The sequence below is a fragment of the Halostagnicola alkaliphila genome (assembly GCF_055379965.1).
The window spans coordinates 227,952-285,622 of the sequence record NZ_AP043825.1 but is presented as its reverse complement, the minus strand read 5'-3'; the positions used below and the strand labels follow the sequence as shown (position 1 = coordinate 285,622).

General features: G+C 58.1%; 47 protein-coding genes and 1 pseudogene (2 of these 48 cut by a window edge). 31 read left to right on the top strand and 17 right to left on the bottom strand.

The window, feature by feature from the left end; all coding sequences use genetic code 11:
• A protein-coding gene (locus ACZ5C7_RS03510) for a tripartite tricarboxylate transporter permease (protein ID WP_464375220.1) crosses the window boundary here: on the top strand, positions 1-790 show its 3' portion. 686 nt of this gene lie to the left of the window's left edge; only the last 790 of its 1,476 coding nucleotides appear in the window; the start codon falls outside the window, past its left edge; it ends in the stop codon at positions 788-790.
• A 257-nt stretch (positions 791-1,047) separates the two neighbouring features.
• Here ACZ5C7_RS03510 and ACZ5C7_RS03505 read toward each other — a convergent pair whose 3' ends face one another.
• Complete coding sequence (locus tag ACZ5C7_RS03505; protein ID WP_464375219.1) at positions 1,048-2,388, bottom strand: MATE family efflux transporter; 1,341 nt, start codon at positions 2,386-2,388, stop codon at positions 1,048-1,050.
• Between the two features lie 549 nt (positions 2,389-2,937).
• Here ACZ5C7_RS03505 and ACZ5C7_RS03500 point away from each other — a divergent pair.
• Entirely contained in the window at positions 2,938-3,330 is a 393-nt protein-coding gene (locus tag ACZ5C7_RS03500) for a DUF7344 domain-containing protein (protein WP_464375218.1), read from the top strand.
• A gap of 161 nt (positions 3,331-3,491) precedes the next feature.
• Complete coding sequence (locus ACZ5C7_RS03495) at positions 3,492-4,811, top strand: methyl-accepting chemotaxis protein (RefSeq protein WP_464375217.1); 1,320 nt, start codon at positions 3,492-3,494, stop codon at positions 4,809-4,811.
• A gap of 144 nt (positions 4,812-4,955) precedes the next feature.
• Here ACZ5C7_RS03495 and ACZ5C7_RS03490 read toward each other — a convergent pair whose 3' ends face one another.
• Positions 4,956-5,405 (bottom strand): universal stress protein, encoded by a 450-nt coding sequence (locus tag ACZ5C7_RS03490; protein ID WP_464375216.1) that lies wholly within the window; start codon positions 5,403-5,405, stop codon positions 4,956-4,958.
• 180 nt (positions 5,406-5,585) lie between these two features.
• Between ACZ5C7_RS03490 and ACZ5C7_RS03485 the strand changes: the two genes are divergently transcribed.
• The gene (locus ACZ5C7_RS03485; RefSeq protein WP_464375215.1) at positions 5,586-6,761 is read left to right on the top strand and encodes an NAD(P)/FAD-dependent oxidoreductase; all 1,176 of its coding nucleotides are present in this window, start codon (positions 5,586-5,588) and stop codon (positions 6,759-6,761) included.
• 529 nt (positions 6,762-7,290) lie between these two features.
• Here ACZ5C7_RS03485 and ACZ5C7_RS03480 read toward each other — a convergent pair.
• Positions 7,291-7,542 (bottom strand): hypothetical protein, encoded by a 252-nt coding sequence (locus ACZ5C7_RS03480; RefSeq protein WP_464375214.1) that lies wholly within the window; start codon positions 7,540-7,542, stop codon positions 7,291-7,293.
• Between the two features lie 404 nt (positions 7,543-7,946).
• Here ACZ5C7_RS03480 and ACZ5C7_RS03475 point away from each other — a divergent pair, with 404 nt between their 5' ends.
• From ACZ5C7_RS03475 to ACZ5C7_RS03420, 12 genes and pseudogenes are all read left to right on the top strand, one after another.
• Entirely contained in the window at positions 7,947-8,465 is a 519-nt protein-coding gene (locus ACZ5C7_RS03475; protein WP_464375213.1) for a VOC family protein, read from the top strand.
• Between the two features lie 23 nt (positions 8,466-8,488).
• The gene (locus tag ACZ5C7_RS03470; protein ID WP_464375212.1) at positions 8,489-10,429 is read left to right on the top strand and encodes an ABC transporter substrate-binding protein; all 1,941 of its coding nucleotides are present in this window, start codon (positions 8,489-8,491) and stop codon (positions 10,427-10,429) included.
• Between the two features lie 40 nt (positions 10,430-10,469).
• Complete coding sequence (locus ACZ5C7_RS03465; RefSeq protein ID WP_464375211.1) at positions 10,470-11,411, top strand: ABC transporter permease; 942 nt, start codon at positions 10,470-10,472, stop codon at positions 11,409-11,411.
• Positions 11,408-12,430, top strand: coding sequence for an ABC transporter ATP-binding protein (locus ACZ5C7_RS03460; protein ID WP_464375210.1), 1,023 nt, complete (start codon positions 11,408-11,410; stop codon positions 12,428-12,430). Before ACZ5C7_RS03465 ends, ACZ5C7_RS03460 begins: the two co-directional genes overlap by 4 nt.
• The gene (locus ACZ5C7_RS03455) at positions 12,423-13,499 is read left to right on the top strand and encodes an ABC transporter ATP-binding protein (protein WP_464375209.1); all 1,077 of its coding nucleotides are present in this window, start codon (positions 12,423-12,425) and stop codon (positions 13,497-13,499) included. The genes ACZ5C7_RS03460 and ACZ5C7_RS03455 overlap by 8 nt, the downstream gene beginning before the upstream one ends.
• Positions 13,496-14,479 carry an ABC transporter permease gene (locus tag ACZ5C7_RS03450; RefSeq protein WP_464375208.1) on the top strand — a complete coding sequence of 328 codons (984 nt, stop codon included), beginning with the start codon at positions 13,496-13,498 and terminating at the stop codon, positions 14,477-14,479. Before ACZ5C7_RS03455 ends, ACZ5C7_RS03450 begins: the two co-directional genes overlap by 4 nt.
• Positions 14,480-14,715: 236 nt before the next feature.
• Positions 14,716-15,777: a zinc-dependent alcohol dehydrogenase gene (locus ACZ5C7_RS03445; RefSeq protein WP_464375207.1), complete on the top strand. Its 1,062-nt coding sequence runs from the start codon at positions 14,716-14,718 to the stop codon at positions 15,775-15,777.
• Between the two features lie 285 nt (positions 15,778-16,062).
• Positions 16,063-16,734, top strand: a complete 672-nt coding sequence (locus ACZ5C7_RS03440) for a hypothetical protein (protein ID WP_464375206.1) — start codon at positions 16,063-16,065, stop codon at positions 16,732-16,734.
• 425 nt (positions 16,735-17,159) lie between these two features.
• Positions 17,160-17,397 (top strand): annotated as a pseudogene (locus ACZ5C7_RS03435) (MATE family efflux transporter); the annotation flags it as partial.
• Positions 17,398-17,486: 89 nt separating this feature from the next.
• On the top strand, positions 17,487-18,125 hold the full coding sequence (locus ACZ5C7_RS03430; protein ID WP_464375247.1) for an NAD(P)-dependent oxidoreductase: 639 nt from the start codon (positions 17,487-17,489) through the stop codon (positions 18,123-18,125).
• Between the two features lie 275 nt (positions 18,126-18,400).
• Entirely contained in the window at positions 18,401-19,399 is a 999-nt protein-coding gene (locus tag ACZ5C7_RS03425; protein WP_464375205.1) for an IS110 family RNA-guided transposase, read from the top strand.
• Positions 19,400-19,963: 564 nt separating this feature from the next.
• Positions 19,964-20,995 (top strand): zinc-binding dehydrogenase, encoded by a 1,032-nt coding sequence (locus ACZ5C7_RS03420; protein WP_464375204.1) that lies wholly within the window; start codon positions 19,964-19,966, stop codon positions 20,993-20,995.
• Between the two features lie 287 nt (positions 20,996-21,282).
• Here the strand turns inward: ACZ5C7_RS03420 and ACZ5C7_RS03415 are convergent, their stop codons facing one another.
• From ACZ5C7_RS03415 to ACZ5C7_RS03405, 3 genes are all read right to left on the bottom strand, one after another.
• Positions 21,283-22,365 (bottom strand): hypothetical protein, encoded by a 1,083-nt coding sequence (locus tag ACZ5C7_RS03415; protein ID WP_464375203.1) that lies wholly within the window; start codon positions 22,363-22,365, stop codon positions 21,283-21,285.
• Between the two features lie 21 nt (positions 22,366-22,386).
• Positions 22,387-22,956 carry a UGSC family (seleno)protein gene (locus ACZ5C7_RS03410; RefSeq protein ID WP_464375202.1) on the bottom strand — a complete coding sequence of 190 codons (570 nt, stop codon included), beginning with the start codon at positions 22,954-22,956 and terminating at the stop codon, positions 22,387-22,389.
• Between the two features lie 90 nt (positions 22,957-23,046).
• On the bottom strand, positions 23,047-24,129 hold the full coding sequence (locus ACZ5C7_RS03405) for a hypothetical protein (RefSeq protein WP_464375201.1): 1,083 nt from the start codon (positions 24,127-24,129) through the stop codon (positions 23,047-23,049).
• Between the two features lie 215 nt (positions 24,130-24,344).
• On the opposite strand from ACZ5C7_RS03405, the gene ACZ5C7_RS03400 reads away from it, so the two are divergent.
• From ACZ5C7_RS03400 to ACZ5C7_RS03385, 4 genes are all read left to right on the top strand, one after another.
• A complete protein-coding gene (locus ACZ5C7_RS03400) occupies positions 24,345-25,886 on the top strand; it encodes a GMC family oxidoreductase (RefSeq protein WP_464375200.1) in 1,542 nt (513 codons plus the stop codon).
• A 188-nt stretch (positions 25,887-26,074) separates the two neighbouring features.
• Positions 26,075-28,057 carry a 3-hydroxyacyl-CoA dehydrogenase/enoyl-CoA hydratase family protein gene (locus ACZ5C7_RS03395; RefSeq protein WP_464375199.1) on the top strand — a complete coding sequence of 661 codons (1,983 nt, stop codon included), beginning with the start codon at positions 26,075-26,077 and terminating at the stop codon, positions 28,055-28,057.
• 111 nt (positions 28,058-28,168) lie between these two features.
• Positions 28,169-29,854, top strand: a complete 1,686-nt coding sequence (locus tag ACZ5C7_RS03390) for an acyl-CoA synthetase (RefSeq protein WP_464375198.1) — start codon at positions 28,169-28,171, stop codon at positions 29,852-29,854.
• A gap of 66 nt (positions 29,855-29,920) precedes the next feature.
• A complete protein-coding gene (locus ACZ5C7_RS03385) occupies positions 29,921-31,069 on the top strand; it encodes an acyl-CoA dehydrogenase family protein (RefSeq protein ID WP_464375197.1) in 1,149 nt (382 codons plus the stop codon).
• 24 nt (positions 31,070-31,093) lie between these two features.
• On the opposite strand, the gene ACZ5C7_RS03380 is transcribed toward ACZ5C7_RS03385, so the two are convergent.
• Positions 31,094-32,053: an MBL fold metallo-hydrolase gene (locus ACZ5C7_RS03380; protein WP_464375196.1), complete on the bottom strand. Its 960-nt coding sequence runs from the start codon at positions 32,051-32,053 to the stop codon at positions 31,094-31,096.
• A 173-nt stretch (positions 32,054-32,226) separates the two neighbouring features.
• Here ACZ5C7_RS03380 and ACZ5C7_RS03375 point away from each other — a divergent pair, with 173 nt between their 5' ends.
• Positions 32,227-33,672, top strand: coding sequence for an aldehyde dehydrogenase family protein (locus ACZ5C7_RS03375; protein ID WP_464375195.1), 1,446 nt, complete (start codon positions 32,227-32,229; stop codon positions 33,670-33,672).
• Positions 33,673-33,719: 47 nt separating this feature from the next.
• Here ACZ5C7_RS03375 and ACZ5C7_RS03370 read toward each other — a convergent pair whose 3' ends face one another.
• A complete protein-coding gene (locus ACZ5C7_RS03370) occupies positions 33,720-34,754 on the bottom strand; it encodes a 2,3-butanediol dehydrogenase (protein WP_464375194.1) in 1,035 nt (344 codons plus the stop codon).
• Positions 34,755-34,838: 84 nt separating this feature from the next.
• On the bottom strand, positions 34,839-36,365 hold the full coding sequence (locus ACZ5C7_RS03365) for a GMC family oxidoreductase (RefSeq protein ID WP_464375193.1): 1,527 nt from the start codon (positions 36,363-36,365) through the stop codon (positions 34,839-34,841).
• Positions 36,366-36,793: 428 nt separating this feature from the next.
• Here ACZ5C7_RS03365 and ACZ5C7_RS03360 point away from each other — a divergent pair, with 428 nt between their 5' ends.
• Positions 36,794-37,915, top strand: coding sequence for an amidohydrolase family protein (locus ACZ5C7_RS03360; protein ID WP_464375192.1), 1,122 nt, complete (start codon positions 36,794-36,796; stop codon positions 37,913-37,915).
• A gap of 13 nt (positions 37,916-37,928) precedes the next feature.
• On the opposite strand, the gene ACZ5C7_RS03355 is transcribed toward ACZ5C7_RS03360, so the two are convergent.
• The gene (locus ACZ5C7_RS03355) at positions 37,929-38,294 is read right to left on the bottom strand and encodes a Rieske (2Fe-2S) protein (protein ID WP_464375191.1); all 366 of its coding nucleotides are present in this window, start codon (positions 38,292-38,294) and stop codon (positions 37,929-37,931) included.
• 135 nt (positions 38,295-38,429) lie between these two features.
• Between ACZ5C7_RS03355 and ACZ5C7_RS03350 the strand changes: the two genes are divergently transcribed.
• The gene (locus tag ACZ5C7_RS03350) at positions 38,430-38,747 is read left to right on the top strand and encodes a hypothetical protein (protein ID WP_464375190.1); all 318 of its coding nucleotides are present in this window, start codon (positions 38,430-38,432) and stop codon (positions 38,745-38,747) included.
• A gap of 463 nt (positions 38,748-39,210) precedes the next feature.
• On the opposite strand, the gene ACZ5C7_RS03345 is transcribed toward ACZ5C7_RS03350, so the two are convergent.
• On the bottom strand, positions 39,211-39,996 hold the full coding sequence (locus tag ACZ5C7_RS03345) for an IclR family transcriptional regulator (protein WP_464375189.1): 786 nt from the start codon (positions 39,994-39,996) through the stop codon (positions 39,211-39,213).
• A gap of 280 nt (positions 39,997-40,276) precedes the next feature.
• Here ACZ5C7_RS03345 and ACZ5C7_RS03340 point away from each other — a divergent pair, with 280 nt between their 5' ends.
• Together ACZ5C7_RS03340 and ACZ5C7_RS03335 are read left to right on the top strand one after the other, a co-directional pair.
• Positions 40,277-41,608 (top strand): phenylacetate--CoA ligase family protein, encoded by a 1,332-nt coding sequence (locus tag ACZ5C7_RS03340; protein WP_464375188.1) that lies wholly within the window; start codon positions 40,277-40,279, stop codon positions 41,606-41,608.
• Positions 41,609-41,805: 197 nt separating this feature from the next.
• Positions 41,806-42,567 (top strand): SDR family NAD(P)-dependent oxidoreductase, encoded by a 762-nt coding sequence (locus ACZ5C7_RS03335; RefSeq protein ID WP_464375187.1) that lies wholly within the window; start codon positions 41,806-41,808, stop codon positions 42,565-42,567.
• Between the two features lie 213 nt (positions 42,568-42,780).
• Here ACZ5C7_RS03335 and ACZ5C7_RS03330 read toward each other — a convergent pair whose 3' ends face one another.
• The 3 genes from ACZ5C7_RS03330 to ACZ5C7_RS03320 form a co-directional block, all read right to left on the bottom strand.
• Entirely contained in the window at positions 42,781-43,269 is a 489-nt protein-coding gene (locus ACZ5C7_RS03330) for a Zn-ribbon domain-containing OB-fold protein (RefSeq protein ID WP_464375186.1), read from the bottom strand.
• Positions 43,266-44,459 (bottom strand): thiolase C-terminal domain-containing protein, encoded by a 1,194-nt coding sequence (locus tag ACZ5C7_RS03325; protein ID WP_464375185.1) that lies wholly within the window; start codon positions 44,457-44,459, stop codon positions 43,266-43,268. Before ACZ5C7_RS03325 ends, ACZ5C7_RS03330 begins: the two co-directional genes overlap by 4 nt.
• A 195-nt stretch (positions 44,460-44,654) precedes the next feature.
• A complete protein-coding gene (locus ACZ5C7_RS03320) occupies positions 44,655-46,424 on the bottom strand; it encodes a CocE/NonD family hydrolase (RefSeq protein ID WP_464375184.1) in 1,770 nt (589 codons plus the stop codon).
• Between the two features lie 182 nt (positions 46,425-46,606).
• Between ACZ5C7_RS03320 and ACZ5C7_RS03315 the strand changes: the two genes are divergently transcribed.
• Entirely contained in the window at positions 46,607-47,530 is a 924-nt protein-coding gene (locus ACZ5C7_RS03315; RefSeq protein ID WP_464375183.1) for an NAD(P)/FAD-dependent oxidoreductase, read from the top strand.
• A gap of 38 nt (positions 47,531-47,568) precedes the next feature.
• Here the strand turns inward: ACZ5C7_RS03315 and ACZ5C7_RS03310 are convergent, their stop codons facing one another.
• Positions 47,569-47,850 (bottom strand): MoaD/ThiS family protein, encoded by a 282-nt coding sequence (locus ACZ5C7_RS03310; RefSeq protein ID WP_464375182.1) that lies wholly within the window; start codon positions 47,848-47,850, stop codon positions 47,569-47,571.
• Between the two features lie 151 nt (positions 47,851-48,001).
• Positions 48,002-49,678 (bottom strand): aldehyde ferredoxin oxidoreductase C-terminal domain-containing protein, encoded by a 1,677-nt coding sequence (locus ACZ5C7_RS03305; RefSeq protein WP_464375181.1) that lies wholly within the window; start codon positions 49,676-49,678, stop codon positions 48,002-48,004.
• A gap of 1,233 nt (positions 49,679-50,911) precedes the next feature.
• Between ACZ5C7_RS03305 and ACZ5C7_RS03300 the strand changes: the two genes are divergently transcribed.
• From ACZ5C7_RS03300 to ACZ5C7_RS03280, 5 genes are all read left to right on the top strand, one after another.
• Positions 50,912-52,675, top strand: coding sequence for an ABC transporter substrate-binding protein (locus ACZ5C7_RS03300; RefSeq protein WP_464375180.1), 1,764 nt, complete (start codon positions 50,912-50,914; stop codon positions 52,673-52,675).
• Between the two features lie 369 nt (positions 52,676-53,044).
• The gene (locus tag ACZ5C7_RS03295; RefSeq protein WP_464375179.1) at positions 53,045-53,797 is read left to right on the top strand and encodes an ABC transporter permease; all 753 of its coding nucleotides are present in this window, start codon (positions 53,045-53,047) and stop codon (positions 53,795-53,797) included.
• 4 nt (positions 53,798-53,801) lie between these two features.
• Positions 53,802-54,860 (top strand): ABC transporter ATP-binding protein, encoded by a 1,059-nt coding sequence (locus tag ACZ5C7_RS03290; RefSeq protein ID WP_464375178.1) that lies wholly within the window; start codon positions 53,802-53,804, stop codon positions 54,858-54,860.
• Positions 54,850-55,917: an ABC transporter ATP-binding protein gene (locus ACZ5C7_RS03285; RefSeq protein WP_464375177.1), complete on the top strand. Its 1,068-nt coding sequence runs from the start codon at positions 54,850-54,852 to the stop codon at positions 55,915-55,917. Before ACZ5C7_RS03290 ends, ACZ5C7_RS03285 begins: the two co-directional genes overlap by 11 nt.
• Positions 55,914-56,897, top strand: a complete 984-nt coding sequence (locus ACZ5C7_RS03280; protein ID WP_464375176.1) for an ABC transporter permease — start codon at positions 55,914-55,916, stop codon at positions 56,895-56,897. Before ACZ5C7_RS03285 ends, ACZ5C7_RS03280 begins: the two co-directional genes overlap by 4 nt.
• Positions 56,898-57,400: 503 nt before the next feature.
• On the opposite strand, the gene ACZ5C7_RS03275 is transcribed toward ACZ5C7_RS03280, so the two are convergent.
• A protein-coding gene (locus ACZ5C7_RS03275) for an MATE family efflux transporter (RefSeq protein ID WP_464375175.1) crosses the window boundary here: on the bottom strand, positions 57,401-57,671 show its 3' portion. 1,220 nt of this gene lie beyond the right edge of the window; only the last 271 of its 1,491 coding nucleotides appear in the window; the start codon falls outside the window, past its right edge — the gene reads right to left on this strand; its stop codon occupies positions 57,401-57,403.

Genomic DNA, 57,671 nt, shown 5'->3' with positions numbered 1-57,671 from the left:
TTCGACGGCCGAGCTTGGCGGATCGATATCTGAAGGTGTCGGTAGAGTATTCCTCGAACCGATAACCACGATAAAATCGGGATTGATCGGTACGCTGATCGGTGCTATTCCCGGCGGCGGCGCTTCGATGGCTAATTTCATTTCGTATGCGGAGTCGATGCGTGTCAACAACGACTCGGACACGTTCGGTGATGGAGACGTGCGGGGGTTGATTGCCGCAGAATCCTCGAACAACAGCGCTGTTGTCGGATCGTTCATCCCAACGCTTTCACTTGGTGTTCCCGGAAGCGTGCTCTCGGCGATTCTACTGGGCGCGCTATTGATGCACGGAATTCAACCCGGACCCAACATGTTTAGCGGCGATTTAGATATCACGTTCAGCATCTACTTCTCATTACTTCTCGGAGCAGCCATAATTATCCCGCTAGTTGGATTATTATTCGTAACTCGACTGGGATTCATTACGAAGGTCGACACTGATTATATCGTGCCACCTATAGTTGTCTTAACCCTATTTGGGGTGTACGCAGTACGGTTTAATTGGATCGATATCTTCATCGCGATCCTCATGGGTATAGTCGGATACTTCATGGTAAAACACGGGTATTCGATAATAGCACTCCTACTCGGAATGATACTCGGTCCGATTGCAGAGGACAATCTCCACAGAACGCTCCAGCTATCGGATGGTTCGTTGTGGATCTTCGTCGAAAGTGCGACGGCGAAAGTGATGGTGATAGCGATTGTTTTCTTCTTGGCAAGTCCGCTTATAGATAAATATATGAGATAGCCTCCTTTTCAGATTTTATTTCGTGCGCCAGACGGGCAGAATCGGATGGGGAGCTGTAAGTTCTCTTTCCACCGGTAGTAGAGAACTCCACGGACGGCTTCCTTGCGAAACAGAGACATCTAGATCCTTCGGCACAGATGAACGAGTGGCAGCCAACTGATCGAGTCGATGGATATCGCCCCGAGATTCCTCTCCGACGGGACGTATCGAATACGGCCGATGGTGGTACCCGCCGATCAATCGGTGCGATATTGGAGTCACTCCATCGTTTTGCGGTCCTCTTCGGCTTTCGTTCGCTCGGCCATCATGGTAGCCGCTGCCTCCGCCCATCCGCCCCACAAAAATCCCGCCCCGACGATTATGGCCCACGATACGTAGGTGAGAACCATTCCAACGTACACGCCAGGAAGACCGTATTCGAGCGAGACGCCGAGGAAATACGAGAGTCCGAGCATGAACACGAACGCACCAACGAATCGAGCGTAAAAGGGAGTCCGAGTATCTCCCGCTCCCCGCAACGCCCCGGCGAGCGGGAAAAAGAACCCCATGAAGAACAACGAGACGGCAAATACACGAGTGAACGCGATCGCATATTCGACGGTCGTGGGGTCCTGCGTAAAGACGGCCACTAACGACCTTGCTCCGACGAATAGGACGACCCCGGCACAGCCCAGAGAGAGAATACTGAGGAGCAAAATTGCCGTAGCGGAGCGTCGGGCTTCGACGGGACGTCCCTCGCCTAACGTCTGGCCGATTATAATGCTCGAAACAGTGCCGAAGGACCGATATATCGGGCCCGTAAACTGCTGGTAGATTCGTCGAGCAATATGATACGCGGCGTTCGCTTCAGTTCCAAAAAGTAGTATGAGAGCGTTGAACGGGAAGTTCACGACGGAAGTGCTCATTCCTTCCGCGAAGTTTGGGGCGCTTATCGCGATGAGCTGGCGAGTAACCGTGATATCCTTCGGTCGAGCGAGCGACGGTCGTGTCCGGTCACTCGCGATTGCCCCCACGATCGCGAGCGCTTCGAACGTTCGACTGATCGCGGTGGCAATACCGACACCGACGATACCGAGAGATGGGGCAACCCACACGCCAAGGCCCAAACTAACCGTCAGAAAAATATTCAGGAAATTTGCGCACCCGTTTACGAGCATCGGAGTACGCGTGTCGCCGGTCCCCTGTAACGAGCGGGCCCCCACGAGTCCGACAATCCGCATCGGCGAAGCGGCGAAAATAATCATCAAATAGAGCCCACCTAACTGGACGACCGCTGATTCGGCTCCGAGAAGGTCGATCAATGCGTAACTGGAGAAAGAACCGACGATAACGAGCGGAATCCCGCATAAGGCACCAATCAGAAGCGCCTGCGTGATGGCTCGGTCACGGGTGCTGGTGGCGTCTCGGCCGGTATCCTGACTGGAGAGGGCAATCGCACCGGTACCGAGACCCATTCCGGTTCGGAGCGGGATCTGTGCGTAGAGATCTGCGAGTCCGATTGCAGCCACAGCGGCCGGAGAGAATAGTCCCGTAACGATGATATCGACCGTTCTCATGAGCGTGTTGAGCAACTGCTCGACCGCAACCGGCCACCCCAACGAAAAGGCTCGTCGCCAGATAGAAAACAGTCGGCTAGAAGAGATAGACACTACCTATTCGTACACAGACCAGCGATAACAAACTATTGGTATCGGAAACCTGGCGTGTCGTGAAGTCAGCGGATGACGGTGACACCGCTCGCGTTGGTGCGGTGAGTGGCCGGTCACGCTGATTTTCGCTGAGCTACTTGATAGGGGTCGTCACCGCGTGGAAACCACGACGCCATCCATCTCAACTCACTGCCGTCGATACAGACGGAATCGTTCGAAGAGTCAAACAGTATCAGAGAGCCGGGAAGCGTCGATCAGCGACCGATTACAACGGTCAACGTGCTTGGGAACCCGCTACGGTTTACCCGTCGACTCGCGGGGTTTGATACTCCGCACAATCGCTCGAATCGAGTTCGTCACGTGGTAAAATTCTTTGGTACCATCAAATTATCGTCTATTCCGGATTACCGCTGTGATAGGTTCAACACCGCGATTTACTCGACAACGAGTCCTTAACCCATACATAGGTTTATTAATATAACTAAAGAGAACACACACATGACGACAAACAACCACCGTGAAAACGCGGAAAGACGGATACCAAGCCTTCCGGTGTCCGACGGCGCTCAGCGTCTCAATTTGATTTTCACGGCTCTTTCCGACACGCGCCGCCGACGCGTTCTCCAGCACCTGACGGACACAAAGCGAGCGTCAGTAACCGAAATTGCCCGACGAATCGGTTCGTGGGAAAACGAGTGCCCGCGGAAAGCGATTCCCGAGACGTCCCTGACCGAGGTCGAGGCTTCATTGCACCATGTCCACCTCCCGGTGTTACGTGATGCAGCGCTCGTCGAATACGACGGACGTGCCGCAGTCGTTCCGAATCAATCGCTTCCTGCAATAGTTGAAATCTGTCTCGAGCACTGCACTCCGGTGAATACCGCCGATTAGCGTACCGAGTACGGCCCGTTAACTATTGCTCACGAGCACACGTTCCAATCCGCATACGCTACGGTACGTCGTTTCTGGATAACTGAACAGCGCGAACCCGACGGGCTCGGAATCACCCCGTGGCCGATAGATACTTACGAGTACTCTCTGAAAAAGCCATAATGACAAATAGAGATACATTGTTACAACCAACGAGCGGTGATCACGAGAAGGAAATAACGAAACTACGCAACGAACGCGACTTTTGGCGGAGCCTTTTCAACGAGTTCGTATCGGAGTTTCCCGAACCCGCCATGGTTATCGACGACGAGGGAACGATCACACACTGGAACGAGGCTCACGTCGAAATGACCGGAATCAGTACCGAAGAGGCGGTCGGAAACGAAGCGATGGACATCCTCGGAACTGACGACGTGGACGAAACGTTAGCGGAAGAAATCGCTCGGACCGGAGAACCCGTTCGAGAGGATCAAATTCGGTCGGCGAAGAACGACGGCGAAGAGTGGCACATCCGGGCGGCAGGGACGCCGCTTCGAACGCCCGATCAGACGTCCATCGGAGCCTTCGAGTACGTTTCGATCGTTACCGATATCATCGAACAACGAAAGGAGGTCGAACGAACCCAGGAAAAGATCAGCGAAACCGTCGATAAAGCCGCGAACGAACTGCTTTCGGCGGCCGAAACGAGCGCCGAAAGGAGCGACGAAGTCGATGAACTCGCCGGCGAACAGATCGAAGCTCTCGACGAGGTTCAAGGAGAAATGGAGGCGCTCTCGGCGACCGTCGAGGAGATATCAGCAAGCGCCGAAGAGGTTAGCACCCAGAGTAACACTGCGGCCGATTTGGCCGTCGAGTCCGAAGAGGCGACGCAAGAAATCGTCTCGATCATCGCCGAGGTGAGAGAGGCCACTGATACGCTACTAGAAAATAGCCGCGACCTCGAAAAGCGGATGGAAGAAATCGATACGGTCATCGACGTGATCGATAGAATCGCTGACGAGACCAACCTACTGGCCGTAAACGCGAACATTCAGGCGGCACAGGTGGATACGGGGGCGGCCGGATTTAGCGTCGTCGCCGACGAGGTCAAGGAACTCGCCGATCAATCGAAAGAAGAGGTAAACGAGATCGAAGAGATCGTCGACGAGATACGGACGAACACCTCCGAAACGATTCGCAACGTCGAGCTGACGAGCCAGCGGGTCAACGAGGCGAACGAGCGCGCTCACGCCGTCGACGAAAAACAATCCGAGATCAAGTCCGCTATCGAAGAAGCGAGCACGGGCATTGACCAGATTGCCGGCGCAACCGACGACCAAGCAGTCACGACGGAGGAAGTCGCGAGCATGCTTGGAACGTCGGTCGATCAGATCAAAAACGTCGCGACCAAAATCGAGTTACTCGCGGAAACAAACGAGGAGCAGATACAGAAGGTTCGTAAAGTCCAGGACGACGTCCACGGTCTCAAGTCGGACCTGTGATGTACTGGAACTCGAGGGTGTAACAGGCGGAGGGCACAACACATGAGACCGAATAGATCGATATTCTACTGTACCTTTCTTTCTCGAACCGACGGTGAAAATGGAGGAGAGCCTCTCACGATCCGCAGCTGTTTGGACTGCGTGTTACTCGATCATGGTCGTTACAACCGGCCACTCCGACTGGAGCAGAATATCTTGCGTGACGCTTCCGAAAACCGCCTTTCCGATCGGCGTGCGTTGCCGGCCGCCGATGACCAGATATCGAGGGTCGATCGATTCGGCTTCCGTGAGGATGGCCGTGGCCGGGTCGCCTACTCGCCCTGCCATCTTCACTCTCTCGTACTCGTACTCGTCCAGAACCTGCTCGACAATGCGCTGGCTGAAGCGAGCTGCACTTTCTTCTTCTTGGTTCAGCGAGAAGTCCTGAAAGCCGTGTGATTTCCGCTCGATCTCCGCTTTGTGTTCTTCGAAGTCCGCTTCGGGAATAACGTGGAGAACGACCAACTCCTCGTCGTGCTTCACCGCCAGATCGTATCCGATCGAGACGATTTGCGCTGATGAATGTTCTTCGCCGATTGCTGCGAGTACTGTCATACCACCAATTTTGGGCAATATTATAAGAAGTTTTCCCCGAGCATGTGAAGTTACGCGCCTATTTCGGTCTGACGGAAGGTCGCGTCGGGCGTACCGTCGAAGTCGTTTCGGCGTGTTTCGAGAAGTACGCGGGTTTGCAAAACGAAAAACGATATAGGTGTCGTTCGCGAACAGGTGTCTATGAGCGATCAGCGCCACGCCAACAGTGGTTCGAGACGGCTCAGTGATAACCGCACAGCCCGCGACACGATTAATCGCCGATCCGCTACTGGAGACACCCGATCAGAGACGACCGCGGTCACGGATGGCGGACAACCGCTCGAGAGCGAACACCGAAAGCTCATCATCGCCGGGACGGGAATCGCCGGGCTGACGGCCGCGATCTACGCCGGCCGCGGCGACAACGATCCGCTGGTCATCGAGGGCGACGAGCCCGGCGGTCAGTTGACCCTGACGACCGACGTCGCGAACTACCCGGGCTTCCCCGACGGCATCGGCGGCCCCGAGCTGGTCAACAACATGAAAGAGCAGGCCAGGCAGTTCGGCGCCGAACTGAAAAACGGCATTATCGCCGACGTCGACGCTTCGAGCCGTCCGTTCCGCGTCGAGTTGACCAACGGCGATGTCTACACGGCCGACGCCGTCATCGCCGCCTCCGGCGCGAGTGCGCGGACGTTGGGCGTTCCCGGCGAAGAGGAACTGATGGGCTACGGCCTCTCGACGTGTGCGACCTGCGACGGCGCGTTCTTCCGCGACGAGGACATGCTCGTCGTCGGCGGCGGCGACGCCGCCATGGAGGAAGCCTCGTTTCTCACGAAGTTCGCCGACACCGTCTACATCGCCCACCGCCGCGAGGAGTTCCGCGCCGAACAGTACTGGGTCGACCGCGTCCACGAGCAGGTCGAGGACGGCGACATCGAGATCATGAAAAACACCGAACTCCTCGAGATCCACGGCTCGCCCGAAGAAGGCGTCGACCACGTCACCCTCGCCCAACACGACGCCGGCCACCCCACCGACCGACTCGACGATCCCGAAACCGACCAGTTCGAGTTCGACGTCGGCGCCGTCTTCTTCGCCATCGGCCACACGCCGAACACGGAGTACCTCGAGGGCACCGGCGTCGAGATGGACGCCGACGGCTACCTCAAGACGAACGGCGGCGACGGGGCCGGCCAGACCGAAACCGATGTCTCCGGTATATTCGGTGCCGGCGACGTCGTCGACTACCACTACCAGCAGGCCGTCACCGCCGCCGGCATGGGGAGCAAAGCCGCACTCGACGTCGACGAATACCTCGAGGACCTCGACCGAGTTGCCGACCCGGGTACGCTCGAGGCCGCGACGAACGACTAACCACCGATCACGAATCTCCCTACTTCTAGCGAACCCGTCTCGAAGAAGACTGTTCACATCGTATTGAGCTACTTCTCCTCCAAGCGGTCTCCGGAACTAGATCCGAATAAATCGGACTTACACGATCCAGCACCGATTTCAGTTGAACCAGTTCTATAGGGGCTAAATGACTCTCGAGACCCATTTGTCTCCATCAAATGATTTGTGCTATTGTTTCCCATTCACATTTGGGTTAGAATACCATTGTATCAAGATATACGGCTTATTTTTACAGCTGTACTATTGTCATAATTTCCATCTGGAACTGGGGCAGTATAATATCTTTAAGTATTCTATATGAATTTTACTGCTATAGACTTTAACATATATTTAAAGAATATGTAAATAATTGACAATATCAAATGGCGATCCGAGATGCACAATCGGTAGTTCCCATCGAGTCAAGGGGTAGTCAGGACTGACAAGGTTACATTCTCAGAAAGCGCCCAGGTGGGTATTGTGCAGTTCATATGCCATCCAGACGCCGTTCTTACGGCCTCTTACTTGAAAGCTTAGCGCTTAATCTCCTCTCGGAGATTCCGATTCCCGGAGTCGAAACTGTGGCTTCGGCTCCGGGATCATCCGGCAGACGCCCCTCCAAGCCGCTGTCGATCAGAAATCTACCAAGGCTGATACTGACAGCACTCTCGGGACGTACTCCGACAACTACACGCTGGCTCAGCTTCATACCGTTCCTGCTGCTGAACTCGACCGCGTCGTTAACGACCTTTTCGTCTAGCATGCGGCGATGATCCTCGGGCCGGGATAGAGGATCATCTGCCTCGACTTCGTCGATCTCGATGTGCTATTGCTGCGGTCGTCACGGGATCCAAATCCACACCGACCGCGGTTACGTGAGCAGGTAAAGTCAGTCGAGTTCTGGTAACGAACTCGCCTGACGAGGCGGGCCGAACCGGCCCGACTGTATAGCGATGGTTCTGGAACGGCGGCGCACTCGCGCTCGTGAGTGCGCCGCCTTTGCCAAGAGACACGGCGGAGCGTTGCGTGGCGTTCTGGGCCAGCAGTCATCGCAGGACAAGCGCGCTCAGATTCGACGCAATCTCGGCACAATCCTGGTCTCAGACAGTCACTAAACTAGAATGGATGGGGTAAAGACCTAAGTCCCCTTCCACCAAAACAATAGTGATGGTTGGAGTGAAATACTCTCACGTCACAATCGTAGTTGACGACCTCGACGAGACCGCCGAATTCTATCAGGAGGTCTTCAACGTCGAGGAGTTACCGACGCCAGACTGGGACATCCCCGTTAGGTGGTTCGGCATCGGCGATGCCCAGTTACACCTCCTTAATGACTCCTCGTCTCCAGCAGAGGTCAGTCACTTCGCGCTGCACGTCGACGAGTTCGAGCCTGTCTATGAGGGAGTTCGCAACTATGACAGTGCTACTGTAGAACCGTTCACTGACCGGACTGGTGCCGAGATTGTCGACGGCCACCAACCAGTTTACTATCTCCCCACAGGGACCGTGCAGTGGTACATCCGCGATCCCTCGGGGAACTTGATCGAGATCAATCATCCCGGGGTGGACGAAATCGACGAGTCGGTTGTCCCCAACATCGTCGAGCGCCAAGACGTGGAACCGAACGACGGCCCCCATCCAGGTGACATATATGGGGAATTCGGCGTCCAACCCGGAGACGACTGAGGAGTGGGCACGCACGGCCGAGCGTGGTCCGATCTGGCGCAGTCTTGTCCTTTGAGATACTGTCTGACTCGAACCCAACAGTCGTGATCGTCGAGTATCGATTCAGCACATCTCGCAGTTTATCATATACAATCCAAATGTTTATTATTCATGAACTAATCGGTATGGCCATGGTAGAAGATACCACAACAGAGCAGAGTATTGATCGGCGAACCTGCTTAGCCTCATTGGCTAGCGCTGGTGCGGTCTCGGTTGGAGGCTGTGTTGGTGGCGACGATTATGACGGTGGAGAACGTGTCCCAGAACTCTTCATCGAATTCGCTGAAGGGCTCGGGAACTTTTCAGAGATACAACGAGATATGGCCGATATTACCGCGAATAATTTATCGGATCGGCTCGGAATTTCTGTTGAGCCCCGTGCGAAGGAATTCCTTACGCTTTACGAAGAACGGACCCATGACTCACGCAACGCACACCTGTACACGGATGCGAACAGTCCCAGCCCTGGTAACTTGGACCCGACCACTCTCGGGGACCAGTACCACATCCAGTATGCGGGTAACGTAGACGGATACAATCCGACTCAGTACCACAACTGTGAATACTCACAGCTCATGGAGGATGCGCGCTTCGCCGAGACCGAGGAGGAATTCGAAGAAGCGACGACGGAAGCTATGCAGATATTCTCCGAGGACATCGGCCAGTGGCTCACAACGGCGTTGATGGCGTATGAGGCGGTGAATACGGACCATATCGTCGCTGACGAGGAGCTGTTGGGCGAGCAGGGAATTAGCGGATACAACTACGATTTCAGGACCAATCTGGAGGCGGCGGGGGATGTCACCCCGTCAATAGAAGTCGATGGGATCACGTTGCGGACCAGAAACCACCCGATGATCGATTTTCCCAATCATTCGGATTGGGCGAACCTGATCTATTCGCCGTTATATAGGCGCGACCAGAACTACGATCTTCAACCTGTGCTCGCGGAGGACAGCGAAGTCACTGACGAATTCCGGACGGTCACGATCACCCTCAGGGACGCAACGTTTCACAACGGGGAACAGATCACTGCCGAGGACGTGAAGTACACGTGGGAACTCTACTACTCCCCGTACGATAACTATGTTGGGGCTGATACACTCTGGCCCATCGATTCGATCGAGGTGATAGACGAGCAAACGGTGGAGTGGAACTTCGCGGAATCGACGCCAACATTCATGGAACGGGGCGACATTACCGGCTTCGGCATTCTACCGAAGGATGTCTGGGAAGAAAAGTTGGATGGCGACTTCTCGAATCTCCCGAGTATATCGTTCGAGACGGACGAGGTAGTCGGATCGGGTCCGTATGAACTAGATACTTTTGAGGTAGAGCAGTTTGCGTTGCTGACGCCGTTTGAGGATCACTTCGAAACGCCGAATCAGGAACTTCGGTTACTCGGGTACACCGATGGACAGGCGGCTTACCGGGACTTCGAGCAGGGAGAACTCTCGGTATTCGCCGAACCAAGTGCGGGGCAGATTCGAGAGCTTGAAGAAATGGATCACGTGTATACCGGGTCGGGGGAGGCGATGTCCGCGTATCATATTTATCCGCAGATGAGTTTCCCACCGTTCCAATTCCGAGAGATGCGACTGGCGTGCTCCCAGGCACTCGATCGTGCGGAGATGAATGTGGTCGCACAGTACGGGGACTCCCATGCAATCCTCGAATCGAACATCTTCTCCGATACCAATCCGGAATACCCGGATGAAGGGATGACACAGATCGCGCCATCCCCGGAAGGTAGCGAGGAGATAGCTAGGGAGACGCTGAGTGACGCGGGGTATACATGGGACGGCGATGGGCGGCTGCGGTACCCCGAAGACAAGGATCTGACGCCTCGGTGGACACAGGGCGAATCGACGATGGACCACCCGGATGAGTGGCCATGTGTTGAGGAGATTCACGACGCATACTAGAATCGAATAATGTTCCGATACTCGCCACAACGTACATAATATGTCAAGTAAATCAGGAAATTTGATGCGGAGCCTGACGAATACAGTGAATGAGTGGTTTGAGAGCAATCTCATCTTGGATGGTCTGACGGACTTCGCTGGCGAAATACGTGGGAATCGACTCATGCAGGCGTCGCTCTTGTTTCTCCTGTTCGTTGGATTCCTAGCGGCATTCGGAGAGACATTGATGCCGTACGAGTACGATGTACGTCACTACAACGCTAACGACGAACTGCTCCGCCTAGAATCACCGTCCACCAGCCATCCCCTTGGAACCACCGAGGGGGGATACGATATCCTTTCAAGGCTCATGTATGGAGCCAGACCAACGTTATTGACTGGCATATTAGGCGGTCTCTTGATCGTCTCAATAGGATTGACGGCTGGGACCACCGCAGGTTACTATGGAGGATGGATAGACGAAACCATAATGAGGATCGTGGATATCCTCTACGGTATCCCGTTCATCCCCTTTGCGGTCGTGTTACTGGGCTTCCTCGGAATCGGATTCTGGACGACCATCTTCCTTATCGGTGCGTTGCTGTGGCGGGGAAACTCTCGTATCTTCCGCTCACAGGTATTACAGATCAAAGAGCGAAGTTACGTTAAGTCAGCTAAGGCAAGTGGCGCAAGCGACTTCCACATCATAGTAAACCACATCCTCCCTAACATGGTCGGGATGATCATTCTGTTTCTCGCGCTGGGGATGGGTATTTCCATCCTCCTCGCGGCAGGGCTCGCCTTTCTCGGGTTCCTTAATCCCTTTATCCCGTCGTGGGGCGTCATGATCAGGAACGCGTACAATTCGGGATTCCTGCTTGAAGCATGGTGGTGGTCCTTTCCACCAGGGATGATGATTTCGTGGACAATCCTAGCGACATATCTTCTCGGACGAGAGTACGAACGAATGCAAGAAGTTGAGACGGAGGCTGAGGCTCTATGACAGATCCAATACTCGAGATCGAAGACCTGACCATCCGGTACCACACTGAACAGAGGGACATTGCCGCCGTCACCGATGCCTCATTTGCGGTTGAAAAGGGGCAGTATCGCGGCTTAGTCGGCGAAAGCGGCTGTGGAAAAAGTACGCTTGCGAAGTCCATTATCGGTGCACTGGACTCCAACGGCGAGGTCACCGATGGAAAGATCAAGTTTCGCGGCAAGGAGATCCAAGACTTCAACGATAAGGAGTTCAACGACCAGATCCGATGGAAAAACATCTCCATGATTCCCCAAGCGTCGATGAACAGCCTCGACCCCGTGATGCGGATCAGCAAGCAGGCGATCGACCTCGGAAAGTACCATACTGACTGGTCCAAAGAGGAAACGCTCAATCGACTCGCGGAACTATTCGATATCGTCGGGTTACCCCCCGAACGGATGGATGAGTACCCTCACCAGTTCTCCGGAGGGATGCAACAGCGGGTCATCATCGCGCTCGCCTTGTTACTGGAACCCGACCTGATCATCGCTGACGAGCCGACCACTGCGCTCGACGTGATCATGCAGGACCAGATCATGGCCCACCTTCAGGAGATCAAAGCAGAAACGGACGTCGCCATCCTGATGATCACACACGATATCTCGCTCGTCTTCGAGGAATGTGATTCAATGGCCGTCATGCATGGTGGACAGATCGCCGAGACTGGGACGACCCACGATTTGTTCTACAATCCGAAACATCCCTACTCGATCCTCCTCCAAAAGACGTTCCCAGACATCCGATATCCGGATCAGGAACTCACCACCATCGAAGGGGATCCGCCGATCATGTCCGGCGATGTAACCCGATGTACATTCGCCGACCGGTGTCCCTGGGCGCAATCTGAGTGCCGAGTGAACACCCCGCCGCTGGAACCAACCCAGGGGGACCGAGAACACCAAAACTCCTGTTTCCGGAGCCACGAAATGGACGAACTCGCATCTGATCAGACACGACACGCCGAGGTGAACAATGACTGAAACTGACCCGATCCTCAGGACTGACAGACTGGAAAAATACTACAACCAGGAGACAACGCCGATCGAGGTACTGCAAAACAAACTGACCGGTAGTTCGACGCAACCCGTCAAGGCCGTAGACGGGGTAGACCTCACATTCCACCGCAACGAGATTACTGGCGTCATCGGCGAAAGTGGCTGCGGGAAAACCACGCTACTGGAGACGCTTATCGGCCTCCACGAACCAACGGGAGGTGAGATCTACTTCAACGGCAACCCGACGTCCGATTTCAGCAAGGAGGACTGGCACGAATACCGCAGGCGGGTGCGCATCATCTTCCAGAACCCCTACGAGGCGATGAACCCGAAATTCACCGTTCGACGCGCCCTCACGGAACCCCTTTCGATACACGGGATAGAAGAGGATGATGACCGCGTTCACGAGGTGCTGGAGCAAGTCAATTTGACCCCGCCATCGCAGTACCTCGATATGTACGAGGATCAGCTGTCAGGCGGAGAGAAACAGCGGGTAGCGATCGCCCGCGAGTTGATCGTCGATCCGGACGTAATCCTCGCGGACGAACCGGTGTCCATGCTGGACGTGTCGACGCAGGTCGCCATTCTGCGCTTGCTCAAGAGACTCGCCACCGAAAACGAGGTGTCCGTCATCTACATCTCCCACGACATCTCGACGGTGTCGTACGTGTGCCAGAATCTCAACGTAATGTACCTCGGGAAGGTCGTTGAAAGCGCACCAACGCGAGAACTCCTCAATGAGCCCGAGCACCCGTACACGCGGGAGCTTGTCCAAGCGGTCCCGGTCCCGAATCCCGACCACGACCGGACGCGGTCGAACGTTTCGGGTAATCCGCCCGACCCAGTGAATCTCTCAGCCGGATGTAATTTCAAGGATCGCTGTCCCGACCAGATGGACATCTGTGATGCCGACCCGGTTCTCTATCCCACAAGCGAAACCCACCAGGCAAAATGCCACTTACACTACGACCACGACCAATCCATCGATATGAATACTGATAGGCAACTACACGAACAGGACCTCAAAACAGCCGAGGAGGAGGAGTCACGATGAATTTTAAGTATCTCATCCAGCGAAGTTTCTTGACGGTCATACTGATCTTTTTGTCGGTTACGCTCATTTTCTTCTTCCTCAGACTGATGCCTGGCGACACGCTTACCCAACTGACTGCTTCCGGTGCCGATGAGGAAGCGGTCCAAGAAATCAGGGAACTGTGGGGGCTCGATCAGCCGCTATACATGCAGTACATCGACTTCATGGTCAATCTGGCACAAGGTGAGACCGGTATCTCTCACCAGTACGGACAGCCGGTCTACGACGTGGTAAGACCCCGGCTAATAAACTCGCTCATCCTGCTGCTGCCGGCGCTGCTGATCAACGTCATCGTGGGATCCAGCCTCGGTGCGGTCATTGGAACGCGAGTCGGGTCTAGTCTCGAGAAGTGGGGTATCGTTATTCCGACGATGTTCGGGACGGTTCCACAGTTCTTCATGGGCATCGTCCTCCTCACGCTGTTCGCCGGTGGCTTGTTCAACGTGTTCCCGACCGGCGGACTGGTCAGTCCCGAAACGTACGAGAGTGATCCCACGTCAATATTCCTCACCTGGGACTTCCTCTGGCATTACACGCTCCCGTTCCTGACGCTCACGCTCACTGGGGTCTACTATTCCACGCTGATAATGCGATCCAGCATTATCGAAGTGAGCGGCCAAGACTTCATGTTCTTTCATCGGGTCAAGGGCATCCCGCGGGGAAGGCGTCTCCTGCGATTGACGCGGCACGCGTCGCTCCCAATAGTCACGGTACTTCCAGTCCAATTCACGACGATCATCAGCGGAGCTGTTCTGGTCGAACTGATTTTCAACTGGCCGGGAATGGGACTGCTGATCATCGATGCGACCTTTGCTCGTGACTTCCCGGTGATTCAGGTTCTCTTCCCGATCCTCGCGGCCATGATCATCATCGGCAACTTCTTGGTCGATATCCTCTACAGCGTCTTGGATCCGCGGGTCTCGGTCGGGACCGACACCTAACTCTCCGTCTCGAGTTTCGTGCGGTGGTCGACGTCGTCAGGAATGGGTGCGTCTTTTCGGTGCTGAGCGAAGGATTCTCGCTATTGTTGAGTTCCGTATTTTGCGTCAGGATTGAAATGACTGGCTTCGAGAAGGACCAAGCTGACGTGGGTTAGAGATAGTATTCAACATCAACCAGCCCCACCTGCTATCCACCCCCAAAGAAGTAACTATGCTCCCACAAATTAGGTTCCACAATGGCGACTACGGGCAAGATGACGGTGCTGGAGAAGCGGGAGGCGACCGAAGGCATGAATCTCGCGGAACGACCGATCCCGGACCCAGGAGAGGGCGAAGTGCGGATCGCCGTGAGGTCCGTCGGCATCGACGGCGGCGTCGAAGCCCCGTTCTACCGATGGGAGGAGTCCTACCACCGTTACAAGCCACACCTCCCACAGGTGTTCGGCCACGAATTCGCGGGTGTGGTAGACGCCGTAGGACCGCGCGTCGAGGGCTGGGAGGGCGGTGAGCGCGTCGCAGTCGAGCCGCGGATCTCCTGTGGGCGGTGCCGGAACTGCCGGGAGGGACACAGCAATCTTTGCACGAACGAAACCGGATTCTCGCCGCACGGCCGGAAGGCGATCGGGATCGACACCGAGGTGCCCGGCGCGCTCGCGGAGTACGTGGTAGTGCCCGCGCGCAACCTCTACACGCTCCCCGAGGAAATTACGGTCGACGAGGGCGTATTCCTCGAGTTGCTCGCCATCGGGGTCCACGGGATCGAGGCATCATCGTTCGAGGTTGGGGATCGCGTCGCAATCACCGGCCCCGGATCGGCGGGGTTAAGCGCGCTGCTCGCAGCGCGCGAAGCGGGTGCGAGCGAGATAGTGATGATCGGCGCCGACGTCGACGAGGGGACGCGGCTCCCGATCGCCGAGGAGATGGGCGCCACGTCGACGCGAAACGTTACAGAGGGCGCGCTCGACGATTCGGCCGACGTGTTCCTCGAGGCGTCCGGCCACGAATCTGCGCTCCGACTCGCGGAGTCGAGCATCCGCTCGGGCGGCGAACTCGTCCAGATCGGCGTCTATCATGGTGCCGAGCGCGTCCCGTTCGGCCTCAACGACCTCCTAAAGGAGGAGATTTCGGTCCAAACGGTCAATGCCCGCCGCGAGTCGGACTGGCGCCGGACGCTCGCGATCGCGCCCGCGATCGATCTGTCGCCCGTCGTCGGGCCACGATTCGAGATGAACGACTTCGAAGCGGCTTTTGCCGCCGAAGCTGACCGGCAGGGAGTCAAAGTCGTTCTCCATCCGTGATTTGATTCTCCGGCACCCCTTGAAAGGATATGATGAATTATTGGTGTTTTCAGGAGCGATAATAGAGAACTTCTATAGAAACCCTGGAACGACATTTCAGCAGGCCGAACCAGGATTCAATGACAGAGCTGCACAAGGCGTCGACGTGACGAACCCGAATCGTCCGTCTCGCACCGACCCGTAAGCAGACAATACGGCGAGCGTACCGACAATGTGATTGTGAACTCAATGCCGTTTCGCTTCCGACCCGAAGAGTTTTAGACAAATCGACAGTATCCCGCTGACATGGATGCCAATAAAATTCTCAAGCGATTGATCAACGCCGACGTTGTTAAAGACGCCAACGGTCAGATCACCCCCACCGAGGACTTCGCTGCCCGCCGCGCGGACGTTCTCGAGGACGAAAACACCCGAAACAAATCCGACTGGGAGAACTCAAACGTGATCGACGACGGCGACGACGACTTTCTCGCCACTGTAACGACTATCGCCGAGTTCGTCGAGGAAATGAGCGAACAGGACATCCTGGTGGCGGCGCGGGTATTTGATCGGCTCGAAAACCCACCGACGTCCTCCGGTGCTCCAGAAAACTTCGTCCCGCTGCATCAGGAAGACATTCAGGGCTTCCTTATGGAACACGCCGCTGCAGTGATATACGTGTGGAAGCCGAAAAACACCCCCTGTGCAGAGATGGCCGAGACGCTCAGCCAACTCCACGAACTCTCAGCCGTTGACGAGACGGTCGGGCTCGGGTCAATCTGCGTGGAAGACGGTGCTGACCGCTTGCGAGAGGAATACGATGTTGGGATCCTCCCAACAACGCTGTACTTCGTCGGACAGACAGTGGACATGCGGAGCGTCGGTGTACGGAACCTCGAGCACGTCGAACGGCAGGCGCAGATAATAACTGACCTGGCAAACAGAACTTCCACGGCAGACACCCAGTCGGACGCGTGACATTCCTCCCTATCTCGAGGAAGTGGGTCATCCCTGAGCGGCTTCGTACGGTAGTCCGGATACGCGTTCACTCCGGTATCAGGACTGTGGCCCAGATCAAGTGTTCTCGTGATTCGTGCCGGAAGTGTCGGATTCAATTTCCTTGATAGGCAGGATCCTCTCTTTGAAAGTAGAGAGGAGCGAAGAAACACATTGTCGAACGCTCTGATGATGACCGCAAAATGCTCGAGTGGTTCATTTGACCGGTGAGGAAAAGACCACGGATAAGGTGTGAGTGAGGCCCCCCTTGAAGGGAGTAGAGATTCTGCTGGTATCCTAGGCTATTTATCAAACCCTAAAAATATCATAGGGTGAGCGTGTATCGTGACTATCAGAAGCTAGTCTGGCCTGTTTGGAAACGGCTTAGCGCACTTTCGTGGCCGGTAATGGCAGAGCAAGTATTGCGCACCTTGATGCGAACAACAGATGGTATCGTCGCTGATTTTTTCTCCACCAGCAGCGGTCGCAGCGGTAGGATTGGCCGATCTCTATGCACGTCTTCCACTGCGCGTGGGTCTCGGTGTCGGGGATGCCGCAATCGCGCTTTCCAGCCAAGACACTGGTAGTGATGCGGTCGCAAATCGAAATGAGACTGTTACGCAAGCACTAGTGATCGGGTTGCTTGAGGAGACCATAACAACGGAATGAATAGTAATCCTGACCAGGATATTTTGATCAAAAAGACTAATATGAAGCCGAGAGTGCTTTCCAATATGGATGTGCTTCTATACGGTGCTAGCGGACGTATTGGTACTCGAGTAACAGAAGAACTCCTCGAACGAGGACACTACGTAACGGGCGTTTCTCGTAGTGGGACCGTTGAAGGAATCGATGATCCAAACCTTGTTGAAATGTCGGGGGATGCCACTGAGGCAAATGACGTCGCGAAACTTGCGACAGCTCACGATGTAGTCGCCTCCACGCTTGGCCCGAACGGAGACGAGTCTCCCGACGTCCTTTCAGAGATGATGCAGGCAGTTATCGAAGGACTGCAACAAACCACTATCGATCGACTCGTCTGGACTGGTGGCGCTGGTGGCCTCAAAGTGGATTCGGAAACACGATTGATCGAGACCGAGAACTTTCCCGAGGAGTCAAAGCCAGTCGCACAAGCAGCGATCGATGCATTCGAAATTCTCCGCGAATTCAACGATTTTGAATGGACATACGTCGGACCTGCCGCAATCATTGAGCCTGGTGAGCGAACTGGAGCATATCGAACCGCTGAAGGAGGACTGGTCACTAATGAAGACGGTGACAGCTATATCACGATGGAAGATTTCGCGATTGCTTTCGTTGACGAAATCGAGGAAAAGAATGCTGTCCACACCTATCTTGGCGTCGGTCAATAAAAAGCTGGTTCCGTCTACTATCGATGGAGCGGAATGAATTTTGGCTCTGTTGACTCGATGGAAACGCTGCTACTCCATGAGAGCGTGAAACAAGATATGGGGCGCAAGAGACCGACAAGGATTTCGTGCCACAGAGCACGTTCTGTTGACTGGTCCGTGTGCGAAAGAAGCCGAGTCATGGGCGTGACAGCCCGGATGCCGCGCGCCGCGGCATCCGGGAAAGCCCGAATAGGTGAATCTCTGCTTCACGCACTGGCGTCCCGGGTGAACAAACCATGTACCTCGGAATCGACGTCCACAAACGGTACGCACAGGTGGCAGTAATGGATGAGGCTGGGATGATCGTCGAAGAGGTTCGCGTCGAAAACGCGAACCTCGACGACCTCGCCCAGCGGTACGCCGGCGCACAAGCCGTGATTGAGGCGACCTCCAACTACTACCACATCCACGATACGCTGTCAGAGCACTTGGATGTGACCGTCGCTCATCCGAAAAAGATCAATCAGATCGCAGACACTGACAAGAAAACCGACCGCGTGGACGCGAAAGAACTCGCGCGGATGTTACGGTTGAACTCGGTGCCTGAAAGCTATGTTCCGACCGAGGAGGTACGGGAAGCCCGCGCACTCGTGCGCGGGCGACAGACGTTGGTCGAAAACCGTACCAAATACGCCAATAAGGTTCACGGACTCCTCTCCGATCACGGCATCACTGAGGACGTGAAACCACTGAATGTGGAGGGACGAGAGTTCCTGCGGGAACTCTCGATCCCGACGCCGTGGGACACGTTGCTTGAGTCGTATCTCGACCTGATCGAGTCGCTCACCGAAGAGATTCAGAAGCTTGAGAAGACGATTGAAGAACGCGCTGGGTCTCTAAAGGAGACCCAGCTGCTGATGAGTATTCCCGGAGTGAGTTACTTCACAGCGTTGACTATCTACGCGGAGTTGGGTGATATCAGCCGGTTTGACGGTGACAAAGCGGTCGTCAGTTACGTCGGATTGAACCCGGTGATCCGCGAGTCAGGTGACTCGCGGATCGAAGGGAGTATCTCAAAACGTGGATCAGGTCGTGTGAGATGGCTGCTCGTCCAAGCAGCAAACACCGCAGTCCATACCTGTAACGACGAGTATCTGAGTCGGTTTTATGACCGGCTAGCAAGCCGAAAGAACTCACAAAAAGCAATCGTGGCAACGGCTCGGAAGCTGCTGGTGTCGATCTACCATATGCTTGATCGGAGAGAAGTGTACGATCCACCGGGTGTGACCGCATAGAGAGAGATCTGAGGGCCGCCGGACCGGCGGCCCTCAGTGGCCGACCGAGGCCCTCCATGAGCGTCAGCTATCGCCAGACAGCGACCGCACCGCAGACACGATCCGACCGCCTACCGGCTGTGAGAACAGCAGATTCCAAGACGGCGTAATCATTTTGTCGCTAGCCGTGGTTTGATCGGCCAGCAGCGTTTCCATAGGTGAAACCCTTGGAGAATTACAAGTTTGGCCAGCATCCGTCTTTAGCTATGGAAATTCTGCTGCCTGAACAAACCACCGTTGACGACATGATATTTTGAACCCCCGAGCTGAGTGATCCAGGACGTGAGAAAACCGTCAGACTGGAGGGCGATTCCATCGTAACTGGCGGAAAGCGGGAGACATCGCGTGCGGTAGCTGTAGCTGATGCGGTCCGCGACCCCGCCACTGACCGCCGCCAGTCAAGCACCTACAACTTGGTGGGTTATATCTGAAGACGTGCGACAGCCGCCGTCATAGCGGTGCAGGATTGACGTACGGGTTGCCCTAATCAACACATTTAATAATAAATGATGTGAGTTATAGCACATGAGAGCTGCACTCTTCTACGGTACAGAAGATATGACTGTCGAAGACGTTGACGAGCCAACCCCCGGAACAGGCGAGATACTAGTAGACGTAGCGGCGTGTGGGATTTGTGGGTCCGACCTCCACTTTTATACAGAAGGACTCCACGGAGACGCTGAACTACCCGTGACGCTCGGCCACGAAGTCGGCGGAACGGTTATCGAAACCGGCGAGGACGTCGATATCGAAGTCGGGACGGACGTCGTTCTCAGCCCACACACGCCCTGTATGGAGTGTTGGTGTTGCGAAGACGGGCTCTACAACCTCTGTCAGAACTTGAATGCGACCTCGGCCCAGCCGGGCGGGTACGCGGAGAAAGTGGTAGAAAGCGCCGACAACGCGATCGTCCTGCCGGAGGGCGTCTCGCCCGAAGAGGCGGCTATCGCTCAACCCGTCAGCGTCGGCCTGCACGCCGTCCGCGAATCCCCGTTAGGAATCGGCGACAGCGCGATGGTCGTCGGTGCCGGGCCGATCGGATTAGGCGTAATCCAGTTCGCGAAGTCGACGGGCGCGGGACCGATCTACGTCTCGGAGCCCCAGGAGTCGCGCCAGGAGGTAGCGAGAGAGTTCGGCGCAGACGCAGTAATCGACCCGACCGACGAAGACCCGGTCGAACGCGTTCGCGAAGAGACCGGAACAGGCGTCGACGTCGCGTTCGAAGCCGTCGGTCACCAAGCAACGCTCAATCAGGCCATCGAGTCGACGCGCGCGAACGGCCACACGACCGTCATCGGCGTGTTCAGCGATGACGTCGAGATCTCACCGCAGAGTCTCGTTGGCTCCCAACGGTCGATCTCGGGCTCGACGTCCCACCAACTGGGACCACGGGTCACCAAGGAATATAACGCGGTACTTCGCCAGCTCGAGACCGGTGAACTCGACGCCGATAAGTACGTCACCTCACGTATCGGCCTCGAGGACGTCGTTGACGAGGGATTCGAAACACTCCTCAGCGAGGATAACGAGGAACGCAAAATCCTTGTCTGTCCGTAACGTCGCGAATCGATAGTCGCACATCGACGGTAACGATCCCAATCGGCCGATTTTCGAACCGGACTCCTTTTTCGGGATAGTGGTGACGACGAGGACGGTCCAACTAATCGATCCGTGAGCGATACGCGTCGCTTGCTACTTCGGAGAAAGACTGGTGGGAATGGATACCGTCCCGAAAGAGAAGGTGTCTGGTTGAAGGACACGAAGTTGGGATCACGGGCTGGTATCCCTTCACACCGTCAAAGGGAAGGTAGCACCGACTACCCTATTGGGCAAATCGTTGCGGGTTACTCGTAGAATCCCTCGGTTGGGACCCAGTTGCGTTCGACCGAGTACTCCTCCACCAGCGAGTCCCACTCGTCCGGGAACTCGATCTTCTTCGTGACCGGGCCGCCGATGGAGGTCCCCGCGATGGCGTTGACGCGGCCGGCTCCGCCCGTGGCCACGATGTTGATGGAGTCGGTGTCATCGTACTGTCTGACCTGCCGCGGAACGACCTTATCGGTGTCGAGCATCGAGTTGGACGTGCCGTCGGTCTTCCGGTAGGAGTTCTCGACGATGTACTCCTTGATCTCTTCCTTGCTCAGGTCTTCTTTCTCGAGTTCTTCGGCATTGTAGGGATTGACGAAGTGAGTGATCGTGGCGTTCAGATCTTCTCCGCTACTTGCGCGCATCGACTCCGGCGTGTTGTCGATCATCCCACGAAGGACGTCCTGAGCGCTGTTCTCGTGTGGGAACCACTGGACCCAGCTGTTCGGTCCGGAGAGGGAGATCGTACTGTCCTCCTCGTCGAAGCCGTTCGTGACGTGGTAGGGCTCCCACGGACTACTATCTTCGTTCTCGCCGGCGAGGAAGCTGAACTTGGCGGGATTCCCCATTACGCCCATATCCTTTTCGCCGGGATAGATCTTCGCGGTGTTCCGGTAGGCGATCCCGAGGGCGCGTGCGATGGTCTGGTTAGCGTGGAAGCTCGGACCGAACGCTCCGGAGCCGCTCTCGATATCGAGGGCGTCTTGAACGGGGCCGTTGACGATCCACTGGTAGGCCCACGACCCGGTACTGACCGAGAACTGGATGGAGTTCGAATCCGGATCGGCGAGCGCCCGAACCCCGGCTTCCAGTACCGGCATATACGTCGGCAGACAACCGGCCATCACCGCGTTCGACGCCAACTTCTCGACGGTAAGCGGATTGTCATTGTTTCCGATTTCCCCGAGAACGTGGTCCCGCGGGTTGTCGGTGCCGCGCAACATTTCTTCCACCCGCTCGTCCGTTGGTGGTATGACCGGAAGGCCGTCCGTTAGCCCTTGTTCGTACAGTGATCGGTTGATCTCCTCTAGCGACTGCTCTTTTTGTGTTTGATTAGACATGGTCTCTCCTGGTTGCGGTGGTTACTGCGCTACTTGCTCTGCGCGCTCTTTGTCGTTCAGCGACCGGGTTAGTTCTTCTTCGATCCCGTCCACGACTTCGTTGCTCACTTCCTCACGAACTCGATCGAGATCCGTCGTCTCGCATCGAACGGGCGTCTTCTTGTATCGAAGTGGACGGCCGCGCTCGACGGCGTTCGACTGGTAGTCGAGTTCGAACCCTTCGTCGATAAGGCCGACGCCGGGCGTTCCGGCGTCCTCGATGAGTTCGATACCCCACGCGAGGAACTTGGTACAAGAGCCACAATCGCCGATCGCACCGATGCCGATGTCGACGTTCTCGGCCCAGTCGACGACGCTCTCCTGTTCGTCGTCGTTCTTGATCTGGTTTAAGTGTTCAACGTGGTACCATTCGAACGTCGCATCGGGATACCGCTGTGCGAGTTTTTCTTGAACGGCTGTCAGTAACGGTTCGGCCGCTGGCTTCCCGTTATCGTACAGCCCGATGTGTTTGCCTTCCAAGGAGGCGACTCGAGAGACGAGCGGTTTCTGTTCGGTATCATTCCCCGATGAAGAGGGCGTTATGAGACCCATATGAGAGAGTAACACTCGCATGCGGCATATAGTTTTTGGTGACAAGTAACAATGGTGTATGAAACGAGTCACCACGCCGCAAGCGGTGCATCACTCGTCGAAATCGTACTCCGCGACCAGGTGGTCCCACTCGTCGGGGAACTCGATCTTCTTCGTAACCGGGCCGCCGATCGATGGTCCGATAACTACGTTGGACTGGCTTTCACCGCTCCCGCCGGCAACGACGTTCACGTATTCGGGACCGCTGATCTGGGGAACCTGTCGACTCTCTACCGCGCCGTGGTAATCGTCCAGGGCGTCGTCCCAGAGAACGCCTTTCTGGAACCGTTCGATCGGAATGTGAGAGTTATCTGCAATGTACTCTGTAACCTCCCGTTTGGAGAGACCGGCGTCGGCAAGCGTCTCGAGGTCCGTTGAGCTGAGCACGTGCAAAATCGTTTGGTCGAAATCGCCGCCTTGCTGTTCCCCGCCGACCATCGACGGTGGCGTGTTTTCGATCATCCCGCGGAGAATCGCTTCGGGGCTGTCCGCCCCGGATTCCCACTGGATGAAACTGTTCGGCCCGCCGAGCGTGATCGTGCTGTCCTCCTCGTCGAAGCCGTGCGTGACGTGGTACGGTTCCCACGGACTGGTCGACTCGTTCTCGGCGAGGAATAAGCCGAACTTGAGCGGGTTCGCCATCACGCCCATGTCTTTTTCGCCGGGATAGATGCTCGTCGTGTTTCGATAGGCGATCCCGAGCGCTCGCGCAGTTGCACGATTGACGCGGGTGGTTCGGCCGAACGGCCCGCGCCCATCAGCAAGCCCAAATTCGCCGAGAACGGGACCGTTCAGAACCCACTGGTACGCCCAGCCGCCCGTACTAACGGAAAACTGAATAGAGTTCGAATCCGGGTCAGCGAGCGCTCGTATCCCCGCCTCGAGTATCGGCATGTACGTCGGCAGACAGCCCGCCATCACCGCGTTCGACGCCAACTGCTCGACGGTGATCGGGCTATCATCGTTGCCGAGCTGACCCAGAACGTGGTCGCGCGACGTATCGGTACCCCGGAGCATTTCCTCGATGCGCTCGTCCGTCGGGGGTACGATCGGGAGCCCGTCCGTCATTCCCTCCCGATAGAACGACCGAGACACTGTGCTAGTCGACTCGTCCGGCGGCTCGTGTTTGGACATTGATTACTCCGTTAAGTAGGAGGTACCGACTGAAGTACCTTGATACTTTTGTCAACGGTGTGGCCTGTACGCTGATCGAACGCCAAACCGGTCAGTTCTCGTGTTCTGCGGGCTTGCTCAGCGGAGATGTCACAGTCTGTCTCTATCTGCCACCAATCTACGGGGACAACCGCAAACCATTAGTTACCGTTCCAAGTAGATTGTGAACGTCTATCATGTACGACTACGTGATCGTCGGTGGTGGGAGTGCCGGATGTGTACTCGCCCGCCGATTGACCGAATCCGAAGACGTCGACGTACTGTTGCTCGAGTCAGGTGAACCAGCGGAAGACAGGGATATGGTGAAAGATCCCACCCGAGTGTGGGACGTCCTGGGATCCGAACTCGATTGGAAGTTCGACACGGAACCCCAGCCGGGGATGAACGGTCGAACCATCGACTGGCCGCGGGGGAAAGCCCTCGGCGGCTCGAGCGTGATCAACGGGATGGCCTACGTCCGCGGACACCCCTACGACTACGACAATTGGGCCGAGATGGGCAACGAGGGCTGGAGTTACGACGACTTGTTGCCGTACTTCAAAAAGTCCGAAACGCTGAACGCCGACGGGGACGAGGAGTACCACGGAACCGACGGGCCGCTGAGCGTGTCTCGCGGGACGCCCAGCGATTTCTCGAAGACGCTCGTCGAGGCCGGGGTAGAAGCCGGGTTGGAGCTCAACATGGACCTCAACGGTTCACAACAAGAGGGAATCGGCTACTACCACTCCACGACGAAAGACGGTCACCGACACAGCGCCGCGGCGGCGTTCATCAAGCCGATTCTCGACCGGCCGAACCTGACCGTCGAGACGAGCGCACACGTCACCGAACTCACGTTCGACGGGGATCGGGCGACAGGTGTGGTGTACGAACAGAACGGCGACCGGCACGAGGCGGAAGTCAACCGCTCCGGAGAAGTGATCCTTTCGGCGGGAGCGATACAGACGCCGCAACTGCTGATGCTTTCGGGGATCGGTCCGGCCGACCACTTGGAAGACCACGACATCGACGTGAAACACGATCTCCCTGGGGTCGGTCGAAACCTGCAGGATCACCTCCGGGTCCCGGTCGTCTACGAAAGTTCGAAATCGATCGGCTCCGCACCGGAACCGATCGAGGTGGAGGACGACGAGGAACGCGGAACCCGATACGACACTGTCATGGTCGGCGCGTTCGAGCGGACGGAGCCAGAGCTTCCCGCCCCGGACATTCAGTACGGACTCTCCCCGGGATCCGAAGCCGATCCGCAGGCAGGGTTTTCGATCATGGTCCTCCCGCTTCGCCCGGTCGCCCGCGGACGCGTGACGCTCCAATCGGACGACCCGTACGACGATCCGATACTCGATCCGAAATACATGGTCGACGAAAAGGATGTCGACGATTTCGTCAGAGGGATCCGCCGGGCGCGACGCATCGGAGAGACGGACGTTCTCTCGGAGTACCGAGAGAAGGAGATAAAACCCGGCGAAGACGTCCAGAGCCACGAGGGAATCGCGGAGTACATTCGAAACAACGCCGTTTCCGGATACCATCCGACCTGTACGTGTAAGATGGGGACCGACGAAGAGGCCGTCGTCGACAGCGACCTCCGCCTCCACGGTCTCGAGGGCCTCCGCGTCGTCGACGCGTCGGTGATGCCACAGATCACGAGCGGGAACACGAACGCACCGACGATAGCGGTCGCCGAGAAAGGTGCGGACCTCATCAAAGATGCATGATTAGCAGCCGGACTCGAGAGGAGAGGACTCTCGGTTCAGCGTGTATCGACAGCGAGTGATAGCCAATTCAGCGTCGATATCGTCGGCCAATGGAAGATACCGACGGTGCGCGATAGATCGGGTTTCGGAGCGATCCGGTTTTCACCTAACCGTCACCTTGAATACCTGCTGTCGTAATTACTACCACAATGCAACATGAGATAGAGCGCGTTGCAGTGCTTGGAGCTGGTAGTATGGGCCACGGAATCGCCGAACTCGCGGCGATCGCCGGCTACGATGTCTCGCTTCGGGACATCGAGGAGTCGTACGTCGAAGACGGCTACGAACAACTCGAGTGGAGCGTCGAGAAACTCGCCGAGAAGGGGCAACTCGAGGACGATCCGGACGCCGTCCTCGAGCGCGTAAATACGACAACCGATCTTTCGGCGGCCGTCAGTGACGCGGACATCGTTATCGAGGCCATTCCCGAGGATCTCGAGATGAAGCGAAACTTGTTCGAGGACGTTGCAAACGCCGCGGGGGACGACACCATCCTCGCGACGAACACTTCGAGTCTCAAGGTTGGCGATATCGCGCAAGCCGTCGATCGACCCGAACGATTCTGCGGAATGCACTTTTTCAACCCGCCGGTGAAGATGGATCTGGTCGAAGTCGTTTCCGGCGAACAGACCGACGACGACGTTGTCGACGCGGCGTACGAGTTCGCCGAATCGATCGACAAGACGCCCGTACTCGTCCGAAAGGACGTTCCCGAGTTCATCGTGAACAACGTCCTCGTCCCCTTCATGGAAGAAGCCGCGTGGTTATTCGACGAGGACGCGACGGGAGTCAGACAGGCGGACGCGGCCATGGTATTCCGGCGAGGGTACCCGATGGGACCGTTCGAACTCGCGGATTTCGGCGGACTGGACGTGCTCGCACACAGCCGTGAGCAGTGGAACAAACCCCTCCCCGAGAGCGTCGAGACGCGCGTCGAAAACGACGACCTCGGTCGGAAGACCGGACGGGGATTTTACGACTACGAGGACGGAGAGACGTCGGAGACGTCTCAAGGAGACGGCGAAGCCGTCGACAGCGATGTCGACTACGAACCCGGCGACGGCGAGGGCTTCGATACGCTCCGGATCGAGGCTCGGATGGTAAACGAAGCGGCGCGTCTCGTCGGGAAGGGCGTCGCGGAGCCCGACGACATCGACATCGCGATGCGACTCGGCGGCGGCCTCCCGGAGGGAACCTGCCGGACCGGCGACAAGCTCGGCCTCGATCGGGTGCTCGAGAAAGTCGAAGCGCTCTACGAGGAGACCGGGGCGGCGCGCTACGAGCCAGCCGACTACCTCGTCGAACTCGTCGAGGACGGCCGCACCGGAGAGGACGCCGGCGAAGGATTTTACGACTACGGCGACGGCGGGCCCTACCACTACATCACGCACACGCTCGACGACGACGGCGTCCTCGAGGTCACGTTCGACCGCGAGGAACGACTCAACGCGCTCTCGACGGACATGCTCGACGAGATTCAACGGCTGCTCGAGACGGTCGACACGGAGGAAGTGTCCTGTGTCACCTTCGAAGGGGCGGGCGAGCGAGCGTTCAGCGCCGGTGCCGATATCACGGGCTTTACGACCGCCGACCCGACCGATCTGATGGGCGTCGACGAGGCCGTCGAAACCATCTACGAGTTCGAACGGCCGACGATCGCGAAGGTCGACGGACTCTGTCTGGGCGGCGGCTTCGAGATCACACTCGCCTGTGACATCCGCATCGCGACCGAGGAGTCGAAACTGGGGAGCCCGGAGATCAATCTGGGGCTCATCCCGGGCGGTGGCGGAACCCAACGGCTCGTCCGCCTCGTCGGCGAGGCGCGCACGAAGGAACTCGTCTTCCAGGGCGAGCAGATCAGCGCCGAGCGCGCGGCCGACTGGGGGATCCTGAACCGGGCGGTGCCGGCCGACGAGTTCGAAGAGACCGTCGACGGGTTCGTCTCGAACATCTCAAGCGGCCCGAAAACGGCGCTCAAAGCGGCGAAACAGGTCATCAACGAGGGCCAGAACGCGAGCCTCGATACGGCGATCGCGATGGAAAGTCAGGCGTTCGGCCTGCTGGCCACGACCGACGATATGCTCGAGGGCGTCGAGGCGTTCACGCACGACCGCGACCCGCAATTCGACTAGCTTCGGGGGCCGACCCCGGCATCGGTCACCGCTGACCGCTCGCCACCGACGCGGATACCTAAGGTATATTAAATAACGCTTAATGTGCGCAGTCGTAATTCTCTCAGTAGAATGGACGAAATCGACCGACTCGAGAACTACCACTTTCACGAACGAGGATTCGAAACGATAGCAGCGGCCGAGGAGTGGTTCGATTGGGAGATACCCGAGACGTTCAACATCGCTCACTACGTCTGTGACCGGTGGGCTGAAGCGGAGAAGAACGACATCGCTCTTTATATCGACGAAGAGGACGGGGACCGGAGTACGTACACGTTCCGCCAGCTCCAACAGTACGCGAACCGGTTCGCGTCGTTTCTCGAGAGTCGGGGGATCGGACCCGACGATCGAGTCGCCGTCAACGGAACGCAGTGTTTGGAGTCGCTCGTCGCGCACCTCGCCGCGTTCAAGCTCGGTGCGAGCACCGTCCCGCTCAGCGTCCTCCTCGGTTCCGACGGGCTTCGGTACCGACTCGCTGATTCCGAATCCGTCGCGTTTGTGGTCGGCCGAGGCGCAATTGAGACGTTCCGCGAGATCCGCGACGACCTCGATGCGATCGAACTCGTCGTGACGACCGAGCCGTTCGACGAGGCGGACGAAATCAACTTCCGGGATGCTATCGAGGGCCGCTCGAACGACTTCGAAACGCGAGAGACGGATCCGGAGGACGAGGCCTGTATCATCTATACGAGCGGAACGACGGGCGAGCCCAAGGGAGCAGTTCACGCACACAGGCACCTCCTCGGCCTCCTTCCGCAGTTTATCAGCCTCCAACGGCACAACACGGGCGACGATCAGGTCGTTCGGACGATCTCCGAGTGGTCCTGGATCATGTCCTTGAATCAGATGGTCTTTCCGCCGCTGTTCTACGGAATCCCGGTCGTCGGCTCCCCGGGCGGATCGTTCGAGGCCGAAACGGAGTTCGAACTCGTCGACCGGTTCGACATCACGCACCTGAACCTCCCGCCGACCGCGGTTCGCATGATGATGCAGGTCGAAGACGCGGACGAAAAGTACGACCTGCGGAGCTTGCAGGCGTTTTCGACCGGCGGGGAATCCGCGGGAGAGAGCATCATCGACTGGGCGACCACCACCTTCGAGAACGCGGCGTTCATCGAAGGGTACGGCGCGACCGAATTCGGCGGGCTCATCTGCGACGATCCAGGGTTCGACTACGCGCACCGGACGGGCTATTTCGGGATCCCGTCGATCGGTCACGAGGTCGCGGTCCTCGACCGGGAAACGATGGAACCGATCGAGCAGCCCGGCGAAACCGGCGAACTGGCGGTCCGCTACGAGGGCGACCCGATGCTGTTCGTGGAGTACCTCGACGAGCCCGAGAAAACGGCGGAAAAGATCCAAGACGGCTGGCTCCTCTCGGAGGATATCGTCTCGTTCGACGAGGACGGGTACTTCCAGTTCCACGCTCGTGACAACGACCTTATTATCAGCTCCGGCTATCGATTCGGCCCCGACGAGATCGAGGAAGCGCTCGTCACGCACGAAGCCGTCGAGCAAGCGGGCGTGATCGGCGTTCCCCACGAAACGCGCGGCGAGATTCCGAAGGCGTTCGTCGTGTTGACCGACGGCTACGATCCCGGCGAGGACCGTCGCTCGGCGTTGAAACAACACGTCAAGGATCGACTGGCGAAGTACGAATACCCGCGCGAACTCGAGTTCGTCCAGGAACTCCCGCGAACCTCGACCGGAAAGATCCGCCGAACGGTGCTCCGCGAACGAGACGACGTCGCTGAGTAGCGATCTGCAGCCGGAACCACCCGCTTCCGTCGAAAAAGATTTACCGTCGTCTTTCAGTTATCCATCATGGAGTTACTGGACGAATCACTGGTTCCTGCGTCCGTTAGGCCCATCAAACGAGAGGCTCGAGCGTTCGCAGACGAGTACATCGAGCCCAACGCCGAGCGACACTTCGACGACGGGACCTACCCGACGGCAGTCGTCGACGCGGCGATCGATGCCGACCTCGTCGGAATAGAGATCGGCGAGGAGTTCGGCGGGCGCGGCGCGTCGCTCCTCAAGAGTTTGGCGGTCACGGAGGAGTTTTTCCGCGCGGATGCCGGGATCGGGATGGCAATTCGGGGGCGGAGCTTCGGCGCGAACATTCTCGAGCGATACGGAACGGAACGACAGAAACGAACGCGCCTGCCGCCGATCGCGTCCGGCGATGAGTTCGCCGGAATGGCGGTCTCGGAACCGGAGACCGGAAGCGACCTTGCGGGAATGACGACCGCCGCGGAGCGGGACGGCGACGAGTGGGTGCTCGACGGCGAGAAGTACTGGATCGGAAACGGGATCGACGCCGACTGGCTCCTCGTGTACGCGAAGACCGGATCCGATCCCGAGGACCGACACGGGAACCATTCGTTGTGTATCGTCCCGACTGACACACCGGGGTACGCCGCAGAACACATCCCCGAAAAGATCGGAATGCGAGCGTCCCAGCAGGCCCATATCGAGTTCGACGATTGCCGGATCCCTACGGAGAACCTCGTCGGCGAGGAGGGCGAGGGGTTCAGGATGATCTCCGAGTTCTTCGATCACGGCCGCGTCTCCACGAGCGGACACGGCCTCGGAATCGCCGCCGCATCCCTCGAGGAAACCTGGGAGTTCGTCGAACAACGCGAGGAGTTCGGCCGTTCGATCGGCGAATTCCAATCCGTCCAACACGACCTCGCGGACGCCCGAACGGAGTTCGAGAGCGCACGCGCACTGACCTGGCGCGCCGCAGAGCTGGTAAACGGGGAAGAAGACGCGACCGATTGGGCCGCGATGGCGAAGACGAAGGCGACCGAAACGGCCGTCGAGTGCACCGAAACCGGAATGCGACTCCACGGCGGACGGAGCGTGCTGGACGAACGTCGGATCTCCCGGCTCTTCCGCGACGCGCGCCTCCCGATCATCTACGAGGGCGTCAACGAAATCCAGCGCGACCTGATCTACCGTCACACGTGATTTGCCGGGAGTACTCGACCGAGTTCATCGAGAGTAGTAGACGAGATCCCCGTCGCGCTCGCGGGACGCCCGACCGCGGTTGACCAGGTGCGTGAGCGCACTGAGAATTTCGGGGTAAAAGTGCATCGCGTGGGCCTCCGCCAGAACTGCCTCGGTAACGTCGGCTGCCGTCATCGGTCCGTCTACGAGCGCGTCGGCAACACCTTCGATCCGGCGATCGAGGCTCGCGCGATCGTCCCGGAACGACTCGAGCGGGGCGTCGTGGACGGGGCCGTGTCCGGGGAAGATTCGGTCGATGGTGCGCTTCTCGAGGCGGTCGAGCGAGCGCCGATAGCTCGCGACGGCGCTATGGTACTCGCGGTCCAGTCGGTTATTGAGGAGGACCGCTCGGAACGGTTCGATACCCATGTCGCCGGAGAAGAGGACCGACTCGCCGTCGACCGTCGTCGCGTAGCAGTGGTGGTCGGCGTGGTGACCTGGCGTCCAAATCGCGTCGACGGTCCGCTCGCCGACGGTGACCCGCTGGTCGTCGACGAGCCAATGGTCGACGGCGTCGAAGGGGAAGTTCGTCCGCATCCATCGCTGTAAGTGTGTTTCGTCGTCGTAGATCTGTTCCCGTTCGGACCGATCGAACCCGCTCTGAGCGATCGTGTCTCGAATTCGGTCGGTGACGGTCTCGAGGGGGCGACTGAGCCGGTCGCGTGCAGTAAGCGGGGCGTACACGTCCGCGTCGCTTCCCTCGACCAGTTCCCGGAGGCGACCGACGTGGTCGGGGTGTGGGTGGGTCAAAAAGACGTGATCGATCTCCTCGAGAGCGTAGTCGCACTGATCGGCGAACGAAACCGGTTGCTCCGTCGACATCGAGGCGGGACCGGTATCGAACAGAATCACCTCGTCTCCGTCCAGAACGTACGCGGAGACGTGTCCCGGCGGGAACTCCATCGAAAATTCGACGCGCGAGATCGTCGCAGTGCTCTCCAGCATTGATAGGAAGTGTTGTCGGGTGTGGGTATAGTTCTTGCTCGTTCTCATCGTCTGCTGGTTGCCACACTCCTCGTCGCCGACCAGGCATCGGTAAAATTATTTAGTATGAGCTTGTTGTAACTTTCTACAGCGGTTTATCCGGACCACCGATGCAGTCCCGCTGTTGATATACTATGTCAGATTCAATAAAGGATACGTACGACTTGTTCATCGATGGCGAGACGGTGACGGCCTCGAGCAACGACTATCTCACGACGGAAGACCCCGCGACTGAGGAACCGATCGCGGAGTTCGCGGCGGGGACCGCCGACGACGTCGACGAGGCGGTCGCCGCCGCGCGGAATTCGCTCGATGAGTGGCAGGCGAAAAAGCCCGGCGAACGGGGCGATATCGTCCAGCGAATCGCAGACGGCATCCGCGAGCACGCGGAGACGCTCGTCGAAGTCGAAACGCTCGATCAGGGGAAGCCGTTGACGGCGTCCCGGGGCGCCGTCGAGGGGGCGGCCGGGTGTTTCGAGTACTACGCGGGCGCGGCGGACAAGCTCGAAGGCAAAAGTATCCCGGTCGGCGAGGATACGCTGGATTTCACGATCCGAGAGCCCTACGGGGTAAGCGCCCAGATCATCCCGTGGAACGCACCGCTCAACTTGAGCGCGCAGGGAACCGCGCCGGCGCTCGTCGCGGGAAACGCGGTCGTTATCAAACCCGCACCGACGACGCCGCTTTCGTCGCTCCACCTCGCGGAAATCTGTAAAGAGGCCGGCGTCCCCGACGGCGTCATCAACGTGGTTACCGGCGCGACCGAGCCCGGCGCCGCCCTCTCCTCGCACGAAGGCGTCGACACGATTTCGTTCACCGGAAGCGTCCCAACGGGACAGGCGGTGATGGAATCTGCGGCGGAGGACATCACGCCGGTCACGCTCGAACTCGGCGGCAAGAACCCGGCGATCGTGATGCCCGACGCCGACCTCGACGAGGCCGTGTTTTCGATCGCGATCGGTATCTTCAGCAACACGGGACAGATCTGTGCCGCCGCAGACCGGGCCATCGTCCACGAATCGATCTACGACGAGTTCGTCGAGCGGATCGTCGAGCGAGCGGAGGCCTACACGCTCGGCCCGGGCATGGAAGATCCCGATATGGGGCCTCTCAACCACGCCGCACACCACGAGAAGGTGCTCAACTACATCGACATCGGCCTCGAGGAAGGCGCGACGCTCGAGACCGGCGGCGAAGCGCTCGATCGGGACGGGTACTTCGTCGAGCCGACCGTCTTCTCGGACGTCAGCAACGAAATGCAGATCGCCCAGGAGGAGATCTTCGGGCCGGTACTGACGGTCATTCCGTTCTCGGATCGCGAAGAAGCCGTCGAAATCGCGAACGATGTCGAGCTCGGACTTACAGGCGGCGTCTTCTCGAACGACCTCAAGGGGGCGCTCCAGACGGCACGCGAGATCGAGGCCGGATCGATATACGTGAACCAGTGGTTCGGCGGATCGGCGGCGACGCCGTTCGGCGGGATGAAGAAAAGCGGCATCGGCCGCGAGATGGGCCTCGAGTCGCTCGATTCGTACCTGCAGACGAAAAACGTCTGCATCGACATGACGATGGACGAATAGGTAGACTGCGAAGACGGCCGGTCAACGCGTCGTTTCAATTTTGCTGATCACGGTCGGACGAGAACCTTTACCTCCTCGCTGTCGCCGTCGACGAGCGCCTCGAACCCGTCGTCGGAGATATCCTCGAGGTCGATCCGAGACGTAACGAGGAGTTCGGGGTCTACCGCACCGGTCGCGATCTTCTGGAGCACCGCGCCGAAGTCTCGGTCGGCGAGCGGCCCCGTGTGGTAGGCGGCCGAAGCGTTGACGGATCGTTCGTTATTGACGAGGTCCATTGGCTCGAACTCCACCGCTCCCTTGAACACGCCGACGAGGGTGGTGTGTCCGCTCGGTTTGGTGGCCTTGATCGCATCGTTTAACGCGGATTCTTTGCCGGCCACTTCGAACGCGACGTCGACGCCGCCGTCCGTCTCGTCCCTGATCCGTTCGATCGGATCCGTTTCTCTCGGATCGATGACGACGTCTGCGCCGCACTCTCGAGCGAGTTCCCGTCTAGCTTCGCGGTGACCCGACGCGTAAACGGGGCCCGCACCGGCGGCCTTGGCGAGTTGTACCAGTCCCAGTCCGATGGGTCCGAGCCCGACGACCGCGACGGACTGTGCCGGTCGAAGCGGAGATTTCATAAGGGCGTGAAACGCGACCGTCACCGGTTCGGAAACCGCGGCCATCTCCGGCGAAACGCCGTCCGGAAGGGGGACCACGTTACCGGCCGGCGCCGTCACCCGCTCCGCGTAGGCACCGGGCCGTTGCGCGCCGATAACCTCGAGGTTTTCACAGAGGTTGTACTTCGACTCGGCACAACGCGGGCAGTTTTCGCAGGCGACGAGCGGATTCAACACGATTTCGGTACCGACCTCGATATCGACGTTCTCGCCGGTCTCCGCGATCGTTCCGCCGACCTCGTGTCCCATCGTGTACGGGACTCTGTCGTCGGACCGCGGCCCGTGAAGGTATTCACCGATGTCGGAACCGCAGATTCCACAGGCGTCCACGTCGATCAGTACCTCGCCCTCGTCAGGGGACGGTTCGTCGATGTCCTCGACTCTGATATCCCTGTTCCCGTAATATTGGGCTGCTTGCATAACCACTGGTGGATACGAACCGCCACGGCATAAAATATAGGGACTATGACCGAAACACGACGGTCGCGGCCTCGAGGACGATCGTTACCTGGCGTTTTTGAGTAGGTCAGCGCCTTTCTCGGCGATCGCGATCGTCGGTGCGTTCGTGTTGCCACTCGTGATCTTCGGCATGATCGAGGCGTCGATGACACGGAGACCGGACACTCCGCGAACGCGGAGTCGGTCGTCAACGACCGCATCGTCTCCCGTCCCCATCTTACACGTACAGGTCGGGTGGTACCCCGTCATCACTGTGTCCCTGACGAACTCCGCGATCTCCTCGTCCGATTGCACGTCTGGGCCCGGTCGAACCTCCGTCTTCCTGTACTCGGAGAGGACGTCCGTCTGTGCGATGTCTCGAGCCCGTCGGATGCACGTCACGATGTCGTCGACGTCCTTCTCGGTCGCGAGGTAGTTCGGATCGAGTTTCGGTTGCTCGTACGGATCGCGAGACTGGAGCGTAAGCCGTCCGCGACTCTCCGGACGAAGCGGTAAGGCCGTAATCGAGAATCCGCCTTTGGGATCCTCAGGCGAAATCCCGACCGCGAGGCCGTACTGAATATCGGGGGCGGGAAGGTCCGGGTCCGATCGCTCGAACGCGCCGACCAGCGTTCGATCGAAGCGGGTTTCCGGGTCCGCTTGCTCCGACGGGACGATCGGTTCGGGGCTTTCGTACGCGATCGAGACGCGAAGGTGATCCTGCATGTTTCGGCCGACGCCGGGAAGATCCCGTCTCACGTCGATGCCGTGGTCCTCCAAGTGACCGGCCGGCCCGATCCCCGAGAGCATGAGCAACTGCGGAGATTGGATCGCGCCAGCTGAAAGAACCACTTCGCCGCCGTCGTCGACTTCCACTTCGGTTTGGGCGTCGTCTTGTTCGTAGACCGCTCCGGTAACGCGGTCGCCGTCGAACAGCAGACGGGTAACGTGAGCCGACGTTTCGACGGTCAAGTTCGGCCGATCGAGGACCGGTTCGATAAACGCCGCCGCGGCGCTGTGGCGCTCCCCATCGTCGACCGTGGAGTGATAGTAGCCGACGCCCGCCTGTTTTTCGCCGTTGAAGTCCTCGTTCGGCTCCATCCCGGCTTCGATCGCCGCATCGACGAGCAGTTCCGAGAAGGCGTCCGAACTCCCTCGCTGGTCGACGCTCAGCGGGCCGTCGGTTCCGTGGAACTCGTCCGTCTCTCCCGTGAAATCCTCGGACCGCTTGAAATAGGCCAAGAGATCCTCGTAGCTCCAGCCGTCGTTGCCCTGGGCCGCCCAATTGTCGAAATCCCACGGGTGACCCCGAACGTAGGCCATCCCGTTGATCACGCTCGAACCGCCGAGGGCTTTCCCCCGCGGCCAGTCGATGGCTCGGCCGTTCAGACCGGATTGGGGTTCGATTTCGAACGTCCAGTCGATATCCGACCCCAATAACTCCGACACCTGCGTGGGGTCTTTCACGGTATCGCGGTCTTCTTGCGGTTCCCCCGCCTCGAGCAAAAGCACGTCGACACTCCGATCCTGCGTGAGCCGGTTCGCGAGGACACAGCCGGCACTACCACCGCCGACGATGATGTAATCGTACATGGCTACAAATCATACCAATTGTTCACACACCTAATAGATACCGATCGGTTCAAGCCGCCGCGGCGGCTGATTCGATCCGAAACGGATCACTCATTTGTGACAGTTGCCATCAACGCTCAGTGTCGCTTCAACCCCGGAGTTCGAAGCGCTCTTCGGACTCGACTGGATAGAGCTAGCGAAGTTTGACCCGGGCATCAGTAATCGTGAATTGCCACTCGATAGACCGAAAAGGTCCGTTCGGTAATCCTGCGACGCATCGACCTCCGCCTGGAGCCGCTGCGCGGTAGATCCGGCGGTCGAGCCATTGACGTTTGAGCGCGCCCAGTTCTATTTCGTCCATGTTTAGCCAGCTTCCTCTCACAGTAGGTCAGTTGAGGCTAAACTCGTACGTGCAAACTATTATTATTTAGCACCGAATGCTAGCTCCTATGGGTTCACCCACGGGAGTGAGTGACGAGCAACCACTCCAAGAGTTCACCGTGATTGATTCGGACGTCCATGTCGAGGGGCATATCCCCGAGATTGCGAAGATGGTCGCCGAACGAATGGAGATGCCGTACAGTCACCTGTTAGATCCCGACAAGGGGTCCGGTGGCTACGGGTTCCCCCGGTCGGGAGCTCACAGCGAAATCCCCGGCAAGATGAGCGTATTTAACTTCGAAGGGTTCGATCCGGTACTGGAACCGTCGGACATCGACGAAACGCTCCGCACCGAACTGGGCGTCGACTACCCGGTCATCAATATGACCCCGATGTGGGATGTCTACCCCGACACGGACCAGATCCTTCAGGAGATGCCGGCGACCAACGACGTCTTGCTCGAGGAGTTCCTCGATTCGAACGACGACTACTTCGGCAGTATCTCGATCCAGACGCGGGAGCCGGAAGCGGCCGTCGAGGAGATCGAACGACTCGCAGACGAGCGACAGATGGTCGCGGTCCTCGTCCACCCCGGTGGACAGGAGCGCGGGCTCGGCGACTCCCGGTACGATCCGATCTGGGCCGCCGCGGAGGACAACGACCTAGCGATCGCGTTCCACACCACGGCGACCGGACAGATGTGGGAGATGCCGGGGATCATCGGTTCGATGTCGACGATGCCGGAACTACACACGCTCAGCCATCCGTACTCGATGATGTGGGTAATGACGAGTCTCATCGCAGAGGGGACGCCGGCGAAGTTCCCGGATCTAAACTTCATCTTCCTCGAGTCGGGCATCGGCTGGGTACCGTACATGATGTCGCGACTCAACCGCGAGTACAGCACCTGGCGGAGCCAAGCACCATTGCTCGAGAAGATGCCCGAAGAGTACATCAGAGATCAGTTTTACTTCGGGACCCAACCGCTCGGCGAGTTCTCGAAGCGATCACACATGGCCGACATCATCGACATCGTCGGGTCGGAAAACATCCTGTTTTCGACCGATTTCCCCCACTTCGACATCGACAACCCAGAGACGATTCGTGGCTTCTTCAGTCACCTTTCGGAGGAAGAACAACGCGGTGTCTTCGGCGAAAACGCCATCGACGCCTTCGGGTTGCCAATCTGATCGCGTTAACCGATCAAACGCTGACGACGATTTCGCCGTCCTCAACGAATACGTCGTGTGAAATCAGCTGTACTCCCGTTTTCGAGTGGCACTCGCCGGTCACCAGATCGAACTCCCACCCGTGCCACGGACAGGCGATGATTTCGTCTTCGCGCGTCCACTCGATGTCCGTTTCCAGTGACTCCCTGTTGAACTCCGCGTCGAGAAATCCTGCGGTTTGTCCCTCACAAACCGGTCCGCTTTGGTGTGCACACCAGTTCGTGTGCGCGTAGTAGTCGCCGTCAATGTTGAAGACGCCTATCTCGCGTCCTTCAAGTTCGACCACGAGGTGATCACCGTCGGCTAATTCGCTCGCTTCGACGATCGAGTGTTCTGCCATGCACAGTTGGTTTACCGTTTCAATATTAATGGTTTCGGTGATACGGTACGCGCCGGTATGTCCGGTTTAGGTGGTAGGCTGAAGTGAAACTGAAACGTCGACACGTACTTTCACCTCGAGACTGTACGCTCACGCATGAGCGGCGATCGAGAAAAACCCGACTGGTGGCGGGCAAACGAACGTGCAAGAGCGTCGATGGATCTTCCGTCGTACGAGCCACCCCGGTTCGACGACAGCGTCTACGTTCACGAGGTTGTTCCGACTCTCGAGTCGGTCCACGACTGCGAGATTCTGTTTCTCGGTATCAACGTTGAATACACCGACGAATGGACCGTCCAAATCGACGGCGACGACGCGTTTTCCGTCGAGCGATCGCGCGACGACAGCGGCAACACGATCTATCACATCGATTCGGCGGCGTTCAGATCCGCGGTCGAACGAGCGACCGACTGACTGCTCAACCACTCGGAGATAACTCGGACCGCCGTTGGAGATCGTCCGTCAGACAGCCGAATCATCGGGACGGCCCTACTGATCCTCGGCCGTGATCGCGGATCGATGACTCTAGCGATCCGACAGAGCAGGGTTCTCCGAATCGTTCAAATTGATTTGAGAGCGTCAAATAGCTGGAGCGACCGACTGCTATCCGCTTTCCCTGCGTTGGTTTATCGCTTGGAAAAGACGACCGGGATACAAATTCCGCGGGTACGTATCAATCTACTTTTATCGAATCACGCTATTCTGTCGGAATCACCTGTTGTTTGTGCTCTCGATCGATTTAACCCACTGCATCTATCGCCTCTTTCGGGAGAGACCCCGTAATTATCACAGTTCCGAACAAAAGCTCGCGAATTTACACCCATACTGGTGTATAGGTCGGAGGAAGGAGCCGCCACCAGTTTGGCATCGTCAAATGTTACAGAAGGCCAGTCTCGGTATGAATGTTGATTTCGATGTTGTTCGCCGATCGAATGACCGCCTTGGCGAGTTCGTTCTCGAGTTGTTTTCCCTGCCAATTGTTGGCCGGTCCGGAGATGCTTATCGCACCGATGACAGCTTCGTGCTCGTCGATGATCGGCGCGCCGATACCCTGGTTTCCGTACACGACCTCTTGGTTGTTAACCGCGTACCGCTGATCGCGAATCTGGTCGAGTTCCTCGTATAGTTCGTCCTCATCGGTTATCGTATGGGACGTGTACGCCGGCAACCCCTGTTGTTCGATGATTTGATCGACCCCCGATTCAGGCAGGTGGGCGAGTATCGCTTTTCCACCGGCTGTACAGTGGGTGTGAACTTGCGGTTCGTCTCGTTTCTTGGTGTGGACCTCTTTCCCGATGGCGTCCTTACCGAACGTTTCGTACAGAATAAGCGTCTTGCCCTGATATTCCGTTATCAAGTGTGCCACGGCGTCGTACTCGTGAGCTAACTTCTCGATCTCCATCTTGCCGGCACGAAAGAGATCGGTTTGCCCTCGAACCCGCTCGCTAAAGGGGATAAATTCCATCCCTAACTTGTATTTGTCTCCCTCCTGCTGGACGAACCCGTTTAATTTGAGCGTTGTCAGATGCGTGTGGACGGTCCCCGGTGAGAGCCCGATATCCTCGGAAATTTCCGAGACGCTACTACAGCCGTTTTCGTTGATTTGACGGAGTATTTGAAACGACCGATCGACCGATTGGATTCGGCGGGTTTCATTCGACATAGACAATAATACACAATGGAAGTATATATTCTTTTGCGAGGGTCAAAATGAGACGTGTTGCCGCTTCATTCTTCTACCGCAACATCTCTTGGTCAGTCAAGACCCTCCGACAGCAGTGTACCTCGGTGAGAGGAATCCGACCACGATTCGTCTTTTCGACTTCAGTTCGACAAGCAGGCGGGTAACCGGTGGCACTGACCAAACTCTCGAGTTTGTATCCGACTAATTTCGAAGAGACGAACCGATAGACTGAATTAGCTAGGCAGTAAGTTACTATATCATGGTTGATGTCTACGACCCGATTGAGATCCAGCCATGGGAAGAAGTACTCGCGAAACACGAGCGCCTCCTTCCCAGTCAGCTTGAATATCTCATGGAACAGTCAGCGTATTACCGTCGTCTCTTCGAGGAATGGGATGTCGATCCCGCGGTCATCGATACGCTTGACGAATTCGCCGAACTTCCGTTCATGACGAAGCAGGACGAGCGCGACAGCCAAGCGAGCCAAACGCCGGCCAAACCCCTCGGCGAACACCAAACTGCTCCCACCTCGGCGCTCAATCGGGTCATTTCGTCGTCCGGAACGACGGGCAAACCCACTTACTTCGGGCTCACGTCGAAAGATCGACGCGACTGGAATACGGTCCAAGAGCGCGCATTTTACACGGTGGGGGTCCGGCCGTCGGACACGGTGTTGTTCGGGGCGGGACAAACGATGATCACCGGCGGAACGCCGTATTTCGAGTCGCTAACGAAATTGGGTGCGAACGTCGTCCCTGCGGGCGGGGAAAGCACCGACCGACTGCTTTCCGTCGCGACCGATATCCATCCGGACGTCTTGTGGACGACCACCTCACACGTCCAATACCTCTCCGAACAGGCGGAGGAAGTGTGCGGCGTTTCGCCGGAGGATCTGCCCATGACGAAGGTTATCGGCGGCGGTGGGCCCGGAATTTCTAACCCGGAGATCCGATCCGAGTTCTACGACATCTGGGACGCAAACCTGGTCCGCGAGGCGATGGGGCTGGGTGATGTCATCGGTTGTATGTGGGCCGAGTGCGAGGAAGAATCGGGGATGCACTTCCACGGCCAGGGCCACGCGCACGTCGAACTGATCGATCCGGAAACGGGCGAGACCAAACCCTTCGAAAGCGGGAACGAAGGCGAACTCGTGTACACCCACCTGCGACGGGAAGCGACGCCGTTGGTTCGATTCCGATCGGGTGATTACGCCCGCGTGACGGGGACCGACTGCGATTGCGGTCGAACGTCGCCGAAGATTCAGTGCATCGGCCGAACCGACGACATGCTCATCTACAAGGGCATGAACGTCTTCCCGTCGGCGGTCCGCGACGTCATCTCGGAGGTCGACGGCGTCGCACCGCGCGTTCGAATGATCGTCCCCGACGAAAACAAAGTCCACTTCGAGGATCCGATTTCGATCGAAATCGCGTCCGAGCCGAACACGACCCGACCCGAATCGGAACTCATCAACGACGTCGTCGACATCGTCCGCGGTCAGCTCAAAGTCCGCGTCGATCCCACGGTCGTCGATGCCGACGAACTTCCAACGGACGAGTACAAAACGGACCTTATCGAAGTTCGCAACTGACCCGGTGAAACGCTCGCAGCGGCCGAGCGAGCAGCGATAGCCCGCAGACTCTCCGTCGCCGAACGGCCGCAACCCGGCGAAATACACCGTTCTCGAGTCGGCAACGAAAGACTCGTAGTGAGACGACCTAGCGGAGAACGATACCAACGCCCGAGATAATTCGGTACGCTTATTCATGTCGCACGAGAACGAAACGCATGATCAGTGTTGATCTGACAGATGAGACTGCGATCGTCACCGGTGGAGCACAGGGGTTCGGACGCGGAATCGCCAAACGCCTCGGCGAGGCCGGAAGCAACGTCGTGATCGCCGACGTTCAGGTCGAGAAAGCTGAGGAGACGGCCGAAGAACTTCGAAACTACGATATCGAGGTGGAGGTCGTCGACTGTGACGTGACCGACCCTGCGTCCGCGGAAGCGCTCGTCGAAGCCACGGTCGATCGGTTCGGAAGCGTGGAGATCCTCGTCAATAACGCCGGCGGAAGCACGACCGACCACTTTACCGAACTCGATTTCGACACGTGGGCCGACGGCGTCGGGTTGAACCTCTCGGGCCCGTTCAACTGCACGAAAGCCGTCGCGTCGGAGATGCAAAAACACGGCCAAGGGCGAATCGTCAACATCTCCTCGATGGCAGGTCGAAACGTCACCGTCCACGGCAATCCAAGTTATACCGCTTCGAAGTGGGGCCTCATCGGCCTCTCGAAGCACACGTCTCGAGACCTCGGGCCGGACGTTCGGGTGAACGCGATCTGTCCCGGCGGCGGTCCGAGCGGCCCGTTGGATCGCGGCGTCACGTCCGATGACATCGCCGACGGCGTCCTGTTTCTCGTGTCCGGTCTCTCCGATTACATCACCGGGACGGTCCTCGAGATCGAGGGCGGCGGGAGCCTCAACGAGCGACCCGACTACCTCGAAAAGCCGCCCGAGGAGTGGCCCGATTTCTTGCAGGATCAGTAAGGCTATTCGAGACCGACCCCGTCTCGGTTTCTTGAGTCCTCGCTACCAAAAGAGAGCGGCTGCTTTGGGCAGCACGATCAAAACTGGGATCGCATCGCCTCCCGTCCGAGAGGCGGAGCTCTCAGCCGAAACATTCGAAAGGAGAGAAGGACACGCCAACTGCCGCTTGCACGAATCGTCGCAATGGCCCGACAGTCGCGACGCGGGTTCGTGTCAGACGGGTTCGAACCGGTAAAACACGCGATCTTCGTCGCGCGGACCGTCGATATCAACGATTTTTAGCGTCACTCGATCGCCGATCGAGAGGTCATCGTATGCGGCCCCGTCGATGCGAGCCGAGAGCCGGACGTCGACACCCTCGAGGTCGACGATACCCATGACGAACGGGACATCGTCCGTCATGCCGATCGGTGCACTTCCGCGGACGACGGAGAACGCGAACAGCGTTCCGTCGTGTGGGAGCGACTCGTAAGAGAGGTCATCACTGGTACACTCCGGGCAGATGACGCGCGGCGGGAAGTGGAGCGCGTCGCAGTCTTCACACCGCGTCGTCGACAAGGACCCCTCTTGAAGTCGGTCGTAGAACTCGTGAATGCGCGTCTCCTCCTCTGACTGGAGGTTGTAGAAATCGAGCAATCGCGGAAAGTCGATCCGCTCCGGAACGGCGACGGTGTCCCGCGGCGGTGTCGGATCGTCGGTCATTGTGGATCCCTCGCGAGCGTCATGACGCTGTGAACCGACGCGCTGCCGCTGAGATTGTGGATGAGGCCGGTCTCCGGACTGTCTGGGACCTGCCTTTTGGACGGAACGTCGCCGGTGAACTGGCGGTAGATTTCCAACGCCTGCGAAATGCCGGTCGCACCGAGCGGGTGGCCACAGCCAAGGAGGCCGCCGCGAGGGTTGACGGCGATGTCGCCGTCGAGAGCGCTTCGGCCCTCCTCGATGAAGCGCCCACCCTCGCCTTTTTCGACCCAGCCGAGATCCTCGTACTCGATGATCTCGCTGATGGAGAAACAATCGTGTATCTCGGCGACGTCAAGTTCGTTTACGGGGTCCTCGATGCCCGCCTGTTCGTACGCCTTTTCGGCTGCGACGGTCGCCTGCGGCCACGCCGACAGCGACGGGAGGTTGTTGATCGAGTTGCTCGCCATGCACGATTGCCCGCTTCCCGTCACGTACGCGGCCGTGTCCGTGAGTTCGCGAGCCTTCCGTTCACTCACGAGCAAGAGCGCCGCCGCGCCGTCCGTGATCCCGCTGCAGTCGAGCAGATTGAGCGGCGGCGCGATTGGATAGGACTCGAGTACGTCGTCGACGTCGACTTCCTTCTGAAATTGCGCGTAGGGGTTGTTCGCCGCGTGGGTTTTGTTTTTCTCGCTTACCGCCGCGAGTTGCTCTCGAGTCGTGCCGTACTCGTGCATGTGTCGCTGGGCGATAAGCGAAAAGTACGACGGCGCGTTCAGGCCGTTGACGCCGTCGAACTCCCTGTCGACGACGTTCGTCATGCTCGATTGCATCTCCTCGGCGTTTTCGTCCGGGAGATTCATCTTCTCGACGCCGACGACGAGCGCGACGTCCAGTTGTCCGGCGGCGATGGCGAGCCAAGCGTACCGGAGCGCGGCCTGTCCGCTCGCGCAGGCGAGTTCCGTTCGGGCGATCATCGAGTCGACGTCGACGCCGAGCAGTTCCGCGACGAGGGGTGCCACGTGCGATTGGAACGCGAACCGTTCGGGCTGGACGGCGCCGACGAATAGCCCCTCGACATCGTCCGGGGTGATTCCGGGAACGTCGTCGAAGGCTTCTTTCCCGGCCTCTTGAGCGAGATCTTTCCACGTCGCCTGTCGGTCCCCCCAACGAGTGTGGCCGCCGCCAACGATGGCTGCGGTCTGGGTCATCGGTTCCTCCCTCCGCCGTTCTCGCGCGTTGACCACACGCCAGGTTCCGATAGTGCGTGGGTACCCGCGGGTAGGAAAATTGTGTGGACGCTACTGTGATTCAGCATCATCCGAAAATTCGGGGGGACCGTTATTAGTGTTTGCGCTACACACCCTCACGCGATTCGCGTCTCGGCCTTCTCGTCGCTTTCCCCGTCACCGTGTTGGTGGCTCCGGCGGCACCTCGGGTATCACGAGCCGAGAATCGTACTCTCCGCCGGTGTGGATCGTGTGCTCGCCCTCGTTGATCGTTTCCAATCCGAGTGCCGTTTCCCCTCGCTTTCTGGCAGGGTAGGTCTCAGTCATGTCTTCGTGCCCGAACAGCGTCCCGGAAATTTCGACTTGCAGCGTCTCCCCTTCCTCATAACGGGTCCCAGATGGCCGGATCGGGATCTGACACTCGACGGGTTCACCCGGATCGACCGGCTCGGGATCCGCATTTCGCTCGAGGAACGGTTCCCATCGAGTCGATTTCGCCGCGTTCAGGCTCCGGTGTGACAGTCGGAGGAAGCCGAGCCCAACCGGGTGCGCCAGCGGGGCGGAGTACCCGTGAAATTTCACTTCGTCGCCGTTCCGATCGAGCTTCCGGACGGTAACGAAGAGGTCGGCGTCCGCGGCGTCTTCGGGGGTTATCCACAGCTTCAACCCCTGGTACCCGACCAGCGCGGTCTCCTCCTCGAACGTGTGCTCGAACGCGACGCTGTCGGTCGTCGTCGCGTCGTAGCTGACCGCGCTCGCCCGGTCGGGCGTTCCTCGTTCGGTGAGCGAGCGGTCGGCTGCATCGAGATGGAGCGTCTGATACTGCGTCTCGGGCAGCGGAAAGTCGTCCGCCGTCCGAACGGACCAACTGCGGAGCGAGTCGCGAACCTCCGCCCTGACCGGCTTTTCGTCGAGAATTCTCGAGTCGGTCCCCTTCAAGAAGTGATCGAAGAATCGCTTTCGGAAGGCCTGGGCCTCCGTTTCGTAGAACGTGGCCCACTTCTCCCGACCGTGATTGTAGAGCCACTTGTGCTCGGAGTCGATGTTTCGAAACGTCCTGAAATCGCCCCGGCTAAAGAGGCCGTGACTCGACCAGGAGCCGCAGATGAGGGCGGGTTGAGTGATCTCCGCGAAGAGCTCGTCCTCGGATCTGGGATCGGGCGTCGGCGGGTTCGTCTCCTCCGGCGCGGGCCAGGCGGGGTCCCGGGGAACGGGAAAGTCGTCGGTCGATGTCGGCGACGTCACGGGCCCGATACCGCCGTGTCTGTACAAATCGTCCGGGGCGCCTTGCCAGGGACAGATCGCCTCAAGGTGCGGCGGATTCGCCTCGGCCGCGTAGTACTGGAGGATCGAAAGGATCGAAACGCCGCTCATGCCGACGTTTCCGTTGCTCCACGGTTGGCGCGCCGCCCACTCGATCGCGTCGTACATGTCTCGACCCCACGCTTCGAATCCCGTAAACTCTCCCGGCGAGCGGCCGAACCCTCGTCCGTCGACGACGATGTTGACGTATCCGTGTGGGACCCAGAAATTGGGATTCTCCGACTCGAACGTACACGAATGTGCGACCGGTGGGCTCCACGGTTCGTAGCCGACTCCCGTTCCCGGCCACCGTTCCCCGAACAGTTCTTCGGCTTCCCCCCAGTAGATATCCTTTCCCCAGCCGGTAAACTCCATGATCACCGGGTACTCGCCGGGAACTTCACCGAACTCTTCGCCGGGTTCTTTGGGCCGGTAAACGTTACCGGCCAGATCCAAACCGTCACGCATCGGAATCGGAACGTCGGTCTCTTTGGTGATTCCGATCGCAACTCCTTCAACCGGTGATTCCCACACGTCGCGTGATTCCGTCGCCGCTTCGGGTCCGCCATCACACCGTGTCGGTCGGTTCGTGCCTGCGTACTCGAGTGGTTCGTCATCGACCCCGCGTGAGTTATTTTCTGTCATGAACTCCTTCGAGTACCATATTACGGACCACACACTTAAGAAATTGTATCAGAGAGCGGGTTATAATCGAACAAACGACACGACAACACGGCAATCGCGACTCGCCGAGACGCAAAACTTCGGTTAAGCGCCGGAGACAGGGGAACGTTTTTTACCGGGTAGATAGCAAGTACTGCTAGACAATGGGTTACGATATCGCAATTATCGGGACCGGACCGGCCGGACTCAGTGCAGGCGCCTATGCGGGACGAAGAGGATACGACACGTTGTTCTTCGAGGACGAATCGATCGGCGGGGAACTCGTAAATCGACACGAAATTCGGTCCTACCCGGGTTTTCCGGACGGGATAGCCGGAACGGAGCTTCGATCTCGGCTCGTGAATACTGTCGAGGGGTACGAACCCGAGGTCGAGATGGCCGCCGTCGAACGCATCGATCCCGGACGGCCCCACGAACTCCACACGCAACACGGACAGTTTCAGGCCGCGGCGGTCGTCCTCGCGACCGGAAGCAGTCCGGAGCGACTCGGCGTTCCCGGCGAATCGGACTACTGGGGCCGAGGCGTGTTCGACTGTGCGACCTGCGACGGACCGCTCTACGCGGGCGAACGAATCGCCGTCATCGGCGGCCGGAACCACGCCGTTATCGACGCACTGTTCTTGACCAACCACGCGTCGGAGGTGCTCCTGATCGAACGAGCGGAAGAATTGACTGCCGACGAGTCGCTCGCGGCCGACGCTCGAGCCAACGAACAGCTCGAGGTTCTGACCGGGACGTCGGTGACGGAAATAGCGGGTGACGGTGACGTCGTCAGCTCGATACAGCTGCGAGACCGCGAAACTGACGAGATGCGCACCGAGTCAGTCGGCGGGTTGAACGTCAACGTCGGTGCCGTTCCGAACACGTCGTTCCTCGATGAGACCGTCGACCTCGACGACGACGGCGGTGTGATCGTCGGACCGAATATGGAGACGTCCGTCGAAGGCATTTACGCGGCCGGGGACGTGCGAACGGATAGCCCGCTGGAAGTCGCCGCTGCGGTGGGCGACGGCGTTACTGCCGTCCGATCGGCGCGCTCGCACGTCGAGACGAACTCGAGTTCGTAACGGTGCTGGGTCGCCGTGCGACAGTCGAGTACCGGTTTTCACCCACCGTGAATCGGCGGCGAGAGACGCACGATGTCGCCATCGGACAACGCCGTGTCGTCCCCCTCGAGCGTCCGGACGCTTTGTTTATTGACGGTGACGATCGTAGATAGCTCGCCAGCGTCGTCTCGGCCGTCGAGGACGGCTCGCGCGCCGTCGAACTCCGAACGCAACGTCGCTAACAGGTCGCCGACGGTCGCGTCCGACTCGAGCGTGCAGTCGTAGGATTTCGTGCCGATGGCCTCGCGAACCGGTCCGAAGGCGCGGACTTCGACGTTCATGTGTCGATGTTGGAGATGGCACTATTAGATCTTTCTACGAACGAATCCCTCCCTCGTCCGACCCGCACCGACGTAGCGGCTTCGTAGTGGGACTGCGTGCCGGAAGCAGAGAATACTCGCCGAGAGTCGGGTTCTCTCAGGCCTTCGACGTTTAGTTCGTCGGGACGGCACTAGGGGCGGCGGTTTCGACCGTCGAGTCGGGGACGGTGCCGTCGTCGTTCAGGCCGCGAGCGTCGTAGTACTCCCCGATCGCCGCCTCGAGATCCGGGATTTCGTAGGGGAGTTCGTCGTCCGAGCGATCGATTCCGCGACGGTTGTTGAAGTGGCGCTCGAGTTCGACGGTTCGGGCCCCGATCTCGAGGAGTTCCTCGTAGGACGCGTCGAACAGCGTCTCGAGACGCTCTTCGGTGACGTACTCGCTTCCGAAGGCACAAACGATCCCGGTATCCCGGAACGCGGCCGAGTTTTCCTCTCGGACGAGCGTCTCCGCCTTTCCGAGCGTCCCCTGCGGATCGATCTGGCCGCTGTACTCGAGCGATAACATTCCGGCGTACATGTGGTCGGCACCGCGGTTCGCGACGGCGTAGGAGAGCCCTTGGCCGTGGAGGACGCGGCCGTCGTGAGCGGCGAACTCCATCCCTTTGACCGTGAAGTCTTCGACGCCCAGTTCGTCGTGACAGCGCGCAACACCTTCCGCGAGGGTGTCTCCGACCCCTTCACGATAGGCAATCTTCTCCGTCACCTCCTGTGCCAGGGCGGCGTTTCCGAACTCGTCTTCGCTCGCCAGATACGCAGCGACGGTCACGCCCGCGGAGACGGTGTCCATTCCGAGCGAATCGCACAGTTCGTTCCCCTTCATGACGTCGACGATATCGTCGACGCCCTGACTGGAACCGAACGCGTAGATCGTTTCGAACTCCGGGCCCTCCGTCTCGAGGCCTGTCTCTTCGTCGCGCGTCGGGAGTTTGCAGGCGTACGCACACGCCGAGCACGCCCCTTTCTTGTACTTTTTCTCCTCGACTGCGTCGCCCCCGATATCCGCCGCGTGCTCGAATTCGTACTCCTCGAAATACCGCGTCGGGAGCGAGAAGTTGTCGTTGATAAACTCCGTTCCGCCGGCGGTTCCCTGTCGACGCATCGGATCGTCCGACTGTGCGGCCTCGCGGTGAACGTCCGTCTCCGGTGGATCCGGAATCTCGATCGGCGGCTCGACGTCTCCCGAAAAGGTGACACACTTGACGTTCTTCGATCCGAGTATCGCGCCGAGTCCGCCGCGACCGAACGTGCGGGAATCGAACGTCATCACCGAGGCGAATCGAACGAGGTTCTCGCCGGCCGGTCCGATCGCGATACAGTGTTCGGGTCCGAGATCGTGGTTCGTTTCGACGTACGCCGAAACTTCGGGAACGGTCGCCTCCTCGAGTTCCGGCACTTCTTCGAACGTGACGCCGTCGTCGGTTACGTGAATCGCGAGTAGTTCGTCACTCTCGCCCGTCACCTCGAGAACGCTGATACCCGTTCCGACGAAGTTTCGAGAGAGGTACCCGCCGGCGTTGCTCGAAGCCAATCCGTCGGTCAGTGGTGAGAGGCCGGTCATATTCATCCGACCCGTAAAGGACATCTGGGACTGTTGGAGCGGACCGGTCGACAGATACGCTCTGTTCTCCGGACCGAACGGATCGGCGTCGAAGGGGATCCGCTCGTGGGCGAGTGCCGTCGCCGCCGCACGGCCGCCGACGTGCGTCTCGAGCAGCGAGTCGATATCCGTTTCCGTTGCCGTTCGTTCGCTCACATCTAGACTCAACAGCGGACCTGTTGCGTGAATCATACTCCATCATTATCAGTGCAAGACTATAAGTGTGAAGGGGAGCCGAACCTCGTTCGCGCCACGAGACTTCGTCGACCCGACGAATCGGTCGCGGAAACGCACGATCGCCGGTCCGAACGTCAAATTTCCGGTTCGAACATCGACGGCTCGCCTCGAGGCCGATAATCTGTCTCTCAACGGCGAGACACGGTATCACAATTCGCGTACTGGTTTACATTCCCAGGGAATTACGCCGTATCCGCAAACGCCTGAGACAATGATAACGCCGCACGTTCTTTGACCCTCTCAAATTGGAATGTGAACAACCACCATGGTAGAACGACGGAACGGTGCGACGCTACCTCGAGGAGGGAGCGATTCGCCCAAGGGCACCCGGTGAAAGTATTGTCGACCGTGACCGCCACGTTCAAAAGAGACGGACAACCGGACCGGTCACTTTCCGGGAGCGGAATTGGACCGCTGAACAACACACCGGAAGAGCACCGTAATCGATTCGTTACCGTGTGACGCAACTGGTAAACGGAGACGCCCTCGAAGCGGAGGAACGCCCGGATCACTCGACGGGACGAGTGCTTCCGAGAACGAACCGTTCCATCGGCGCTAGTACAATCCTATTTTGTCAGCGTCAAAAGAGAGAGTCCTGCGAGGGACAATTTTATACATACATATGATTGTAATTGATTGATCGAGTGATGTCTTTGAAGACGGGGTGAAACCGGAGTTCGAGTTGAAGAATTGCAATTATAACGAGCGTTATGGCGTATTCAACGTCTTCTCTAGTTGCTTGGTGAAATACCACATAGCATGGTACACGTCCCAAGAAATTACGCACCCCATCGCTGAACGAGTGTAGCAAATTTGCTTTTAGAAAGGATTCAACCGGTTGAAGTACGTTACCGTCTGTTATACTGAACGGGGTACTTGGATTTGACAGTGTCAAATTTGGAATGGGAGGAATGAGAGGTCTCATCGAATAATAGAGGTCTCATCGAGTACTAGCAATTTAAACGCGCTCACGAATGCGATTGAACGGGAGTCCGATTCGAAGCATTGCTCGCAATAGGACAGCGATTTCTCCGGTTTGACCCGTGCTGTGACGGAAACTCTCATGAAACACATTTGTCACGTTTCATTACGCGATGAGCAACTTATATATATGGTGCCGAATAACACAAGGGTGTGCTATACACGCACAAGTGACAAGGGTCCGATGCGGAAGCCAAGTGGATTATAATGAGTGATAAAGACACAACTCACGAGTGGAGTACCGATAGACGAACATACCTGGGGGCACTCACGGCGGCGGCCGGAGCGGCCCTCGCGGGGTGCATGGGAGGGGGCACCGAAGAACACGAACCCGGTGAACCGGTTCCTACGTTGCAAATCGATTCGATGACAGGCGTTACGGGTGAATCCTCGATCGAACAAGCCCACCTTCACCTCGCCGAGGTGCTCGAGGACGAGCTAGGGGTCCCGGCAAATGTCTCGACGAAAGAGGTAAACACCATGTGGGACGAGATCTACAGCGACGATCGGTCCCGGCACCTCCACCTCGACGTCACCCCGGACATGCCACAGTTTCTCGAGCCGCACAATGTCCTTCGACAGTTCCAGGCCCAGCGGGCGGGCGCAAACGGGTTAGGAAACGTAAGCCAGTACGCAAGCTGTGAATACACAGATCTCGTCGACGAGCAAGTCACCATCTCGGACCCTGACGAGCGCGAAGCGGTGATTCAAGATGCAGTGAGCAGCTTTTCGGAGGATATCGGCACGATCAATCTCTTCTCGATGTACGTTCAATCTGCATACCGGCCGGACGGGGTGGACATTCCCGACGATACCGGCGACCAGGGGGTTGCCGATCGAAATACGGACCTCTTCATGGAGATGAGCCCTGCAGACGGCGACACGATCCAGACGAACCTGACGAGTACGGCGATGCAGTCGTCCACTTACATGGTGAACACACCGACGACGGTCTGGGGGACCGTCGTCTACTCGCCGCTGGTGTACTTCGACAAGAACAACGAGCTCCAGCCCTTCCTCGCGACGGATTGGGAGATCGAGGACGACGCGACCACGTTCACGTTCCATATCCGCGAGGATGCCACGTTCCACAACGGCGATCCCATCACGGCCGAGGACGTCCAGTGGACGTTCGAGTTCGTCAACGAGAACACGGCTCACTTCCAGGAGGCCAGCGAGGTCCCCTACGAGTCGATAGACGTCATCGACGACCACACCGTCGAGTTCAATTTCGCCGAACCGCACGCCCCCTTCCTTCGCGGAACGGCGACGACGTGGGGTATCGTGCCAAAAGACGTCTGGCTGGACGGCGGGGCAGAAGAGAACCCGGACAACGTCGATCTGGATCCGATCGTCGGATCCGGCGCGTACCAGGTGGTCAACTGGCAGCGAGATCAAATCCTGCACTTGGAGCCGTACGACGACCACTGGATCGATACCGAGGGCGAACTGGTCATGCGATCGTTCGAAGATCAGACCGGTGCCGTTCGAGAGTTAGAAGACGGCGACCTCGACGCAATATTCAGTCTCGGGAGCGACCTCGTGGCAAATATCGAAGACGACGACGACATCGAGATCGACGGGGTGCCAGGGTTCGGCGATTGGGAGCTGACACCACAACACAGCTTCCCGGTGACACAGTTCAGAGAGTTCCGTCTCGCGCTCTCAGAAGCCATCGACCGGGACTATCTCAGGGAGCTCCTGTCGAGAGGCAACGGTGAGATACACTTGCACTCGGCCCCGTGGGGAGAGCAACATCCGTTCTACCCCGATGACGCGGAAGGGCTAACCCAGATCGCTCAGTCGCCGAGCGGAGACACCGAACGAGCGCGAGAAATCCTTGAAGAAGCGGGTTGGACATGGGACGATGATGACCGGTTAGTGTATCCAGACGACATCGATACGGACCCACGTTGGCCAGCGGGTGACGAACCGGCTGATCATTCCGACGAATACTCGTGCCTCGAGTAACTTGTTTGGCACAAATTTTGTAGATCCTTCAACAAACCCCCGAAATACGACAACACGAAGAAGCGGACGGGTCAATTGGGTTCGGTACTAGCACGGGGGCTAAAACGGGTTGGTGTAAATTTTCCGATGAATGATGACAGCGACGTTTGAGGGAAACATTTATGTAGATTCCCTGTGTGACATTTTAACAATTAGCTCAATATGAGTGAATCCACCGACATAGAAGCCCGCCTCAATTCATTACTGAAAAACAACTTTGTAGAAAGTTTCAGGGATGGAATTAACAAGTACCTTTCGGACCGAATAACGATAGCCTGTCTCGTCTTTCTGGCGATACTCGTATTCATTAGCGTGTTCGATCAATTTTTGATGCCGTACGAACACACGACGGTCCACCGCACTCCGAACGGAGAAATCGCCAGACTAGAATCGCCGTCGATGGCGCATCCGCTCGGCACGACTACGTCCGGAGAGGACGTTTTCTCCCGGTTACTTTTCGGTGCAAGCTCGACCTTGCTCACGGGCCTAGTCGGTGGTCTGATTATCGTCGGTATCGGGCTCACCGTTGGGATGGTGTCGGGATACTACGGCGGACGAGTCGATGGCTTGCTCATGCGATTAACTGACTTCGCGTACGGTATTCCGATCATCCCGACCGCGATCGTGCTCGTCGCCTACTTCGGAATGGGGTTCTGGAGTTCAGTCCTCATCATCGGGTTATTACTGTGGCGGGGGAACGCCCGCGTCTTTCGATCGCAGGTATTACAGATCAAGGAGCGCGAACACATTAAGGCCGCAAAGATGCTGGGCGCGAGCGACCGATACGTCATCACGCGCCACATTCTGCCGAATATGATGGGGATGGTGGTGCTTTTCTTGGCTCTCGGAACCGGAATAACCATTCTAATCAGTGCCGGTCTCGCGTTCCTGGGCTTCATGGATCCGTACGTTCCATCGTGGGGTGTGATGCTCCGAAACGCGTACTCATCCGGGAGCATGACCGAGGCATGGTGGTGGTCGATTCCGCCGGGAGCGATGATTTCCTTTACGGTGCTCGCGATTTTCCTTCTCGGACGGAGCTACGAGCGAGTAAACGAAGAGCAAGTTAACCAGGTTTCCTAAGACAATGACAGAACCACTACTCGAAGTCGAAAACGTAGACATCACGTATCGGATGGATAGCGAAGACGTCCATGCCGTAACCAATGCGTCGTTCGAAATCGGTGCGAACGAGTACTTCGGACTCGTGGGCGAAAGCGGCTGTGGAAAGAGTACGCTCGCAAAATCGGTGATTAAGGGGCTCGATTCGAACGGGGAAATCTCCGCAGGAACGATACGATACAAGGGCCGGGAAATCCAGGATCTCTCCGAAAAAGAGTACAACGAGGAAATCCGCTGGAAAGAGATTTCAGTTATTCCACAGGCGGCGATGAACAGCCTCAACCCGCTCGCAAAGCTGAGCGACCAAGCGATCGAAATCGCCAACGTCCACACCGACTGGTCGGCCGAAAAGTCGGTGGATCGGCTCAAGGAACTGTTCGATATCGTCGGTCTTCCGGAGTCGAGAGTCACCGACTACCCACACCAGTTCTCCGGAGGGATGAAACAGCGCGCGATAATCGCGATGTCGTTGCTATTGAATCCGTCTCTGATCATCGCCGACGAACCGACGACGGCGCTGGACGTGATCATGCAGGATCAGTTCCTCAAACACATCGACGGGTTGCGAGACGAACGGGACCTCGCGTTGCTTCTCATTACGCACGACATCGCGGTCGTCTTCGAGACTTGCGATTCGATGGCGGTCATGCACGGGGGGCAGATCGCGGAGAAAGGAACCACGAAGGAGATATTCTCCACGCCGAGACATCCATACACGATACTCTTACAGCAGTCGTTCCCCGATGCTCGACACCCCGATCGGGAACTCGAGGTTATCGAGGGAAGCCCCCCAGCACTACGCGAGGAGGTCGACTACTGTACGTTCGCGAACAGGTGTCCGTGGGCCGAACAGGAATGCCAAGAATCGTTCCCGCCGATCGAATCGATGAACGGAAACGACAGCCACGGTGTCTCGTGTTTCCGAAGCGACGAGATGGAATCGCTCGCGAGCGAGCACCTGAACACGACCGGGAGACCACAGGCGAACGCTATCGAAAACGAGGGATACGAAGATGACGACTAACAACGAGACCGAGCCGATACTGGAACTTCGAAACGTCGAAAAGCACTTCGAACAGTCGACGAATATCGCGGAAACTCTGCGCCAAGCGTTCTTCGGGGAGGGCGCTCAAGAACCGGTTCGTGCCGTCGACGGCGTCAACCTCGAGTTAGCTGAGAACCAGGTCCACGGTATCATCGGAGAAAGCGGGTGCGGGAAGTCGACGCTCCTGTTGACGCTTATGGGAGAACACGAGCCGACGGGCGGCGAAATCCTGTACAACGGGCAGCCGATATCGGAGTTCGATAAAGCGGACTGGAAGGCACTCCGTCGGAAAATTCAGGTGATCTTCCAGGATCCGTTTAACACGATGAACCCCCATTTCACCGTCCGAGAAACGCTCAAAGAACCGTTCAAGATACACGACATCGAGACCGACGAAGCGGAACTCCTTGATATGCTCGAGACGGTTCGACTCACACCGGCGGAAGAATACATCGATCGCCGCGAATCGCAGCTGTCCGGTGGCGAGAAACAACGCGTCTCGATCGCTCGAGCGTTGATTCTCGAGCCGGACGTCGTGCTCGCCGACGAGCCGGTGTCGATGCTCGACGTTTCGACCCAGGCGTCGATCCTGAAGCTCTTGAGCGATCTCACCGAGAAGTACGACGTCGCGATGTTTTACGTCTCTCACGACCTATCCACGGTGTCGTACGTGTGCGACACCGTAAACGTCATGTACCTCGGTCGAATCGTCGAAAGCGCGCCGACGCAGAAGATTCTTTCCGATCCGAAGCACCCGTATACGCAGGCGCTGATAAACGCGATCCCGGTTCCCGATCCGTTCCACGACCGAAGCTGGACCGAACTCGACGGAACGCCGGGCGATCCGCAAAACCTGCCGAGCGGTTGTCGGTTCAAGGATCGCTGCCCGGAGCGAATGGACATCTGCGATCAGCAACCGGCGTTCGAAGTCCACGACGAAGAGACCACACATCAGGTCGCCTGCCACCTGTACGACGAGCAACCCGTCGATGATTCTCCGATCGAAATCAACAAAACGGGGGTGTCGGAGTCATGAGTAAAATCAAATACTACATCCGTCGACTCTTCGTGACGGTGCTTTTGATATTCGGTGTCGTGACCTTCCTGTTCATCGCGTTCCGGCTCATGCCGGGGGACTACGCGACGACGTTGGCCGGCGGCGGTGCGTCGGCCAGCGAATTAGAAGAGATTCGAGAATCGTGGGGACTGAACGAGCCGCTGTACATGCAGTACTACCATTACATGGCGAATATGGTGACGGGAGACGCCGGTACCTCCCACGTCTCGAACGAGCCGGTCTTGAGCTACGTTCGCGGCCCGCTGATGAACTCGCTGATCCTGGTTATCCCCGCGATCGTCGTCGCGTTCACCATCGGTTCGATCTACGGCGCATTGCTGGGAACGAAGTCGGGGACAGCCTTCGAGAAATACGGGATCCTCCCACCAACGCTCGCCGGAACGACCCCGAACTTCTTCGTCGGAATCCTGCTCTTAGTCATATTCTCCTCGGCGTTAGGGTGGTTCCCCGTCGGCGGTATGGCGGGGTACGAGACGTACGCCGAGGTCGAGTCGCACTATGAGATCTACCTTACGACCGACTTCTGGAGTCACTACGTGCTTCCGTTCACCACGATCGTACTGACGTTCCTGTACTATCCGGCGTTGATCATGCGCGGGAGCGTCATCGATGTCAAAGGACAGGAGTACACCTACTTCCAGCGCATCGCGGGACTACCGAGTAAAACTCGGTTCAAACACCTCATGAAACACTCCTCGCTTCCAGTGATTACGCTTTTGCCGGCACAGACGGCGACCGCGATCAGCGGACTCGTCCTCATCGAAACCGTCTTCAACTGGCCCGGTATCGGGACGCTTCTGTTCGACTCCGTCATTGCGCGGGATACGCCAGTAATCCAATTCCTCTTCATCATCGTCGCGATCTGGATCATCTTCGGCAACCTGATCGTCGATATCTTCTACACGGTGATCGATCCGCGGATCACGATCGAAGACTAAATCGGACGGCTTCGACCCCTTTTCGGTGCCGAGACGTTCACGCTGGACGACGACTGAAACGAACAAGTACTCGCTCGAGAGAGGAACGTCTAATCGAGCGTTTTACATGGCGTTTCAAAACTCGAAGCGCCGGTTTCGGAACTCGATGCGGCTGGCTGTTCAGAACAAAGCCGACGCCGGATGAAACGGGATGGACGAAGACGTAATGGGATGAGAGGCCGGCGGTGCGACGAGTGACGCCGCGAAATCGCCGCTCGAGGGTCGGTTTATCGGCCAACGTCCACGACTGCGGCTCGAATACCCGTCGCAGGAATCGCTGTCAGGGATGGATTGTGGCGACCGTATTCCACTGAGCAATGCCGAGCGCCTCGAGTCGTTCGTCCGACCGTCGACACCGTATCGGAACCAACGCGACGGCTCAGTCGATACCAATTGGTACTGATCGGCGATGAAACGATAAAAAGGAGAACTATACGGAACCCGTTACTGAGCGAACGGAGCGCTCAGTCATCGACCGGCATCGGTTCGTCCTCGAGTCCCTTCTGATCGTCGGTAACGTTTCCGTCGCGCCACGTGCCCAGTCTGAACCAGAAAAAGGCGATGATGCCGCCGATGACCGTCGAGATGGCGAACGCGAGCCACACGCCCTCCGAACCGAAGCGTTCCGCACCGATCCAGGCGAGCGGAAACCGAATAACGCCGAGCGTGAGGACGGAGATAACGGCCGCTATCAGCGTCTTTCCAGCGCCGCGGAATCCGCCACTGTACGCCCGC

Bases quoted from the DNA above. Each gene is read 5' to 3' on its own strand.
- ACZ5C7_RS03500 (WP_464375218.1), top strand. From the start codon at position 2,938: ATGACGACAAACAACCACCGTGAAAACGCGGAAAGACGGATACCAAGC.
- ACZ5C7_RS03495 (WP_464375217.1), top strand. From the start codon at position 3,492: ATGACAAATAGAGATACATTGTTACAACCAACGAGCGGTGATCACGAG.
- ACZ5C7_RS03490 (WP_464375216.1), bottom strand. From the start codon at position 5,405: ATGACAGTACTCGCAGCAATCGGCGAAGAACATTCATCAGCGCAAATC.
- ACZ5C7_RS03485 (WP_464375215.1), top strand. From the start codon at position 5,586: ATGAGCGATCAGCGCCACGCCAACAGTGGTTCGAGACGGCTCAGTGAT.
- ACZ5C7_RS03480 (WP_464375214.1), bottom strand. From the start codon at position 7,542: ATGCTAGACGAAAAGGTCGTTAACGACGCGGTCGAGTTCAGCAGCAGG.
- ACZ5C7_RS03475 (WP_464375213.1), top strand. From the start codon at position 7,947: ATGGTTGGAGTGAAATACTCTCACGTCACAATCGTAGTTGACGACCTC.
- ACZ5C7_RS03465 (WP_464375211.1), top strand. From the start codon at position 10,470: ATGTCAAGTAAATCAGGAAATTTGATGCGGAGCCTGACGAATACAGTG.
- ACZ5C7_RS03460 (WP_464375210.1), top strand. From the start codon at position 11,408: ATGACAGATCCAATACTCGAGATCGAAGACCTGACCATCCGGTACCAC.
- ACZ5C7_RS03455 (WP_464375209.1), top strand. From the start codon at position 12,423: ATGACTGAAACTGACCCGATCCTCAGGACTGACAGACTGGAAAAATAC.
- ACZ5C7_RS03450 (WP_464375208.1), top strand. From the start codon at position 13,496: ATGAATTTTAAGTATCTCATCCAGCGAAGTTTCTTGACGGTCATACTG.
- ACZ5C7_RS03445 (WP_464375207.1), top strand. From the start codon at position 14,716: ATGGCGACTACGGGCAAGATGACGGTGCTGGAGAAGCGGGAGGCGACC.
- ACZ5C7_RS03440 (WP_464375206.1), top strand. From the start codon at position 16,063: ATGGATGCCAATAAAATTCTCAAGCGATTGATCAACGCCGACGTTGTT.
- ACZ5C7_RS03430 (WP_464375247.1), top strand. From the start codon at position 17,487: ATGGATGTGCTTCTATACGGTGCTAGCGGACGTATTGGTACTCGAGTA.
- ACZ5C7_RS03425 (WP_464375205.1), top strand. From the start codon at position 18,401: ATGTACCTCGGAATCGACGTCCACAAACGGTACGCACAGGTGGCAGTA.
- ACZ5C7_RS03420 (WP_464375204.1), top strand. From the start codon at position 19,964: ATGAGAGCTGCACTCTTCTACGGTACAGAAGATATGACTGTCGAAGAC.
- ACZ5C7_RS03415 (WP_464375203.1), bottom strand. From the start codon at position 22,365: ATGTCTAATCAAACACAAAAAGAGCAGTCGCTAGAGGAGATCAACCGA.
- ACZ5C7_RS03410 (WP_464375202.1), bottom strand. From the start codon at position 22,956: ATGGGTCTCATAACGCCCTCTTCATCGGGGAATGATACCGAACAGAAA.
- ACZ5C7_RS03405 (WP_464375201.1), bottom strand. From the start codon at position 24,129: ATGTCCAAACACGAGCCGCCGGACGAGTCGACTAGCACAGTGTCTCGG.
- ACZ5C7_RS03400 (WP_464375200.1), top strand. From the start codon at position 24,345: ATGTACGACTACGTGATCGTCGGTGGTGGGAGTGCCGGATGTGTACTC.
- ACZ5C7_RS03395 (WP_464375199.1), top strand. From the start codon at position 26,075: ATGCAACATGAGATAGAGCGCGTTGCAGTGCTTGGAGCTGGTAGTATG.
- ACZ5C7_RS03390 (WP_464375198.1), top strand. From the start codon at position 28,169: ATGGACGAAATCGACCGACTCGAGAACTACCACTTTCACGAACGAGGA.
- ACZ5C7_RS03385 (WP_464375197.1), top strand. From the start codon at position 29,921: ATGGAGTTACTGGACGAATCACTGGTTCCTGCGTCCGTTAGGCCCATC.
- ACZ5C7_RS03380 (WP_464375196.1), bottom strand. From the start codon at position 32,053: ATGCTGGAGAGCACTGCGACGATCTCGCGCGTCGAATTTTCGATGGAG.
- ACZ5C7_RS03375 (WP_464375195.1), top strand. From the start codon at position 32,227: ATGTCAGATTCAATAAAGGATACGTACGACTTGTTCATCGATGGCGAG.
- ACZ5C7_RS03370 (WP_464375194.1), bottom strand. From the start codon at position 34,754: ATGCAAGCAGCCCAATATTACGGGAACAGGGATATCAGAGTCGAGGAC.
- ACZ5C7_RS03365 (WP_464375193.1), bottom strand. From the start codon at position 36,365: ATGTACGATTACATCATCGTCGGCGGTGGTAGTGCCGGCTGTGTCCTC.
- ACZ5C7_RS03360 (WP_464375192.1), top strand. From the start codon at position 36,794: ATGGGTTCACCCACGGGAGTGAGTGACGAGCAACCACTCCAAGAGTTC.
- ACZ5C7_RS03355 (WP_464375191.1), bottom strand. From the start codon at position 38,294: ATGGCAGAACACTCGATCGTCGAAGCGAGCGAATTAGCCGACGGTGAT.
- ACZ5C7_RS03350 (WP_464375190.1), top strand. From the start codon at position 38,430: ATGAGCGGCGATCGAGAAAAACCCGACTGGTGGCGGGCAAACGAACGT.
- ACZ5C7_RS03345 (WP_464375189.1), bottom strand. From the start codon at position 39,996: ATGTCGAATGAAACCCGCCGAATCCAATCGGTCGATCGGTCGTTTCAA.
- ACZ5C7_RS03340 (WP_464375188.1), top strand. From the start codon at position 40,277: ATGGTTGATGTCTACGACCCGATTGAGATCCAGCCATGGGAAGAAGTA.
- ACZ5C7_RS03335 (WP_464375187.1), top strand. From the start codon at position 41,806: ATGATCAGTGTTGATCTGACAGATGAGACTGCGATCGTCACCGGTGGA.
- ACZ5C7_RS03330 (WP_464375186.1), bottom strand. From the start codon at position 43,269: ATGACCGACGATCCGACACCGCCGCGGGACACCGTCGCCGTTCCGGAG.
- ACZ5C7_RS03325 (WP_464375185.1), bottom strand. From the start codon at position 44,459: ATGACCCAGACCGCAGCCATCGTTGGCGGCGGCCACACTCGTTGGGGG.
- ACZ5C7_RS03320 (WP_464375184.1), bottom strand. From the start codon at position 46,424: ATGACAGAAAATAACTCACGCGGGGTCGATGACGAACCACTCGAGTAC.
- ACZ5C7_RS03315 (WP_464375183.1), top strand. From the start codon at position 46,607: ATGGGTTACGATATCGCAATTATCGGGACCGGACCGGCCGGACTCAGT.
- ACZ5C7_RS03310 (WP_464375182.1), bottom strand. From the start codon at position 47,850: ATGAACGTCGAAGTCCGCGCCTTCGGACCGGTTCGCGAGGCCATCGGC.
- ACZ5C7_RS03305 (WP_464375181.1), bottom strand. From the start codon at position 49,678: ATGATTCACGCAACAGGTCCGCTGTTGAGTCTAGATGTGAGCGAACGA.
- ACZ5C7_RS03300 (WP_464375180.1), top strand. From the start codon at position 50,912: ATGAGTGATAAAGACACAACTCACGAGTGGAGTACCGATAGACGAACA.
- ACZ5C7_RS03295 (WP_464375179.1), top strand. From the start codon at position 53,045: ATGCCGTACGAACACACGACGGTCCACCGCACTCCGAACGGAGAAATC.
- ACZ5C7_RS03290 (WP_464375178.1), top strand. From the start codon at position 53,802: ATGACAGAACCACTACTCGAAGTCGAAAACGTAGACATCACGTATCGG.
- ACZ5C7_RS03285 (WP_464375177.1), top strand. From the start codon at position 54,850: ATGACGACTAACAACGAGACCGAGCCGATACTGGAACTTCGAAACGTC.
- ACZ5C7_RS03280 (WP_464375176.1), top strand. From the start codon at position 55,914: ATGAGTAAAATCAAATACTACATCCGTCGACTCTTCGTGACGGTGCTT.